Source organism: Pseudomonas sp. SW-3 (genome assembly GCF_016615645.1).
Lineage (GTDB): Bacteria > Pseudomonadota > Gammaproteobacteria > Pseudomonadales > Pseudomonadaceae > Aquipseudomonas > Aquipseudomonas mandelii.
The window spans coordinates 6,474,241-6,531,683 of record NZ_CP067098.1; the positions used below are offsets into that span (position 1 = coordinate 6,474,241).

Annotated in this window: 54 protein-coding genes (2 of these 54 only partly in view); 19 read left to right on the forward strand and 35 right to left on the reverse strand. The window is 60.0% G+C overall.

Annotation, left to right across the window (positions count from 1 at the left end; genetic code table 11):
• Positions 1-11, reverse strand: partial view of a zinc metallochaperone GTPase ZigA gene (gene zigA, locus JIO00_RS29390; RefSeq protein WP_200667322.1) — the 5' end (the start) only. 1,198 nt of this gene lie to the left of the window's left edge; the window shows 11 of its 1,209 coding nt (coding positions 1-11); it begins with the start codon at positions 9-11; its stop codon lies off the left edge, out of view.
• A 143-nt stretch (positions 12-154) separates the two neighbouring features.
• Between zigA and JIO00_RS29395 the strand changes: the two genes are divergently transcribed.
• The gene (locus JIO00_RS29395; protein WP_010465388.1) at positions 155-532 is read left to right on the forward strand and encodes a hypothetical protein; all 378 of its coding nucleotides are present in this window, start codon (positions 155-157) and stop codon (positions 530-532) included.
• Here the strand turns inward: JIO00_RS29395 and JIO00_RS29400 are convergent.
• Positions 529-1,725 carry an N-acetylmuramoyl-L-alanine amidase gene (locus JIO00_RS29400; protein ID WP_200667324.1) on the reverse strand — a complete coding sequence of 399 codons (1,197 nt, stop codon included), beginning with the start codon at positions 1,723-1,725 and terminating at the stop codon, positions 529-531. The genes JIO00_RS29395 and JIO00_RS29400 overlap by 4 nt on opposite strands.
• Before the next feature lie 86 nt (positions 1,726-1,811).
• Here JIO00_RS29400 and folE2 point away from each other — a divergent pair, with 86 nt between their 5' ends.
• The 7 genes from folE2 to JIO00_RS29435 are packed head-to-tail and all read left to right on the forward strand — an operon-like array spanning position 1,812 to position 7,959.
• Positions 1,812-2,708 (forward strand): GTP cyclohydrolase FolE2, encoded by an 897-nt coding sequence (gene folE2 / locus JIO00_RS29405; protein WP_200667326.1) that lies wholly within the window; start codon positions 1,812-1,814, stop codon positions 2,706-2,708.
• Positions 2,705-3,373, forward strand: coding sequence for a metal ABC transporter ATP-binding protein (locus JIO00_RS29410; protein ID WP_200667327.1), 669 nt, complete (start codon positions 2,705-2,707; stop codon positions 3,371-3,373). Before folE2 ends, JIO00_RS29410 begins: the two co-directional genes overlap by 4 nt.
• Entirely contained in the window at positions 3,373-4,239 is an 867-nt protein-coding gene (locus JIO00_RS29415; RefSeq protein WP_200667328.1) for a metal ABC transporter permease, read from the forward strand. Before JIO00_RS29410 ends, JIO00_RS29415 begins: the two co-directional genes overlap by 1 nt.
• An 11-nt stretch (positions 4,240-4,250) precedes the next feature.
• Positions 4,251-5,126, forward strand: coding sequence for a metal ABC transporter substrate-binding protein (locus tag JIO00_RS29420; RefSeq protein WP_154912721.1), 876 nt, complete (start codon positions 4,251-4,253; stop codon positions 5,124-5,126).
• Positions 5,123-5,683: a gamma carbonic anhydrase family protein gene (locus JIO00_RS29425; protein ID WP_077748526.1), complete on the forward strand. Its 561-nt coding sequence runs from the start codon at positions 5,123-5,125 to the stop codon at positions 5,681-5,683. The genes JIO00_RS29420 and JIO00_RS29425 overlap by 4 nt, the downstream gene beginning before the upstream one ends.
• Positions 5,684-5,685: 2 nt before the next feature.
• A complete protein-coding gene (locus JIO00_RS29430; protein ID WP_200667329.1) occupies positions 5,686-7,023 on the forward strand; it encodes a dihydroorotase in 1,338 nt (445 codons plus the stop codon).
• Between the two features lie 30 nt (positions 7,024-7,053).
• Positions 7,054-7,959 carry a His/Gly/Thr/Pro-type tRNA ligase C-terminal domain-containing protein gene (locus tag JIO00_RS29435; protein ID WP_077748524.1) on the forward strand — a complete coding sequence of 302 codons (906 nt, stop codon included), beginning with the start codon at positions 7,054-7,056 and terminating at the stop codon, positions 7,957-7,959.
• Between the two features lie 79 nt (positions 7,960-8,038).
• Here JIO00_RS29435 and JIO00_RS29440 read toward each other — a convergent pair whose 3' ends face one another.
• Complete coding sequence (locus tag JIO00_RS29440; protein WP_010465397.1) at positions 8,039-8,560, reverse strand: DUF3617 domain-containing protein; 522 nt, start codon at positions 8,558-8,560, stop codon at positions 8,039-8,041.
• 131 nt (positions 8,561-8,691) lie between these two features.
• Here JIO00_RS29440 and cls point away from each other — a divergent pair, with 131 nt between their 5' ends.
• Entirely contained in the window at positions 8,692-10,131 is a 1,440-nt protein-coding gene (gene cls, locus JIO00_RS29445) for a cardiolipin synthase (RefSeq protein WP_010465398.1), read from the forward strand.
• Here the strand turns inward: cls and cfaB are convergent.
• The 5 genes from cfaB to hflK (JIO00_RS29470) all read right to left on the reverse strand — a co-directional run bounded on the left by cfaB (position 10,128) and on the right by hflK (JIO00_RS29470) (position 17,483).
• Positions 10,128-11,312, reverse strand: a complete 1,185-nt coding sequence (gene cfaB / locus JIO00_RS29450; protein ID WP_077748522.1) for a C17 cyclopropane fatty acid synthase CfaB — start codon at positions 11,310-11,312, stop codon at positions 10,128-10,130. The genes cls and cfaB overlap by 4 nt on opposite strands.
• A 216-nt stretch (positions 11,313-11,528) precedes the next feature.
• Positions 11,529-13,439: a cation-translocating P-type ATPase gene (locus JIO00_RS29455; protein WP_200667330.1), complete on the reverse strand. Its 1,911-nt coding sequence runs from the start codon at positions 13,437-13,439 to the stop codon at positions 11,529-11,531.
• Positions 13,436-14,494: a protease modulator HflK gene (gene hflK / locus JIO00_RS29460; RefSeq protein ID WP_200667331.1), complete on the reverse strand. Its 1,059-nt coding sequence runs from the start codon at positions 14,492-14,494 to the stop codon at positions 13,436-13,438. Before hflK (JIO00_RS29460) ends, JIO00_RS29455 begins: the two co-directional genes overlap by 4 nt.
• Complete coding sequence (gene hflC / locus JIO00_RS29465; RefSeq protein WP_010465405.1) at positions 14,491-15,528, reverse strand: protease modulator HflC; 1,038 nt, start codon at positions 15,526-15,528, stop codon at positions 14,491-14,493. The genes hflK (JIO00_RS29460) and hflC overlap by 4 nt, the downstream gene beginning before the upstream one ends.
• Complete coding sequence (gene hflK, locus JIO00_RS29470) at positions 15,525-17,483, reverse strand: protease modulator HflK (protein WP_200667332.1); 1,959 nt, start codon at positions 17,481-17,483, stop codon at positions 15,525-15,527. The genes hflC and hflK (JIO00_RS29470) overlap by 4 nt, the downstream gene beginning before the upstream one ends.
• 217 nt (positions 17,484-17,700) lie before the next feature.
• Between hflK (JIO00_RS29470) and lpdA the strand changes: the two genes are divergently transcribed.
• A complete protein-coding gene (lpdA, locus tag JIO00_RS29475; protein WP_102594441.1) occupies positions 17,701-19,101 on the forward strand; it encodes a dihydrolipoyl dehydrogenase in 1,401 nt (466 codons plus the stop codon).
• A gap of 70 nt (positions 19,102-19,171) precedes the next feature.
• Here the strand turns inward: lpdA and JIO00_RS29480 are convergent, their stop codons facing one another.
• Positions 19,172-19,645 (reverse strand): Lrp/AsnC family transcriptional regulator, encoded by a 474-nt coding sequence (locus JIO00_RS29480; RefSeq protein WP_010465412.1) that lies wholly within the window; start codon positions 19,643-19,645, stop codon positions 19,172-19,174.
• A gap of 145 nt (positions 19,646-19,790) precedes the next feature.
• Here JIO00_RS29480 and JIO00_RS29485 point away from each other — a divergent pair, with 145 nt between their 5' ends.
• Positions 19,791-20,420, forward strand: coding sequence for a LysE family translocator (locus JIO00_RS29485; protein ID WP_144443394.1), 630 nt, complete (start codon positions 19,791-19,793; stop codon positions 20,418-20,420).
• Positions 20,421-20,423: 3 nt separating this feature from the next.
• Here the strand turns inward: JIO00_RS29485 and JIO00_RS29490 are convergent, their stop codons facing one another.
• The 6 genes from JIO00_RS29490 to JIO00_RS29515 all read right to left on the reverse strand — a co-directional run bounded on the left by JIO00_RS29490 (position 20,424) and on the right by JIO00_RS29515 (position 28,724).
• Positions 20,424-22,541, reverse strand: coding sequence for a hypothetical protein (locus JIO00_RS29490; RefSeq protein WP_200667333.1), 2,118 nt, complete (start codon positions 22,539-22,541; stop codon positions 20,424-20,426).
• Entirely contained in the window at positions 22,528-23,721 is a 1,194-nt protein-coding gene (locus JIO00_RS29495) for a DUF3142 domain-containing protein (protein WP_200667334.1), read from the reverse strand. The genes JIO00_RS29490 and JIO00_RS29495 overlap by 14 nt, the downstream gene beginning before the upstream one ends.
• 114 nt (positions 23,722-23,835) lie before the next feature.
• A complete protein-coding gene (locus JIO00_RS29500; RefSeq protein WP_200667336.1) occupies positions 23,836-24,663 on the reverse strand; it encodes a class I SAM-dependent methyltransferase in 828 nt (275 codons plus the stop codon).
• Complete coding sequence (locus JIO00_RS29505; RefSeq protein ID WP_102594444.1) at positions 24,657-25,814, reverse strand: acyltransferase family protein; 1,158 nt, start codon at positions 25,812-25,814, stop codon at positions 24,657-24,659. The genes JIO00_RS29500 and JIO00_RS29505 overlap by 7 nt, the downstream gene beginning before the upstream one ends.
• A gap of 52 nt (positions 25,815-25,866) precedes the next feature.
• Positions 25,867-27,165 carry a glycosyltransferase gene (locus JIO00_RS29510; RefSeq protein ID WP_154912714.1) on the reverse strand — a complete coding sequence of 433 codons (1,299 nt, stop codon included), beginning with the start codon at positions 27,163-27,165 and terminating at the stop codon, positions 25,867-25,869.
• Positions 27,159-28,724, reverse strand: coding sequence for a glycosyltransferase (locus JIO00_RS29515; RefSeq protein WP_234452918.1), 1,566 nt, complete (start codon positions 28,722-28,724; stop codon positions 27,159-27,161). Before JIO00_RS29515 ends, JIO00_RS29510 begins: the two co-directional genes overlap by 7 nt.
• A 428-nt stretch (positions 28,725-29,152) precedes the next feature.
• Here JIO00_RS29515 and JIO00_RS29520 point away from each other — a divergent pair, with 428 nt between their 5' ends.
• From JIO00_RS29520 to JIO00_RS29555, 8 genes are read left to right on the forward strand one after another with little or no spacing between them, the layout of a single operon-like run.
• Positions 29,153-30,067, forward strand: coding sequence for a GDP-mannose 4,6-dehydratase (locus JIO00_RS29520; RefSeq protein WP_102594447.1), 915 nt, complete (start codon positions 29,153-29,155; stop codon positions 30,065-30,067).
• The gene (gene gmd / locus JIO00_RS29525; RefSeq protein WP_010465433.1) at positions 30,064-31,035 is read left to right on the forward strand and encodes a GDP-mannose 4,6-dehydratase; all 972 of its coding nucleotides are present in this window, start codon (positions 30,064-30,066) and stop codon (positions 31,033-31,035) included. The genes JIO00_RS29520 and gmd overlap by 4 nt, the downstream gene beginning before the upstream one ends.
• Before the next feature lie 3 nt (positions 31,036-31,038).
• Entirely contained in the window at positions 31,039-32,481 is a 1,443-nt protein-coding gene (locus tag JIO00_RS29530; RefSeq protein WP_077748510.1) for a mannose-1-phosphate guanylyltransferase/mannose-6-phosphate isomerase, read from the forward strand.
• Entirely contained in the window at positions 32,482-33,279 is a 798-nt protein-coding gene (locus JIO00_RS29535; protein WP_083375406.1) for an ABC transporter permease, read from the forward strand. It abuts the gene before it with no gap.
• Positions 33,279-34,529, forward strand: coding sequence for an ABC transporter ATP-binding protein (locus JIO00_RS29540; RefSeq protein WP_010465439.1), 1,251 nt, complete (start codon positions 33,279-33,281; stop codon positions 34,527-34,529). The genes JIO00_RS29535 and JIO00_RS29540 overlap by 1 nt, the downstream gene beginning before the upstream one ends.
• On the forward strand, positions 34,526-35,893 hold the full coding sequence (locus JIO00_RS29545) for a glycosyltransferase family 4 protein (RefSeq protein ID WP_200667340.1): 1,368 nt from the start codon (positions 34,526-34,528) through the stop codon (positions 35,891-35,893). The genes JIO00_RS29540 and JIO00_RS29545 overlap by 4 nt, the downstream gene beginning before the upstream one ends.
• Positions 35,877-37,007, forward strand: coding sequence for a glycosyltransferase family 4 protein (locus tag JIO00_RS29550; RefSeq protein ID WP_200667342.1), 1,131 nt, complete (start codon positions 35,877-35,879; stop codon positions 37,005-37,007). The genes JIO00_RS29545 and JIO00_RS29550 overlap by 17 nt, the downstream gene beginning before the upstream one ends.
• A 1-nt stretch (position 37,008) precedes the next feature.
• Entirely contained in the window at positions 37,009-38,139 is a 1,131-nt protein-coding gene (locus JIO00_RS29555; protein ID WP_200667344.1) for a glycosyltransferase family 4 protein, read from the forward strand.
• Positions 38,140-38,240: 101 nt separating this feature from the next.
• Here JIO00_RS29555 and JIO00_RS29560 read toward each other — a convergent pair whose 3' ends face one another.
• From JIO00_RS29560 to mnmG, 20 genes are all read right to left on the reverse strand, one after another.
• Positions 38,241-38,618 (reverse strand): DUF6124 family protein, encoded by a 378-nt coding sequence (locus JIO00_RS29560; RefSeq protein ID WP_102595285.1) that lies wholly within the window; start codon positions 38,616-38,618, stop codon positions 38,241-38,243.
• Between the two features lie 444 nt (positions 38,619-39,062).
• Positions 39,063-41,093 carry a 2Fe-2S iron-sulfur cluster-binding protein gene (locus JIO00_RS29565; protein ID WP_169857233.1) on the reverse strand — a complete coding sequence of 677 codons (2,031 nt, stop codon included), beginning with the start codon at positions 41,091-41,093 and terminating at the stop codon, positions 39,063-39,065.
• 63 nt (positions 41,094-41,156) lie between these two features.
• Positions 41,157-41,783 (reverse strand): glutathione S-transferase family protein, encoded by a 627-nt coding sequence (locus JIO00_RS29570; protein ID WP_083375401.1) that lies wholly within the window; start codon positions 41,781-41,783, stop codon positions 41,157-41,159.
• Between the two features lie 115 nt (positions 41,784-41,898).
• A complete protein-coding gene (locus JIO00_RS29575) occupies positions 41,899-42,816 on the reverse strand; it encodes a LysR family transcriptional regulator (protein ID WP_010465452.1) in 918 nt (305 codons plus the stop codon).
• A 79-nt stretch (positions 42,817-42,895) separates the two neighbouring features.
• The gene (glmS, locus tag JIO00_RS29580; RefSeq protein WP_010465454.1) at positions 42,896-44,728 is read right to left on the reverse strand and encodes a glutamine--fructose-6-phosphate transaminase (isomerizing); all 1,833 of its coding nucleotides are present in this window, start codon (positions 44,726-44,728) and stop codon (positions 42,896-42,898) included.
• Position 44,729: 1 nt separating this feature from the next.
• Positions 44,730-45,506, reverse strand: a complete 777-nt coding sequence (locus JIO00_RS29585; protein ID WP_010465456.1) for a DeoR/GlpR family DNA-binding transcription regulator — start codon at positions 45,504-45,506, stop codon at positions 44,730-44,732.
• A gap of 255 nt (positions 45,507-45,761) precedes the next feature.
• Complete coding sequence (glmU, locus tag JIO00_RS29590) at positions 45,762-47,129, reverse strand: bifunctional UDP-N-acetylglucosamine diphosphorylase/glucosamine-1-phosphate N-acetyltransferase GlmU (RefSeq protein WP_200667345.1); 1,368 nt, start codon at positions 47,127-47,129, stop codon at positions 45,762-45,764.
• Between the two features lie 116 nt (positions 47,130-47,245).
• Positions 47,246-47,671 (reverse strand): F0F1 ATP synthase subunit epsilon, encoded by a 426-nt coding sequence (locus JIO00_RS29595; protein WP_010465460.1) that lies wholly within the window; start codon positions 47,669-47,671, stop codon positions 47,246-47,248.
• A gap of 45 nt (positions 47,672-47,716) precedes the next feature.
• Entirely contained in the window at positions 47,717-49,096 is a 1,380-nt protein-coding gene (gene atpD / locus JIO00_RS29600; RefSeq protein ID WP_008155715.1) for a F0F1 ATP synthase subunit beta, read from the reverse strand.
• A gap of 27 nt (positions 49,097-49,123) precedes the next feature.
• Positions 49,124-49,984: a F0F1 ATP synthase subunit gamma gene (gene atpG, locus JIO00_RS29605; RefSeq protein WP_010465463.1), complete on the reverse strand. Its 861-nt coding sequence runs from the start codon at positions 49,982-49,984 to the stop codon at positions 49,124-49,126.
• 50 nt (positions 49,985-50,034) lie between these two features.
• Positions 50,035-51,579, reverse strand: coding sequence for a F0F1 ATP synthase subunit alpha (gene atpA, locus JIO00_RS29610; protein ID WP_010465465.1), 1,545 nt, complete (start codon positions 51,577-51,579; stop codon positions 50,035-50,037).
• 21 nt (positions 51,580-51,600) lie between these two features.
• Positions 51,601-52,137: a F0F1 ATP synthase subunit delta gene (locus tag JIO00_RS29615; RefSeq protein WP_010465467.1), complete on the reverse strand. Its 537-nt coding sequence runs from the start codon at positions 52,135-52,137 to the stop codon at positions 51,601-51,603.
• 12 nt (positions 52,138-52,149) lie between these two features.
• Positions 52,150-52,620 carry a F0F1 ATP synthase subunit B gene (locus tag JIO00_RS29620; protein ID WP_007948090.1) on the reverse strand — a complete coding sequence of 157 codons (471 nt, stop codon included), beginning with the start codon at positions 52,618-52,620 and terminating at the stop codon, positions 52,150-52,152.
• A 56-nt stretch (positions 52,621-52,676) separates the two neighbouring features.
• Positions 52,677-52,934, reverse strand: coding sequence for a F0F1 ATP synthase subunit C (gene atpE, locus JIO00_RS29625; protein WP_002555987.1), 258 nt, complete (start codon positions 52,932-52,934; stop codon positions 52,677-52,679).
• Between the two features lie 133 nt (positions 52,935-53,067).
• Positions 53,068-53,937 carry a F0F1 ATP synthase subunit A gene (atpB, locus tag JIO00_RS29630; protein WP_010465471.1) on the reverse strand — a complete coding sequence of 290 codons (870 nt, stop codon included), beginning with the start codon at positions 53,935-53,937 and terminating at the stop codon, positions 53,068-53,070.
• Positions 53,938-53,953: 16 nt separating this feature from the next.
• Positions 53,954-54,361 carry a F0F1 ATP synthase subunit I gene (locus tag JIO00_RS29635; RefSeq protein WP_010465473.1) on the reverse strand — a complete coding sequence of 136 codons (408 nt, stop codon included), beginning with the start codon at positions 54,359-54,361 and terminating at the stop codon, positions 53,954-53,956.
• 148 nt (positions 54,362-54,509) lie between these two features.
• Positions 54,510-55,382, reverse strand: coding sequence for a ParB/RepB/Spo0J family partition protein (locus JIO00_RS29640; RefSeq protein WP_200667346.1), 873 nt, complete (start codon positions 55,380-55,382; stop codon positions 54,510-54,512).
• A 9-nt stretch (positions 55,383-55,391) separates the two neighbouring features.
• Entirely contained in the window at positions 55,392-56,189 is a 798-nt protein-coding gene (locus JIO00_RS29645; RefSeq protein ID WP_010465477.1) for a ParA family protein, read from the reverse strand.
• An 18-nt stretch (positions 56,190-56,207) separates the two neighbouring features.
• A complete protein-coding gene (gene rsmG / locus JIO00_RS29650) occupies positions 56,208-56,852 on the reverse strand; it encodes a 16S rRNA (guanine(527)-N(7))-methyltransferase RsmG (RefSeq protein ID WP_077748852.1) in 645 nt (214 codons plus the stop codon).
• Positions 56,849-57,443, reverse strand: the final stretch of a protein-coding gene (mnmG, locus tag JIO00_RS29655) for a tRNA uridine-5-carboxymethylaminomethyl(34) synthesis enzyme MnmG (protein ID WP_010465481.1). 1,304 nt of this gene lie beyond the right edge of the window; the window shows 595 of its 1,899 coding nt (coding positions 1,305-1,899); its start codon lies off the right edge, out of view; it ends in the stop codon at positions 56,849-56,851. Before mnmG ends, rsmG begins: the two co-directional genes overlap by 4 nt.

Here is a 57,443-nt window from a genome sequence, read left to right on the forward strand (position 1 = left end):
CGATTGGGCATCAGGATTTCCTCACAGAGATGCCCGATCGCAGTGTCGGGCTGATTTCAATGTTATAGTATAACAATGCAATCAAGCCAGTCTGCTCTTGCCCTTCACGATAAAGGGTACGATGTTGAAACCCGCCCACGCCGTGAGAATTCCCATGCGCATTGCCCTGAAATCAGCGCTGGTTACCTTTTCGCTGTTGCTCGCCATAGACGCCCGGGCTCAGATCCCGAACCTGGCCACATGCACCCGAAGCGCCAATTTGCTCGCCTGCGTGGATGCCGATGGCAATGCCTATAGCGTCAACACCGTTGGCAGCACGATCTACTTGCGCGGTTTCGAAAGGGTAGGCAAACGCTATTGGGCGCAGACCAACAGCCGTTACGGTCAGCTCACGTTTTTCACCGGCATCGCCTCCGACGGCGAAGCCTGGGTCGGTTACAACCGGCGAGTCGGCTGGACTACGATCAACCGTTTCTCCAGCTCGGGCGGCAGTAGCGCCAGGTTCACCTGTAGCAGGATCAGCGGCTGCTAGGCCTGCGCTTTTTTCTGTTGCTGTTGCCAGGCGATGTAGCTGTCGAGCGGCGGGTTCTTCTGAAAATAGCGCTGCAATCCTTCGAATAATCCATCAGCCACAGCCTGCTGATGGCGGGCGGTTACCAGTCGCTGACTATCGCGAGCGTTGGAAATGAAGCCGGTTTCCACCAGGATCGATGGCACGTCCGGCGACTTCAGCACCGCGAATCCCGCTTGTTCCACACGCTTCTGATGCAGCGAGGTGATGGCCGCCAGACTGCCGAGCACGGTGCTGCCCAGCTGCAAGCTCGCGGCGATAGTGGCATTCATCGACATGTCGAGAATCACCCCGGCGAGCATTGGGTCCTTGTCCTTGAGATTGAGCAGACTGGTGGCGCCCAACAAGTCCGCGCCGTTCTCCCGCTGCGCCATGAAACGCGCCGTGGCCGAGGTGGCGCCGCCCTCCGACAAGCAATACACCGACGCGCCTGAAGCGGTGAGACGCGGCGCCGCGTCCGCATGCACCGAGATGAAGATATCGGCGTTGTGCTTGCGGGCAATCTCGACACGTTTACGCAGCGGAACGAAGAAGTCGTCGTTGCGCACCAACTTCACGTCGAAGCCCTTCTCGCGTTTCAACCGCTTGGCCAATAGCTGGGCGATGGACAGGACGACGTCTTTCTCTCGCTCCCCTTTGGCGCCCACTGCACCGGGGTCTTTGCCGCCGTGACCGGGGTCGACCACCACGATGATGTCGCGCCTGGGGTGAGCCTTGTCGCCCCTCGCCTGGGTCGCCTCGGCGATGTTGAGCGGCGCTGATGGCTTCAGATCGAGGACCAGCCGGTCGCCTTGGCCATCCTGCGGCGGCAGCAGAAAGCTGTTGAGCTGAACCGGGCCGCTGAGGTCGAGGACGATCCGCGTATCGACCTGACCAAAACGCCCGGACCGGATCGAACGAATGACCGTATTGCCAAGCGCCAGTTGGCTGAAGTCACCGCTGAGGCTGGCACCACGCAGGTCAACAATCAGCCGCTCGGGAGTGCTTAGCGAGAAGGTTTTGTACTGCACCGGCCCGCTCAAATCGAACACCAGACGCAGCTTGTCATCCGATCGCCAGAGCCGCGCGTTGCGAATCTGCGTGGCCGAAACACCAAAGGGCAACGCGAAGGCCGCGCAGGCCAGCATCCAGTTGAGCAAGTGACGTCGGTGCATGTTGGAAGCCGCTCGTGAAAAAGGCATGGTCGATTTCAATGTAATAACATAACATATGGAACCCCACTCCTACGACGGACCTGCTCATGAATGCGCTGACTCTGCCGGATATCGCCGCGCAGGCTTCCCGCCAAGCCCTGCCACTCGACTGGGTGGGCATGTGCGGCATCGCTCTTCCTGTGTTGTTCGATGGCCAACGGCTTAGCGCAAAGGTGGACGCCGGCGTGAGCCTCGATGATGGAGAAGCGCGCGGTATTCACATGTCCCGGCTGTATTTAGCGCTGGAAGCACTTGAGCAGGAAAACCTGACGCCCGCCCTATTGCGGCGAGTTCTTCAACGTTTTCTCGACAGTCATGAAGGGCTGTCCCACGGCGCTTACTTAAAAATTGATGCGGATTTACTGCTCAAAAGGCCGGCGTTGATCAGTCCGCTGGCCGGCTGGAAAACCTATCCAGTGAGCATCGAAGCGCATTTGAAAAACGCGATGTTCCACGTGGAACTAAAAATCGATGTTCCATACTCCTCGACCTGTCCGTGTTCAGCCGCACTTGCCCGGCAGTTGATTCAGCAACAATTCGTCGACGATTTCGCCAACAAGTCGCTGCAACACGCTGATGTATTGGCGTGGCTTGGTTCTACCAAAGGCATCGTTGCGACACCGCACAGCCAACGCAGCAACGCACGTTTACAGCTGCGGCTGGACGACTATCTGGATGACCTGCCGCTGATTGCACTCATCAATGACGCCGAAGCGGCACTCGGCACTGCCGTACAAACCGCGGTGAAGCGTGCCGATGAACAAGCCTTCGCCCTGGCCAATGGGCAAAACCTGATGTTCTGCGAGGACGCCGCTCGCCGATTGAATCTGGCCTTGAAACGCTCTCCCGGTATCAACGCTTTCCACATACGCGTCGTCCACGCCGAAAGCCTTCATGCCCACGATGCCGTTGCCGAAAGCCGATGGAACTGGGTAACCGCATGATCCGTTGTCAGGCATTGCGCTGGGGGGCGCCCGGTCAACCGCTTACGCCCCCTGTGGATTTTGAATTGCCCGAAGGCAGTCTGACTGCCGTGATCGGCGCCAATGGCTCGGGTAAAAGCAGTCTGCTGAAAGTCATCGCGGGGCTGCAAAAACCCTTGGCCGGAAAAGTCAGCCTCGCTATTCCACGCAAGGGCTCGCTTTCCTTCCTCCCTCAACAGCAACACCTGGACAGGCAATTCCCCATCAGCCTTCAGGAGTTGGTAGCCGCTGGTTTCTGGGGCAGCAAGCAATCGCCAGAGATACGCCACCAACGTATCAAAGCCGTGCTGGAAGACTGGTGCCTGACGGGATTGGAACAGCGCCCGTTGATGGCCCTTTCCGGAGGAGAATTGCAGCGCGCCCTGCTCGCTCGCTTGAGTCTTGCCGAAGCGCCTTTGCTGTTACTCGATGAACCCCACGCCGCGCTCGATGAGCTGGGCCAATCGCTGCTCTGGAAACACCTTCATAACTGGCACGCCGAAGGTCGAACCCTGGTGGTCGTGTGTCATGACCTCGCCGCCGTTCGCCAACACATTCCTCAAAGCCTGCTGATCAAAAGCAGCGGCTGCATCCTCGGACCCAGTACCGAACTGATCCGCCAACCACAGCAAGTGAAGGTGGACTGATGCTCGCTGCCGCTCAGCTTTGGCAACCGTTCCACGAGTTTGTATTCATGCGCCGGGCACTCTTTGGCGGATTGGTCTTGGCTTGCAGCACCGCGCCGTTGGGTGTGTTTCTGATCCTTCGCCGGATGAGCCTGATCGGCGACGCGGTAGCTCACGGCATCCTGCCGGGTGCAGCGCTCGGTTTCTGGTTCGCCGGCTTGAGCCTCCCGGCACTGACCATCGGCGGACTTGGTGCAGGCCTGAGCATGGCCGGACTCGCCGCATGGATCACCCGCCGAACGGGGTTGCGCGAAGACGCGAGCCTCGCCGCGATCTATCCGATTTCCCTCGCCAGCGGCGTGCTGATCCTTGGCATTGCCGGCAAACGCCTGGACCTGCTTCACCTGCTGTTCGGCTCCGCGCTGGCGGTCGATGGGCCGACGCTGACCGGCATGCTGTGGGTCTCCGGGTTCAGCCTGATCGCCATGGCGCTGATCTACCGCCCCTTGCTGCTGGACACCCTCGACCCGCTTTTCCTGCAAACCGTCAGCCGTCTTGGCCCGCTGGCTCACGGCGTATTCCTGACCCTGGTGGTACTGAACCTGGTGATCGGCTTCCAGGCCATCGGTGCCTTGATGGTGGTCGGTTTAATGATGTTGCCGGCCGCCGCGTCGCGGTTCTGGAGTCGCCGTTTACCCATGTTGATTGCGATTGCCGCCCTGCTCGGCTGCCTCTCGGTATGGCTCGGCTTATTGCTGTCGTTCTATTACTCGCTGCCCAGCGGCCCGGCGATCGTGCTGGTAGCGGGCGGTTTGTATGCGCTGTCCGTGGTGTTCGGTCCGGTGCACGGTTTGCTGCGCCGCCCACCTTTGCTCACATCCCAATGAGGTTCTTTCCGATGCGCGCTTTACTCGTGCTGTTCAGTCTGATGCTGTCGATGTCGTTGTCTGCGGCGGAAAAACTTCAGGTGGTCACCAGTTTCAGCATCCTTGCCGACATGACCCATCAGGTCGGCGGCGACCATATCCAGATCACCAACATGGTCGGTCCTGACGCCGATGCCCACACCTACGAGCCGACTCCGGACGATGCCAAAGCCTTGCTCAAGGCCAGACTCATCATCAAAAACGGTTTGGGTTTCGAGCCATGGCTGGACCGCCTGGTGACCAGCACCGAGACCAAGGCCCCCGTCATCAGTGCGAGCCACGGCGTCATCCCGCGCTCCCTGGATGAAGACGGCGAGACCGTGCCCGACCCTCACGCCTGGCACAACCTGGCCAACACCGAGCTTTACATCAGCAACATCACCAAGGCGCTGATCGCCGCCGACCCGGCGAATACCGCCGACTACGAACGCAACAGCCAAGCCTACCTGAAACAGATCTACGCACTGCTCGCCCAAGCCAAGGCCAAGCTCGGTTCGCTACCGCCGGGCAATCGCAAGATCGTCACCTCTCACGATGCGTTCGGTTATCTGGGTCAGGCCTACGGCATCGACTTCATGGCGCCGCAAGGCTTGTCTACGGAACGCGAACCTTCAGCCGCGGAAGTCGCTGCACTGATCACCCAGATTCGTCAGGCCAAGGTCAAAGCGGTGTTCATGGAAAACATCAAGGATGCCCGTCTGCTCAAGCAGATTGCCGACGAAAGCGGCGCGCACATCGGTGGCACGTTGTACTCCGATGCGCTCGCCGCAAGCGGTCCGGCGAGTACCTTTGCCGGCCTGTTCGAATACAACCTCAACACCCTCTACGACGCATTGAGCAAGCCATGATCCGAAAGAACCCCTCAGGCGATTTGCCACTGATTGCGGAATCCGCCTATGTGGATAAAACTGCGATCATCTGCGGCAAGGTGGTGATTGGCGAGAACGTCTTCGTCGGCCCCTACGCCGTCATTCGGGCTGACGAAGTGGACGCGTCAGGCGAGATGGAGCCCATCACTATCGGCGCCAACTCGAACATTCAGGATGGTGTGGTGATCCACTCCAAGTCCGGCGCGGCGGTGACCATTGGCGAGTTCAGTTCAATCGCTCACCGCTCCATCGTTCATGGCCCTTGCACGGTTGGCGATCGAGTGTTCATCGGTTTCAACAGCGTACTGTTCAACTGCGCGGTCGGCGATGGCTGCGTGGTGCGGCACAACTCGGTGGTCGACGGTCGTGACTTGCCCGAAGACTTCTACGTGCCCTCCACCACCCGTATCGGCCCCAACACCGACCTGTCGCAGTTCCCACCGGTGAGCGTCAGTGCCTCGGAATTTTCCGAGGACGTGGCGCGCACCAACGTCGACCTGGTGCGCGGCTACAAAGCCCTGCAGAACGAGTTTTAACCATGAGCAGCGTGCTGATTCGCAATGCCAGATTGGTGAACGAAGGTCGGGAATTCGATGGCGACCTGCTGGTGAGCAACGGCAGGATCGTGAAGATCGCGGGCAGTATCCACGGAGAAAATGCCCACGTCGAAATCGATGCACAAGGACAGTGGCTAGTGCCTGGAATGATCGATGACCAGGTGCATTTCCGAGATCCCGGGGCACCGGACAAGGGTAGCTTTTACACCGAATCGCGGGCGGCCGTGGCGGGCGGTATCACCAGTTTCATGGACATGCCCAATACAAATCCGGCAACCCTGACCCTCGCGGCACTCGATGACAAGAAGCGTCGAGCAGCGATCAACTCCGTCGCCAACTACGGCTTTCACTTCGGCGTGAGCAACGACAACCTCGACACCGTGGCGGCGCTCAATCCCTGTGAAGTAGCCGGTGTGAAAGTGTTCATGGGCGCCTCTACCGGCAACATGCTGGTGGACGATCCGCAGACGCTCGAACGATTGTTCGCCGAGGTGCCGACCCTTCTGCTGGCCCATTGCGAACACACACCCAGCATCGAAGCCAATGCTGCAAAAGTGCTCGAGCGTTTAGGGGAGCACATTCCCGCCTCGGTGCACCCGCAGATTCGCGATGCCGAAGCGTGCTTTCGTTCGTCCTCAATGGCCGTGGACCTGGCCAGGCGACACGGCACCCGCCTGCACGTTTTGCATTTGACCACCGCGCGTGAACTGGCATTGTTCGAAGACAAACCGCTGACACACAAGCGCATTAGCGCCGAAGTCTGCCTGCATCATTTGCTGTTCGATGATCGCGACTACCCGAGTCTCGGCAACCTGATCAAATGCAATCCGGCGATCAAGACTCAGGCCGATCGTGATGCCCTGCGCCAAGCCCTGATGAGCAATCGGCTGGACGTCATCGGCAGCGATCACGCGCCGCACACCTGGGCGGAAAAACAACGGCCCTACCACCAGGCCCCGTCCGGATTGCCATTGGTGCAACACGCCCTGCCCGCGTTAATGGAACTGGTGATCGACGAAGTACTGCCGATAACTGCCCTCGTGGCCAAGACCAGTCATCGCGTGGCTGATCTGTTTGCCATTCCCGACCGTGGCTATCTGCGCGAAGGCTACTGGGCCGACCTCGTTCTGATCAAAGCCGAGCCAGAGGGCGTGGCCGTTTCCAGGCAGCCGGTCTTGTCGCAATGCGGCTGGACACCCTTCGCTCGCCAGCGTTTTCGCCACAGCGTCAGCACCACGATCGTATCGGGGCAAATCGCCTGGCACGACAAACGTCTTAATGACAACTGCCAGGGTTTACCCCTACGGTTTATGCGCTAACGCGCGTTAATTGCACTCGAGAGCACCGACATGATTCACATCACCCTGAGCGATGGTTCATTGCGTGAATACGACCAGCCGTTGTCGGTGTATGAATTCGCCGCGAGCATCGGTGCCGGGCTGGCCAGAGCGGCCGTGGCTGGTCGGGTGGACGGTGTTCTGGTGGACTGTGAGTTCATGATCGAGGCCGATGCCCGGGTCGGCATCGTCACGCCTCAGGAACCCGATGGGTTGGAGATCTTGCGACGCTCCTGCGCATTGATGCTGGCGGTGGCCATCAAGCAACTCTATCCAAAAGCGCAATTACAGATCGGATCGGCGATGGGTGATGGCTTCTTCTACGAGTTTGCGTTTGAGCGTCTGTTACACCTGGTCGACCTTGCCGGTATCGAAGCGCGCATGAGGACCCTGGCTGCAACCAACCATTCGATCCGGCGCAGAAAGCCGCCAACCGGATCGACGCCCCCGGAAAAGTCATTGCCCTATCTCCTTGGGGACTTCGAGTGTCTGTCAGTGGGGCCGCATGTTCCCGCAACCCGGGTGTTGCAGGCATTCGCGCTCGATCACATCAGCGGCACCGCGCCACAACGGATTTATGGAACGTGCTGGCCCAGCCAACAGGAACTGGATGACTGGCGGGCGCCGCTGCACGTGATCATTGTCAGCATGGACGAGCGTCAGGCGGATTACGCACAGTCGGTGACCGAGGCGTTGCGCCGGGGTGGCGTGCGCGCTCGTGCTGATCTGCGCAACGAGAAAGTCCGCCACAAGATCCGCGAGCACAGTCAGCAAGTGCCGTATCTGGTGGTGATCGGTGAGAAAGAAAAAGCCGGCGGGTTTGTCAGTGTGCGCAGCCGCACCGGAGAGGATTTCGGCAGGATGGCGGTTGATGCGGTGTGTGAGTGGTTGAGGTCAATTGGCATTGCGAGAGTCTGAGCCGGCCCCTTCGCGGGCAAGCCTCGCTCCCACAGGATCTGCATCGACCCTGTAGGAGCGAGGCTTGCCCGCGAAGCTTTTAAGCCCTCGGCTTGACCGTCCCGCAATCCTGACCCAACCACACGGCGCGAGTATCGAGGCTACCCTTCTGCTGAAGGCCGGTCGCATTAAACGTGCCGTTGACCTTGGTGGTGAACTCACGATCACTGAGGAAAGTGGCGACCCCCGCGCCCTGCGCTTTCGGACAGCTGAAACGGAATTTCCACTGATTACCGCTGCGGTCAGTGATTTCCTGTTTGCAGCCCGATTGCGGGTCCGTCAGCGGGATATTGTCTGACTTCACTTGCTCCGGCGTCAGGCACGCCCGAATCCCCTTTCCGCCCATGGTGATGCCCTGCTTCTCCAGCTGCGCACGCTGTTGCGGAGTCATCTGGCCCTGCAACTGGCCGAGGATCAGCTGCAAGTCCGGCAGGTTCTGGTCATCGACCTTCATGTTGCTCGTGGTCAACTCCCACAAACCTGGCTGCAGCATCTGCGCCTGAGCGGCCAGGGGAACTGCTAAACCTAAAGCCACGGCCAAACCCAGCAGACGAACGTTCATCGAGTAACTCCTGATCAGTAGTGGCCGTTAGACGTCAGCCACAGGCTTCAGTTCATGGGCCAATTAAATAGCGACATTCTGCACGGAACATGGTCTGTTAAGCATTGAATCTTCAGGAGCAAGGCTGCCCCATGGATTACTTTGGACCGCACATTTTCGGCTACATGATTGCACTGCTCCATACGTTGGGCCTGATCGCAGCCATCCACGCCGTACTCACCGTCCGGACCGCCCAGGGCGCTATCGCCTGGGCCCTGTCGTTGATCTTCATGCCTTACCTCACGCTTATTCCGTATCTGGTCTTTGGCCGCAGCACCTTCGATGGCTACATCAAGGCGCGGCGCCAGGCCAACGAGGAAATGCGCAAGGCGATCTCAGAGCTCAACTGGCGCCCCTGGGTAGAAGAGGCGCTGACCGCACGCGCCTCCAACGCCTACGCGTCCCTGCGGGCGATGCCGAAACTGGGGCGCATGCCGTGCCTGGCGAACAACGAAGTGCGCTTGCTGATCAACGGCCAAGCCACCTTCGACGCAATTTTCGAAGCCATCGACAACGCGAAGGAAGCGGTGCTGATTCAATTCTTCATCATCCACGACGACCGCCTCGGCCAGCGCCTGCAAACCCTGCTGCTCAAGAAAGCCGCAGAAGGCGTGGCCATACACTTGCTGTACGACCGCATCGGCAGCCATTCCCTGCCCCACAGTTACGTGCAGCCGTTGCGCGATGCCGGCGTCGAGGTCAAAGCCTTCGCCACCCGCAGCGGCTGGCTTAACCGCTTCCAGGTCAACTTCCGCAATCACCGCAAGATCGTCGTGGTCGACGGGATTCTGGGCTTCGTCGGCGGGCATAACGTTGGCGACGAATACATGGGCGAGAAACCGCCGCTGGCGCCCTGGCGCGATACCCACGTGCGCGTATGCGGGCCGGTGGTGGCCTGCATGCAGGAATCGTTTGCCGAAGACTGGTTCTGGGCGGCGCGATCATTGCCACCACTGATCCTGCCGGACGTGTATCCGGACGACGGTGTGCTCTGCCAATTACTCGCCAGCGGCCCGGCCGATTCCTACGAAACCTGTTCATTGTTCTTCGTCGAAGCCATCCATGCGGCAACAGAAAGGGTGTGGATCACCAGCCCCTACTTCATCCCCGACGAAGCCGTGTTCGCTGCGTTGAGACTGGCCGCTCTTCGAGGCGTGGATGTGCGGCTGCTTCTGCCCTCACGACCGGACCACCGAATCGTTTACGCGGCCTCAAGCCTTTATGCTTTCGAAGCCGTGCGCGCAGGCGTGCGCGTGTTTCGGTACGCGCCGGGTTTCCTGCATCAGAAGGTGGTGTTGATCGACAGTGAAATCAGCGCCATTGGCAGCGCCAACCTGGATAACCGCTCATTCCGGCTCAATTTCGAAGTGATGTTACTGACCGTCGACAGCGCGTTTGCCGCCGAGGTGGAACAGATGCTCAATGATGACTTCGCCCAGGCCCACGAGATCGCCAAAGAAGAAAGCCGGGAGACCCGCCGCCTGCAACAGGTCGGCATGCGGATCGCCCGGCTTATTTCACCGATTCTCTAAAGGTAGATGTCGTCTCGCGTCCAAGGCAGTTCATGGCTGCCATCGGCGTGGGCTTTCACCGCGAGGATCTGGTGCAGGTTGATCCAGCCTCTGGCGAACGCGTAAGCGCATCCCGCCAGGTACAACCGCCAGATCCGCAGCGCCTGTTCCGGAACCAGTTTTGAAGCCGCTTCCAGATTGTCCTCCAGGCGTTCGCTCCAATGGTCCAGGGTGCGCGCGTAGTGAAGGCGCAGGCTCTCGACATCGACGATCTCCAGCCCCGCTTCGCTGATCTCGGCGGAGATCATCGACAGGTGCGGCAACTCGCCGTTGGGGAACACATATTTCTCGATGAAATCCCCGGCACCGCGCCCTACAGGTCGGCCATCCGTGTGCTTGGCGGTGATCCCGTGGTTCATTACCAGGCCGCCCTCTTTCACTGCGCCGAACAAGGTCTTGCAGTACTCGGCCAGGTTGGCGTGGCCGACGTGTTCGAACATGCCGACGCTGACCACCTTATCGAAGCGCCCGTCCTGAGGCAGATCGCGGTAGTCGAGCAGTTGCAGTTCAACCAGATCGTCCAGGCCTTCGGCGGTCACTCTTTCACGGGCCAGGGCCAGTTGCTCTTTACTCAGGGTAATCCCGAACACTTTCGCGCCAAACTCGCGGGCCGCGAAACGGGCCAGCCCTCCCCAACCGCAACCGACATCCAGCAGGTATTCACCCGGTTGCAGCCGCAGCTTGCGGCACAGGTGGCGGAACTTGGCTTGCTGGGCTTGCTCCAGCGTTTCGCTGCCGGTCTCGAAATAGGCGCAGGAATACGCCATGTCGCTGTCGAGCCACAGCTGATAAAACGCATTGGAAAGGTCGTAGTGGTAGGAAATCGCCTTCGCGTCGGTTTCCTTGTCGTGGACCGTGCGCACAGGCTGACTGTCGTCGTCCTCGCTCAACAACGCCTGACTCCATTCATCACAAACGCGGATCACGTCGCTGATGGAGCCTTCGAGTTCCAGCTTGCCTTCGACAAACGCCGCTCCGAGCGCGTCCAGGCTGGGGTGAGTGAACTGGGTAACCATTTGTGGGTCCTTGACCACAATAGTGACGCTGGGCGTCGGCCCCAGGTTGAATTCATGGCCGTCCCAGAGTCGCAGGCGTAGCGGTAACTGCAGATTCTGTAAGGCCGGTGGAAGTTGCGCGAGCATGGAAAGTCCCCCTTGTTTCAGACGTCTGATGTGAGGGTAGACCATCCTAGAAAAATAGCTGGCTATCGATTTAATAGCGTTTTTCTATAACTCGCGGCGCTTAAACCAGCCGTCGTGCGTCCACAAAAGCAGATGGTCCTTACCCTAGATGACTACAAATTTGATGCACAGTTCTAAAAACTCGGTTTTGCCCTCATAGCCCTGGGTTAGAGGCGTTCAAGCCTCGTCTTTGATTTTCAGCAAAGGCTCCTGAAAGCGCAGCAGACGCCCCGCATTACCGAGCACCAACAACGTACTGAGGTTATGCAGCAACGCTGCAATCATCGCCCCCGCAGCACCGAGCCAGCCGAATGCCGCAAACGCGACAATCGCCAGGGTCCAGCCCAGACCGATGATCACGTTGACCTGCAAGGTCTGCCGACATTGGCGACTCAACCGGACACAGGTGCCGAGACGGCGCAGGTCGCTGCCGATCAACACAATGTCCGCCGACGCCAGCGCGATGTCCGCGCCCCCCGCGCCCATGGCCACCCCCACGACGCCGGCCTTGAGTGCCAGCGAATCGTTGATGCCATCCCCCACCACCATCGGCCGGAAGCCGTTGCCGATTTCCGTCAGCACCCGGTTGAGTTTGTCCTCAGGCAGTGCCTGCGATTCAACATCGGTGATGCCGACATCCCGTGCCAGCGTGTGCGCGACGCTGTGCCGATCGCCCGTAAGTAACAACTGGCGACCCAAACCCAGTTCACGCAATTCACTCAAGGCAAAACGCGCCTCAGGTTTGACGCTGTCTGCCAGCAACAGCCAGGCCAGGAATTCACCGTTGAGTGCCAGCCCGGCAATCGGGCCATCGTGTTCGGGAACCGCCGAAGTGGCGATGCCCAGTTGCGCGAATAGCTCTGGACGGCCGAGCGCTGCTTCGCCCTGCTCCGTCATCGCGACCACGCCCAGGCCCTGGCGCTCGTGGATGTCCGACAGCAGCAGAAAATGTTCCTGAGTGACCAACCCGGCGAGCGCACGGCTCACCGGATGACTGCTGGCCGAGCCGAGGCTCGCAGCGAGTTTAAGCACGTGACTGCGGTCCTCCAGCGGGCTGTCGATGGACTGCAAGCGCAAGGTGCCAAACGTCAGGGTTCCGGTCTTGTCGACCACCAGCGACGTGAGGTCCGCCAACTCTTCCAGGAACGCCGAGCTGCGAATCAGAATCCCATGCCGCGCCGCCACCGCCACGCCGGCAATCGCCGTGGCCGGCGCCGATAACACCAACGCGCAAGGACACGCCGCCACCAGCACCGCGAGCATCGCCTGGGCATCATTGGTGACAAACCAGGTCACCGCGGCCAACAGCAATACCAGCACCATGTAACTGCCAGCGTAACGCTCAAGCAAACGGGTGATCGGCGGCTTCGAACGCTCGGCGCTTTGCATCAGGGCGATGACTTTACCGAGGGTCGATTCGTTGCCGGTGCGTGTCACTTCGAGGCGCAGCAAACCGTCGAGATTGATCGCGCCGCCAAAGACCTGCATGCCGACACCCGCCTCGATCGGCACCGACTCACCGGTGATTGATGCCGTGTCGAGGCTTGCCTGACCGGACAACACCCGACCATCGGCCGGCACTCGGTCGCCCGCACGTACCTCGACAATGTCGCCGGTTTTAAGGGTGCCGTTGTCGACTTCGACGATGGCTCCGTCAGCCTGAACCTTGCGAGCGTGACTGCGGGTCAGTTTGCCGAGCGCACGAATCGCTTCCTGGGAACCGATCACGCTGCGCTCTTCCAGCACGTGGCCGAAGATCATGATGATCGGCAGCAACGCAGCAGTCAGCAGATCACCCGTCGCCCAGGCACCGAGCATGGCGAGGGCAATCAGCTGATCGGTGATCCCGTGCAAGCTTGGATATCGCAGGCTGTACCACGCCGAACGCATCACTGGCACGGCCACCAGCAACGATGCAAAACCCAACAGCAATTGACTGACGCCCGTCTGCTCCGGTGACAGCCAGCGCCAGATCAACCCGAGGCTGAGCAAGCCAAGGGCAAGCATGGCCAAGGTCAATTGGCGTGCAGCGCTGCGTTGTTCAGCCGAGGACAACAGGCTGGGTGCGGCGGCGGTTGAGGTGGTCATTGCGCTGCTCCCTGAATGATCAGGCGGGAATCATCTTTCGGATTGACCGTCGTTACTGAGCCGGCCTGGCCGAGAATCTTCGGCATCCGCTCGCGGTAGATACGCAGCAACATTTGCGGGTCAGTGCCCTGTTGTTGCGCTTGGGCCAGGCTCAACACCGTGGCCGTATCAGCCGAAGCTTTGGCCAGCCGTTCGCTCGCCTGGGCGTGGGCGACTTGCAGTGTCCGGTCGCCTTGTTCATTGGCGGTCTGGGTCAGTTTCTCGGCCTCGGTGCTCGCATTGGCGACGGTTTTGTCCGCTTGCTGGCTGGCGGTCAGCACCGCATTGAAAGCGTTCACCGCTGGGCCGGGCAGACTCGATTGCACGTCGACTCGCGCCACTTCGATACCCAGGCCCTGTCCCGTCGCGGTCAGTTCGGCCAGACGCTGATTGATGCCCTGCACCAAATCACCGCGCAGACGTTCGCGACGTTCTGCCGCCTGATTGTCGCTACCGATCAGTTCCGGTCGCGCCACCAAAATGGTGTCCAGGTCTCGCGCGGCCGTCAGGGCAACGGCGCTGCGGGTGACCAGCCGATCGAGTGCCGGCAACACATGTTCACCTTGAAGCACGAAGGCATAAGGTTCGGTGACCTTGTAGAAAACCCGCACATCCAGCTGCACCACGCCCGCGTCACCGGTCAGCAGATAGCCCGATCCAGCGAGCGTATCGCTCAGCGGTGTCGCGAAAGACGCCACCCGATCGGCCTGCAACGCGGCATCGCTACGAAGCAGATTCTCCACCCGACGTTCGATCACCCGATCAGCTGCCGGCAACAAAATCACTTGCTCAAACGGGCGCGGCCAGGCCAATAGCAAACCGGCATTCTGGATGCGATCCAGCGCGCCGAAGTGCAGGACCACCGCCCGATTCTGAGGATCAATCTGCCGCACATTGGAGAATGCCCACGCTAACGCAGCCAGAACGGTCACGCCGTAAAGCGCCAAAAAAGCCAATCGCCCAGCCTGAATCCAGGGGCTGCTTAACTCATGTGTTCCACGTGGAACTAAATTCATGGCTGTGACCCGGACTTGTTATCGAGGGTCGGTGGACCGTCAACCAGCACCCGGAAAGGTGCAGCATCAGTGCGCAATATCAGCTTGGTGTCCGGGGTGACGATCGTGCCCAATGTATCGAGGGAGCGCAGCAAGTTGTAAAGCTGTGGCGAACCGGCGTAGGCACGGCCGTAAATCTGCGCGGCTTCGACGCGGGATTGGGCTTCGATATCGGCAGCTTTCACCGTCGCATCAGCTTGCACGATGCGCGCATCTCGTTCAGCCGCGGACCGGATTTGCGCGGCTTCACGCTTGCCGATGGCGGTGCGCTCGGTGGCAATTGTTTCACGCTCGGCGCGCATGCGATCGACAGTGGCGGTGAGCGTCACCGACGGCAGGGTCAAACGCTCGATGCCCACTTGCAGCACGCGAACGCCATACGTGGTCAGCAACTGCTGATCGATCTGTTTACGCAACTGCGCTTCGAAGTCGGCAATGTGCACCTGATTGGCGTCGGTGTTGACCAGGTTGGCCAGGTCGAAACTGCTCGCGGTGGTTTCCAGTGCCGACCCCACAAACGTGCGAATCTGCCGCGCCGCTTCGTCCGGCTGATTCTGCACGGCGCGCATAAAGCGCTGCACATTGTCCGGGTCGCCCTGAACCTGCCACGCCACGTAGGCCTGAACAATGATGCGCAATCCGTCGCGCGTGCCCACATCCTGCAAACCGCTGGAGGTGGTGCGCAGCCGTAAGTCGACCGGAATGGCCGCTTCAAACGGTGCCGGCCAGCGCCAGCCGAGACCCGGCTCCAGCAACACCCGCGACGGATTACCGAAGCGAGTAATCACCGTGGCCTCCCCCGAGCGAACCTGCACCAGACTCGCTGCCGCGATGGCGAATGCCACGAGCAACGCCGCCCACCCCATGCGCCGCCACGGGAATGGACCGGCTTCCTGTGAATCACCGTGATGATGGTGGTGACCGTGGTGATGTCCGCCATGTCCGTGATCGTGGCCGGCGTGGTCGTCATGATCGTGAGAGTGCGACTGGCTCAATGGGTAGCTCCTGGCTGAGCGCTGTTGCGCGGCGACGCAGGATCGGCCGGCAGCGTGAAGGTACGTAGGTCGATGGTCGGTGCATTGCTGGTGCCGCCCAGACGATGATCGAGCACCAGCAATTTGGCGTTGGCCAGACCCTGGGTCAGTTGGCTGAAATACTGCTCCAGCAAGAACGCTTGGCCGGCACTGGCATAGGCTTTTTGTTCGGCGGTGAATTTCAGATCAGCCGCCTGCGCGGCGGAGTTGATTTCATGTGCGCTGGCGCTCGCCTGATCGCGAGCGATGCTGGCCTGCAACTGCGCTTGATTGGTCGCTTGCGCTGCTGCCCCGCGCTCACGCGAGATCAATGCCTGGGCACCAATCTGCGCCGCCTGAACGCCGTGATAAGCGTTGGCTGCACCGGCCGGCGGATGGATCGCCTCCACCACGGTGGCGAGAATTTCCACACCGCTGTCGAGCTTCTGCAGATCAGATTGCACGGCGCGGCCGATCTCCTCGGCCAGCCCTACCCTGTCCTCGCCAAGCAAACCGTCGAGGGTCCGCGAGGCAAAGTCGTGAACCAGAATCCGGCTGGCAGTGCTGCGAATCAGCGTTGGTACATCGGCGCTGTTGTACGTCGCAGCCAACGCCGCTTGATCGGTCAGACCGATGCGGTACACAAAACGCACGTCCATGTTAACGATCTGAAAGCTCTGCTTGTCGGCACGGCTGCTGGCGATCACCTGGGATTTATCGTTCACATGGCTGGCGTCCCACAAGCGATTGGCAATCGCCGGCGCCGGGCCTTCTGCAGGCTCCAGGACGACCGGCACCGATGTTTCGCCAACGCTTGTTGCCAACTCGTGAACCACGCCGTTTTCAACGCTCAACACCCGACCCAGCGGCCACGGTAAACCGGCGTGCAAACCCGGACCGAACACTTCCACCGGTTTGCCGAAACGTTCGTAGATGCCCCGCCCTTGCAGGGGTATTTCGTGAACGCCGGTGAGCGACCACCCGACAATCGCCACCACCGCCATCACCGGTAAAAACGCCCGACGCATATAGGTGAAGGCCCAGATCTGCCGCAAGTCGATACCGAAGCGGTTATGCAGTTCGTGCTGCAACGCCAGCAACGGTTGTGGCGGCCAGCGCAGCATGTCGGCGACAACACTTCGTGCCAGCAACGTCGGTTCAAAGTGTTCACGGCGAGGACTGAACAACGACAACATGGCGCGTAGCAGCAACTCGGCCGCGACCAGTCCCGGCAGCAACCCGATCAACACGGCAAGGCGTACTGGCCAGACCGAAGTTTCGCTGCCAAACAACAAACACAACGCGCTGAGCACCAGGCAAATGATCGCCACCCGGCTCAGTTGCGCCAACTGCCCCGCTTCTGGCCATTGGGCGATGTTTTCCTGGGCGAGCTGACGCTCAAGCACCAGCAAACCGAAGGCCAGCAACAACGACAGCACGGCACCGACGCTTGCCGATAATCCCAACGCTGCGGGCGCCAACGCGAGGCTCCAGAACTGGCTGATGCTGTAGATCGCCAACAGTGCCCAACCGGCGAGCCATAGGGTCGGTGCGCCGATCTGCCCGAGCAAGCGCACCCAGCGCTGACCGAGCCGCTCCAGCAGTCGCTCATACCAGCCATCGGGGGCAACGGTTTCATCCGAAACAACTTCTGGCAGCGGCGGATTCATCGCTTGCCCGCGCCACTGAGTCACCCACCATGCCGATTGCAGGCCGGCAATCAGCACCAGCAAACCGGCGCTCTGATTCACCAGCAACGGGGCCCACAGCGACAACGGCGCAAACAGCCCGACAAAAAACGCCAACACCAACCCGACCGCCGCCAAGGCACTCAGGCCGATGGCGAACTGACGCAATCGCCGCCCTTGAAAAACCGCCTGCTGAAAGCGCGGCAGCCCGGCTACCTGCGTTCCATCGACTTCGAGATCGACTTGCATACCACCCCAGTGCTTATCATTGGCCACATCGCAGTTCGTTACGATATAACGAAAGTGGTGAAATTTTTGTACTAAATCGCTCTATCTAAAGATGCCCAACCTGTCGCTACGCTGAAGCCTTGACCGAAATAGCCGTAAACGCACATATTACGCTCATAATTTTATTCAAAGACTACGTTTACCCAGCCCATTTCCCTTTCAGTCCAGGAGTACATCCATGAGCACTTATGACGTCGTGATACTGGGCGGTGGCCCCGGCGGTTACAACGCAGCGATCCGCGCAGGCCAACTGGGCCTGAAAGTAGCGTGCGTGGAAGGTCGGGCGACCCTCGGCGGCACCTGCCTGAATGTCGGCTGCATGCCCTCCAAGGCACTCCTGCATGCCTCGGAACTCTACGACGCCGCCATGGGAACGGAATTTGCCAACCTGGGGATCGAGGTCAAACCCACTCTCAACCTCGCCCAGATGATGAAGCAGAAAGATGAAAGCGTGGCCGGGTTGACCAAGGGCATCGAATTTCTGTTTCGCAAAAACAAAGTCGATTGGATCAAAGGTTGGGGCCACATCGACGGGCCGGGCAAAGTGACGGTGACCGACAACCAAGGTGGCAAGACCGAACTGAGTGCCAAGGACATCGTCATCGCCACCGGCTCCGAGCCCACTCCCCTGCCCGGCGTCCAGATCGATAACGAACGCATCCTCGATTCCACTGGCGCGCTGTCGCTGGCCGAAGTGCCGAAGCACTTGGTAGTGATCGGCGCCGGCGTGATCGGCCTGGAACTGGGTTCAGTGTGGCGCCGCCTGGGCGCCCAGGTGACCGTGATCGAATTTCTCGACCGGATCTGCCCCGGTGTGGATGCTGAGGCGGGCAAAACCCTGCAGCGCTCGCTGAGCAAACAGGGCATCAGCTTCAAGTTGAGCTCGAAAGTGACCAGCGCCACCCCGTCCGCAAACGGCGTTCAGCTCAGCGTGGAGCCGGCGGCGGGCGGCACTGCCGAGACGATTGAGGCCGATTACGTGCTGGTGTCCATCGGCCGTCGGCCTTACACCGAGGGTTTGGGTCTGGAAAACGTCGGCCTCACCACCGACAAGCGCGGCATGCTCGCGAACAAGGGCCATCGCACCGACGCTGCGGGCGTGTGGGTGATCGGCGATGTCACGTCCGGGCCGATGCTCGCCCACAAGGCCGAAGATGAAGGCATGGTGTGCATCGAGCAAATCGTCGGCAAGGCGGGCGAGGTCAACTATGACTTGATCCCCAATGTCATTTACACCAAGCCTGAACTGGCCAGCGTCGGCAAGACTGAAGAGCAGCTCAAGGCAGAAGGTCGCGCGTACAAAGTCGGCAAATTCCCCTTCACCGCCAACAGCCGGGCGAAGATCAACCACGAAACCGAAGGCTTCGCCAAAGTGCTGGCCGATGAGCGCACCGACGAGATTCTCGGCGTTCACCTGGTCGGACCCAGCGTCAGCGAAATGATTGGTGAGTATTGCGTGGCGATGGAGTTCAGCGCTTCGGCGGAGGACATCGCGCTGACGTGCCATCCGCATCCGACGCGGTCCGAGGCGTTGCGTCAGGCGGCGATGAATGTGGAGGGGATGGCGACGCAGATGTGAGCCCGCCTGCCAGATGATCGTTCCCACGTCGAGGCGTCGAACCGTCCGCGTGGGATCGATCCTGCTCGGTCTAAAGCGGCAAATGCCCCAACGGCAACGCCCCCGGCGTCTTCACCGTGTGAATCGCAAAGTTGCTGCGGATATCACTTACACCCGGCAATTTCAGCAGGCGCTCGGTGAGAAAGCGGTCATACCCACGTAGATCCGGCACCACCACTTGCAGCAGAAAATCCGATTCCCCTGACACCAGGAATGCCGAAATCACCTCCGGCAGTGCGGTGACGGCCAGGCGAAAGGCTTCGGCCTGCTCATCGTTGTGGCGCTCAACCTTGACCCCGACAAACACCGTCAGCCCAAGTCCCACTTCGTCACGATCAAGGTTGGCCTGATAGCCGCGAATCACGCCGGCCTCCTCCAGCATCCGCACCCGACGCAAACAGGGGGAAGCGGACAAACCGATCTCGTCGGCCAATTGCACATTGCTCAGGCGACCGTCCCGTTGCAGGGCGGCGAGAATCTTGCGGTCGTAGGCGTCCAGCTTCATGGCTTGGCAGATCCTGGTGGTTTGATCGTCACAAAGTGGCAGGTTATGCCAATTACCCAGCGTTTAGAAGCTGACTTCGCAAGCACCTGCCCCACCCTTCAACCCTAGACTGGCGCTACCGAATCAACAACGAATGGGGTGCAACGTGGAAGGACTCTGGCTGTTTTTCATGGCGCTGGCAGTGGTGTATCTGTTGCCCGGCCCGGACATGATTCTGCTGCTGCAGACCGGCGCCCGTCAGGGCAAAGGCGCGGCGTTGGCAACGGCGGTGGGTCTGGGCATTGCTCGTGGATGTCATGTGGCGCTGGCCGCGCTGGGGCTGGCGGCGCTGTTCAAGGCTGCGCCGTGGACCTTCGACGTGGTGCGCCTGGCGGGAGCCGCCTACCTGTTGTGGATCGGCATTCAGTGCCTGCGAACCACGATGTTGCCGAACCTGGATGGCGCAGACGCAACCGGCGAAAAACCATGCTGGCGGGCCTCCATCCAGCGCGGCTTGCTGACCAACCTGCTCAACCCCAAGGCGTTGCTGTTCTGCTCAGTGTTATTGCCCCAATTCATCAACCCTCACGCCGGGCCGGTGCTCGCGCAATTTGCGGTATTGGGCATGCTGCTGGTCGGCGTCGGTTTGCTGTTCGACAGCGCCTATGCCTTGACCGGCGCCGCGCTGGGCCGCTGGCTGCAACGCAGCCCCTCGGCCCAGCGCCTGCAACAATGGGTGTTCGGCAGCCTGTTGATCGGCTTCGCGGTGCGGCTGACCTTTGTTCAACAGGCATGAGCCTTACTGCGCTTTACGGCGGCGCCGGTTGATCAATACCAGCGCCGCGGCCGTCACCGCGATAACACCACCGATCTGCAATGGCCACTTGTACGGCCGCAGCGCCGAACGGGCGGCGTCAGTCGCCTGGGTTACATATCGTTTGCTGGCATTCTCGAAGTCGGGATACGGGCACTGGTGGCCGAAATCCACCGCCCAAGCCACATAGGGCCCTTCTTTGACATAGCGCTGGTACAGCGCACTTTGGTCTTGAAGGCTGCTGTTCCACCCCGCCGCCGAGCACAACACAGCAGCAAAAGCCTGGCTGGTGTGAGGCAGGTTATCGGCGGCGCGGTTGGCCAAGGCCGTGGCGACGAATCGATAGTGGTAGCGCTCGTCGGGCTTCGCGGCACTGGCTTGCTGGCGCTGGACTTCACTTTCGGCCACCAAGGGGCCGACCTTCAGTTCAGTCGTCTCCAGGCTGTAATTGCCGCCAAACGTGGCGTAGTCCGGGGCCATTTCATAACCCAGAATGTCCATGCCCCACTCGCGTGCCGTCCAGGCTGCGTTGAACAGAGCAGACGCACGCTTGGTCGGCCACCACGCTGAATCAGCGAGCTGACGCTGTTGCGCATACAACCGGGCCTTTTTCTGTAGATCGGGGTTGTCGAAATACACCAGCGCCTCGTCGTAGCGCTCTTCACGCAGTAATCGACGCCCGAGCAGATTGCGCAGTTGCGCCGCCACCGGCAACGGCACGTAGTTGTCGCGATCCTGCTGGCTGAGCGCTGGCGGCGCCGGCACTTGGGTGTCGACGTAATGCTTGAGCTCATCGACGGTCAGCACGCGCTCGGCAACGGTCGCGGCATCGAACCAATAGATACTTTGGCTGCGATAAAGCTGATCGAACGCTTGCAGGTAATCCCCGCGTTGCAGCGCCAGGATCGCGCTTTCACCCTCGACCCGGCACTTGGGTTGTAGGCTTTCGAAATCATAGTCAGGCGTGCGTCGCTCGCCCCACGATTCGTTCTGCGGGAAGGCCTGGGCCGCCTTGGCATACGCCGCAGCCGCTGCACTTTTGTCACCCTCACGCAACGCCAGTTTCGCCCGCAGCCACCACGCCAGACCGCCGTCCCCGGCATGCTCCAGGAACGTTTTGGCGCTGGTGTAATCGCCCTGTTGATAATTCATCGCCGCCAGTCGGTCCGCGTTGTCCAGACTGCCCCGGGTGCTGCTTTGCAGGAGTTTGATCAGCTTCAGTTCATTCGGCGGTTGATCACCGAATGACCAGCCCAGGCGACTGATCAGCGACGCCGTCACCAGTTGTTGCACCGGTTTGCCCTTGAGCAACTCGGTCAACTGATCTTCAGGCATCGCCAGCAGATCCGCCATCAACAGCTTCAGCGAGGTGTAACCCACCGCCGAACCGTGGCGATTTTGCGTGGCGTACAGATTGATGGCGCTGTTCCAGTCGCCAGCGGTGCGCGCCACGCGGGCCTCCTCGCCGAGGCTGGCGACACCGAGTTCCAGCGGGTCGCTGAAGCCGTCGATGCTCAGCTGACGGACCTGCTCGAAGGCTTTGCGCGACTGTGCCAACAGGTCAGGCGCTGCGTCTGCTTCGGCGCTCTGGGCAAACAGCGTCCGGCCCAATGAATAAGCGGCCCAGGTGCTGCGCAAGGCGCGTTGATCCGCCGGCAGCGCCAGCACTTTCTGGAAGTACTCGGCGGCCAGCGCATGATCACCGGCGTTGAACCCCACCGCACCCGCCAGATAGAAACGAAGCTCGGCCGGCAGGCTCGCGCCCTGGGTCTCGACTTGACGGGCATCGGTCAGCGCGCGCAACTGTTTGACCAGGGCTTGCTGCTCCGCCGTCAACCCGGCCTGCTCGGCCTTGTCTCGCTGCTCGGCGTAGTCGGTTGCCTCCAGGCCGTAAGGGGATGACTCGACGTTCTTGAGCCCTGCGATCACATGCCCCAGGCGATTGATCTCGAACTGGAAGTTGCCTTCCGGCAGCTCCGCCAGCGACTGGGCGCGGTTGTCCAGCAAGCGCATCGGGAAGTCCGGCCCGCAGGCCAACGCTGAACCCAGCGGCAGGCTGAGGCTCAGGCAAAGCACATGGCGGGGCCAGTTACGGGTGAACATTCGAACCTCCTTGATCAATGTGTGCGCAGCGAGCCCAACCGATGGCGCGCTGCTCGCCGGCCGGTATCCGGCCGTCGCGCAGGCGGGTGAAGGTAAGCAGATCCGGGCTTTGTTGCAATGCGTAACCGGCCAGCGCATCGGCACCGTCGCAGCCGCGAACCGCCAGCGTGACGCGTTCGGGCCAGGCGTTGTCGAGGTTGCCTTGATTGCTAACGCTGATGTCATAGAGGTCGTCTTGCGCGATGAGTTTCAAACTTAACCGACTATCGAGCGAATCTCCGCGAGCAACGGCCCTCAGCGTGTTCAGGCTCCAGGCCCGACGATCACCCACCAGCGGCAGACGAAACCAGATCAGACCGGCCAGATGCGTCGGTGGATCGGCGCGCAACTCGGCGGCGAGTGCGCTCAGTTGCAAGGGATCCGCCAGCAATTCCCGGCGTTGGCCGGCTCGCCCGACAGGCACTTCGCTTTCCACGACCGGCGCACCGCTGGCGCCCGGCAACAGGGCCACGCCATAGGCGGGCAGCGCCAGGTAAAAGGGTTTTGAGGTGATGAGGCTCCAGGCGTTTACCCATTTCCTGGCTTGATCCGGATCAAACAGACCACGACGCGGATCACTCACCGCATGCACCTGCAACACGCTGCTGTCGACGGTCGCCAAGAGTGCCGGCAATTCAGGGCTGTCGAGCCAGGCCGGCAATGCGGTGATGCTTAACGGCAAAGCGGTGGGTAAAGCCGTGCGCAGGTGAGTAAGAAATTCGCGGTAAGCCGGTAGCCGGGCGCTACCGGCGTCGTGGTCGATTTCCACGCCAGAGAGCGTCAGCCCCTGCCCTTGCCACTCGCTGAGCACTTGCTGGATGTGCGTCGTGACGTCGTCCTGATCCAGCGACTTGAGCTGGCCGTCGAGGCGAATCACCGCAATCAGCGGTCGGCCATCGCGCTTGAGCAGCGCCGGATCGACTCGCGCCCGGCTCCAGCCCGCCTGAGGAAACGCCTGCAAGGCCAGCACCCGCAAGGTCGAAAAGTCCGCGCGACTGTCTTGCAGGGCGGCGTCATGGGCTGACGTCCATTGCCGTTGCCAGACGTAGAGTTGCTGATCGAGCGGCGGCGCGTCTGTTTGTTCGCAACCGTTGAGCAGTGCCAGAGCAACAAGCAGGACAGAAAGACGAACTAACAACATGAAATCCCTGATCCTGGAAACACAGGGCTACAGGGTACACAAAACCTGTGGGAGCGAGCCTTTGTGGTGAGGGGATTTATCCTCTCACCACAAGGCAGCGGCTACAGAGAGTGGCTACACCAAGGGCTTGCGGGCAATGATCACCTGACTTTTCGCCACGACCGCGTCCAGCGCCTGTTTGATCTGCGCGCCACGGGGCGACGCCAGAATGGCCTGCCACGTGTCGGCCCAGTGGTTGAGCAGCGGGTGGTCAGGATTGCTGAAATCGACCTTGGCTTCCCAGAACAACAGCATCCACATCGACCAGTAAAACCCGTACTGGCTGTGGCTGAGCACTTCCAGGCCGGCGTCGCTGACCATCGCCTTGAACTGCTCTTCGCTGATGATGCGAATGTGGTTGGGCTTCTGGAAATACTCGGGCGCGGCGATGTCTTTTTGCAGGTCTTCGGAGCTTGGGTGCGGGACGCTGAGCAAATACAACGCGCCCGGTTTGCCGACACGCACCAGTTCAGCAAGGAACTGCGCCGGATCGTCCACGTGTTCGATGACTTCGGTGGACACCACGCGAGTGGCCGTCGCATCGCCAATCGGCAGCGGGTTGCAGTCGGTGACGTGGCATTCGACGTCACGCGCCGGTGTGTCGCTCAGGCGCTGTCGGGTGGCTTCGACCTTGGCCGCGTCGATGTCGGCGATGATGATCTTCGCCCCGCGCATGCCGCAGAAATGCACGTTACCGCCGTCACCGCAGCCGACGTCCAGCAGCGTGTCTTCGGCGGTCACCGGGAACCCGGTGAACAGCTCGCCGGTTTGCTGATTGAACCAGCCGCTGAGCATTGCGTCGTGCAGGCCGAGCATGTACGGATCGACCTTCTCGACCGTGTCCGCCACAGGCGCCACGGGAACGGGCGTACCCGCCGTGAGTTTCTTCAAAAGGCTCAGCATGAGGTAGCTCCAGAGGTTTGGGCGGCTGTTCGGGACGTGCCCAGGCGTTTGACCAGCGAGGCACCGCGGTTACGCATGGGCATTTCGATGAAGCGGTAGTTGAGTTCGCTCAACAAAGCGATCAAACCGCCAGCAATCATCAGTGTCAGGATCGGATGGCCGCCGGGATTGGGCAGACCGGCGCCCTGCAAGCGGAACGTGAATTCGCGCACCAGCAAATAAGCCGGTATGTGGATCAGATAGATCCCGTAGGAGCGACTGCCGACCCACGTCATCAGGTTCTTCAACACGCCCCGTGGCAGCAGGTAGTCGCGATTGTAGGAAGCGATCCAGACCAGCACCGCGCACAACAACGCGATCGTGCCGATGCGGTAATGAGTGAACGTGAAGCGATCCGTCGCCATGAAACTGAGCACCAGCGACAGCGCGACCAATGCTGTCACCCCGGCCCACGGACGGCGCAGGAACGTCGGCTCCCAGCGCAGATACGAGGGTTGCGCACTCCACATCGCCAACAGGATGCCGAGTGCCAGCGCATCGGTGCGAACCACCATCAAGATCGGTGTGCGCAACGTGAACAACTGCACCGCGACCAGCGCCAGCAAGGCCCAGACCAGGTGCTTGCGACAGATCAGAATCAGCAGCGGAAACAACAGGTAAAACTGCTCCTCCAGCGATAGGCTCCAGTACACGAAACTGGTGCCGTACTCATAGTTATAGAAGCTGTCGGCGAAGCGGAAGTTCGCGTACTGCCCGACCCCGGCCAGGGTCGCCTGAAGGTTGGCGTGCAGCGTGCCGAACGCTCCGGAGCGATTGAGAAAAATGCAGCCCAGCAACATCAGCGCCAGCCACAACCACGCTGACGGCAGCAATCGAAAGGCCCGGCGCAGCCAGAAGTTACGCGTCTGCTGCCAGTACTCCTGACGGGTGCTGCAACCCTGCAACGCCGGGATCAGGCTGCGCGCAATGACAAACCCGGAGATGGCGAAAAACAGATCCACGCCCCACCACGGCTGACCCCACGCGGTGATGGCTTGCAACAGCGGCACCGGGGCCGCAAACAGGCTGTCTTGCAGGTGATGAAACAACACACCGAGCACCGCAATGCCGCGCAACAACTCGATGTCCATGATCCGTCTGTCGTTATTCATGCCGTCCTCCTGGACGTTGCCCTGTTTTCCACCCCATTCAACACTGCGCGGATCATGCTTCGCGGGTATCCGGAGCGACGCGGGTTTCAAGGAGCTGCGCGAAGAAGGCTTTCAGTCGTTGCTCGGCGGTGGCCTGGCTGCAGAATTTTTCGAGGCTGGCCACCGAATGCGCGGACATCTGCGCGTAACGCTCGGCGTCGTTTTTGGCGACGTCATAGCTGGCCCGATAAGCGCGGCACAACGATTCCCAGTTCGTCACGTAACGCAGGGTTCGGAACGCCCTGCGCGGGTCGTGGGGCCAGGCCGTCAGCTCGTCGGTGGAGTCGATCAGAAACGCATTATCGGCATCCAGGTAATCGATCATCGCCGTGGTGCGTGGCGCGACCGCCGGTTTACCGCAGGACATGAACTCCATCAGCGGCAGGCACTGGCCTTCGCCGTAAGAGGTGTTGACCACAAAGCGGGTTGCCTGCACCAGGTGCTCGTAGTCCGAATCCGCGAGGTAGCCGTAGATCAGCACGATGCGGCAGCGATAGGACTGGTTTTTGTACAAATGGTGAAGGATGTCGGTCAGCGCTTCTTCGGCATCGTGGTGGGTCAGTTTGAGCACCAGCGTCGCGTCATCCACCTCGCGGAACGTCACGCAGAAGGCACTGAGCATGTCTTCCCAATTCTTGCGCCCATCACCCGGGTTGAACACCGAGGTGTAGATCACGCCGTCGAGCACCAGTTCGTGTTCACGGGGCGGTGCTTCGAAATCGATACCTTCGCCTTCGCGTAACGACGCCGGCCCAAAGGCTCGCAAGTCCAGGGTGCGGCTGTCGGCCACCAGGCCTTTGATCTTCAGGCGCACCTGACTCGCCAGTGGCTGACGTTGCAACTGGGCGCCGCGTGCCGAGAATCGATCCCACACCGGCGCCGGCACCGCGACGATCGAATAGTCGGCGCCCATCGCCTCGCGCACGGCGTTTACCGTGTAGCTGGAATGGGTAATCGCCGCGCCTGAAGCACGCAATACCGTGCGCCAATCATTGCGCGGCTCACCCGCAAAGGGTTCGTTGGGAATGGTGCTGAATTCCCACGCAAACACCGGCAAGGTCGGACAGGCGAAGTGCACCGGCGTGCAATGCGGCGGCGAGAACGACAGGAACACGCAGTCTTCACCTCGGGACAGCGCGTCGCGGTACAAGGCATCGACTTCGGTCTGCGGGTCTCTGACTTCCACCACGCGCCCCAGACGTTCCAGCACCGGCCGGTATTCCTTGAGCACGAAGTAATAGCTGTACTCCGAACGGCCAAGGTTCTGGGCGATGGTGTGCTGGTTGGTTTCCGAATGAATGATGATCAGCATGAGGCGTTATCCGTCACGGCCGCTACCGGCAAAGCCTGCGGCGTCAGCCCGAAAAAATCCGCCAGGCGCTTCTGCACCGGGGCGAAGGCGCAGTAGTCGTGCATGCGCTCGACCGCATCGCCCGACATGCGCCGGTACTCCAGCGGTTGCTCCTTGGCCGTCCGGTAGCTGTTTTCGTAGGCGGTTTTCAGCGAGCCCCAGTCCGGGCGATAACGCAGGGTCCGGTAAATGATCCGGGTGTCTTGTGGCCAGATGGTCAGCTCTTCGCTGGACTTGACCACAAACGCCACACGCTCATCGATGTAATCCTCCATGGCGGTGTGGTCCGGGGCGATCACCGGCTTACCGCTGGCCATGAACTCCATCAGCGGCAGGCACAACCCCTCGCAGCGCGACGCGTTGACGTAATAACTGGCGGCTTCGTACAACCGGGCGTATTGCGGATCATCCAGGTAACCGTGCATCACCACCACCCGACAGGCGAACGGCGAGAGTTGCGCGAGCAAGGTCATCAGCTCGTCGTAGTAGGACGACAGGTCGCTCTGGGTAATCTTCAGCACCAGCGTGGCATCATCCGTTTCGCGAAAGGCCCAGCAGAATGCGGTGATCAATTGATGCCAGTTCTTGCGACCGTCACGGGGGTTGAACACCGTGACGTACACCACGCCATCCACCTGGGTTTCAACCCGGGAAGTGGTGTCCGGCCAATCCCGCGGTGCAGGCTCCGGCACGGCCATCGTCTGCGGGCCAGCGATAGCCGGCAGATACTCGGCGAGCCGTGCATGAGCGGTATCGGAAAGAAGATCGCGGATGCCTTCCCAATACCACTGGCTCAGAAAGTGCGTGCGATGCACCGGGACGGGCAGCGTTTTGCCCATGTCCCGACGCCACATGTGCAGGTAATGGCGAGCGATGACGAAGCGACGTTTTAGCGTCAACGGCGGCGGCTTCAATGCCTCCAGCGCCGCCAGTTCCTCGGCGCTCGGCGGTACGGGAATCAGCGCGTCGGCAGACAGCCCAAGCGTGCGCGTATCGAAGATGCAGCCTTTGATCTCCAGCGTCGAACCGGTATTCACCGGCGCGCTGGCGTGGTGGCTGCGAATGGCCGCGAAGTTCTCCCACAAGGGCGTGGGCAACACCAGCACGGGGAAATCTTCGCCCATGGCCCGCCGAATCGCCCGGGCCGTGTGGCTGGAAAGCGTGATGACCCGGCCCTGGCGTGCCAGCATCTGCGTCCAGTCCTGACGTGGGTCGTTATCCCATTGCTCATCGGGAATGGAGTCGAACTCCCAGGCCACCACGCAGATCGTCGGGCATTCAAGATCGTTCGGGGTTTTCTGCGGCGGGGTGAACGACAGGAACAGGCTGTCTTCGCCGGTGGCCAGCAATTGTCGATAGAGAGGATCGACCTCGGCGGTGGAGGACACCACATGCACCCGCCCGAGGCTTTCGAGCACCGGGCGATAAGCCTTGAGCACGAAGTAATAACTGTATTCGGGACGACCGAGGCTCTGACTGATGGAGCTGTCGTTGACGTCCGAGTAAAGAATGAAGTTCATGGCATCCCACGATGAAACCGCCATCCCGGCAGCCCCACTCTATGACGGCAAAGCCACGGATCGACCCGGCGTTTGCCAGTCGTCGTCCAGCGCCTTCTTGCCCGTCTACGTTCTTGTTTTAATGGTCAGCTTCGCGGGGTGTGAATACCACCCGGCCGAACCCTGGGTAATCGTGACGAGGGGCATTCTAAACACATCCGCTGAGGATTCGTGAACCGCCCGGCGAGAATAAATCGGGCTTCGCTGACGAGAACTGACCAGTCACGGTGGGACCTGTTGAAATTGCCGCGCAATTGGCACAGATTGGCTACCAAACAACTACAACAAACGTTTCGCCTGTCTTTCGACCAAGGAATCCACCCGGTCTGTCAGACATCTCCATAAAGCCTGTGGGGAATGGACGAAATGCACGACCAAGGGGCCGCTGTTTGAAAAAGCGTCTGTTCGTTACGGGTCTCAGTGGATTCGTAGGACAACACATCCAAACCCGCCTGAAGGCTGATGCCTCGGAATGGGAGCTTCTGCCTGTCGCCGCCCGCTACGATCTCGGCGAGCCAGGCTCCCTCGACGGCCTCTGGCCGGACATGCCCGACGCGGTCATTCACCTGGCCGGCCAGACCTTCGTCCCCGAAGCCTTCCGCGATCCGGCACGCACGCTGACGATCAACCTGCTCGGCACCTTGAACCTGCTTCAGGCACTCAAGGCCCGTGGCTTCAACGGGACCTTCCTGTACGTCAGCTCCGGCGACGTCTACGGGCAAGTGACCGAGTCAGACCTGCCCATTACCGAACACCAGCCACCCTGCCCGCGCAATCCCTATGCCGTCAGCAAACTGTCGGCCGAGTTCCTCAGCCTGCAATGGGGCCTGAGCGAAGGCTGGCCGGTCGTGGTCGCACGCCCGTTCAACCACATCGGCACCGGCCAGAAAGACAGCTTCGTCATCGCCAGCGCCGCCCGCCAGATCAACCGTATCAAACAAGGCCTGCAAGCCCCGCAACTGGAAGTCGGGGACATTGACGTCACACGCGACTTCCTGGACGTGGGCGATGTGGTGTCCGCCTATCTGGCGCTGCTGGAAAAGGGTACGCCGGGACAGGTCTACAACATTTGCTCGGGGCGCGAGCAGAGCATCCGCAGCCTGATCGAACAACTGGGGGACCTCGCCCAGGTCGACCTGCAATTGATTCAGGATCCTGCGCGTTTTCGCCGCGCGGATCAGCGTCGCGTTTGTGGCAGCTCTGCCAAGCTCGCCCAGACCACAGGATGGACGCCTGAAATCACAACACAACAATCCCTGCGGGCGATCCTGTCCGACTGGGAGAAGCGAGTAAAAGAAGAATGACAAAAAGTGCATTGATCACGGGGATCACCGGTCAGGACGGCGCGTATCTGGCCAAATTGCTGCTCGACAAGGGCTACAAGGTCCACGGTCTGGTGGCGCGTCGCAGCAGCGATGCACGCTGGCGTTTGCGTGAAATGGGAGTCGAGGGGGACATCGTTTACCTGGACGGTGACATGGCCGATGCCTGCTCGGTGCAGCGCGCGGTGATCAAATCCGCTCCGGACGAAATCTACAACCTGGCGGCGCAAAGCTTTGTCGCGGCCTCCTGGGATCAACCGGTCACCACCGGCATCGTTGACGGGCTGGGCGTGACTCACCTGCTCGAAGCGATCCGCCAGTTCAGTCCGCACACGCGTTTTTACCAGGCGTCTACCAGCGAAATGTTTGGCCTGATCCAGGCCGAGCAGCAGGACGAGAACACGCCGTTCTACCCGCGCAGCCCTTACGGCGTGGCCAAGCTGTATGGTCACTGGATCACCGTGAACTATCGCGAAAGTTTCAACCTGCACGCCAGCAGCGGGATCCTGTTCAACCATGAATCGCCCCTGCGCGGCATCGAGTTCGTGACCCGCAAAGTGACCGACGCCGCCGCCCGCATCAAACAGGGCAAACAGCAGGAATTGCTGCTGGGCAACATCGACGCCAAACGCGACTGGGGGTTTGCCGGTGATTACGTCGAAGCCATGTGGCTGATGCTGCAACAGGACAAGCCTGACGATTTTGTGGTCGCTACCGGCGTGACCACCACCGTGCGCGAGATGTGCCGCATCGCCTTCGATCACGTGGGCCTGAACTACCGCGACTTCGTGAAGATTGACCCGGCGTTCTTCCGCCCGGCCGAGGTCGAAGTGCTGCTCGGCAACCCGGCCAAAGCTCAGCGCGTATTGGGCTGGAAGCCAAAAACAGACCTGGATACCTTGATCCGCATGATGATGGATGCGGACATGAAACGCGTCGCCAAGGAGTAGGCCATGCTGATTCCTGTGATTCTCTCCGGCGGTGCCGGTACTCGCTTGTGGCCGGTGTCCCGCGAGGGCCATCCCAAGCCGTTCATGACCCTGCCCGACGGTCAGTCGCTGCTGGGCAAAACCTATCGGCGAGCGGCCGGTCTGCTTGATGGCTGGGGCGATATCGTCACGGTGACTAACCGCGACTACTACTTCCAGAGCAAGGATCACTATCAGGAGGCGCAGCTGAGTCGCCATCGCGGGCACTTTCTGCTGGAGCCGACAGGCCGCAACACCGCCCCGGCCATCGCCGCCGCCGCCCTGTCACTGCAAGCCCTGCACGGCGATGACGCGATCATGGTGGTGATGCCCGCCGACCATTTGATCCTCAACGAAAACGCCTTGAAGTCTGCGGTCGAACACGCCGTGGCATTGGCCAAGGATGGTTTCCTGGTGACGTTCGGCGTGGTGCCGACGGCCCCGGAGACCGGTTTCGGCTACATCGAGACCGGCGCGGCACTGGACGAAAAAGGCGCCGCCAAAGTGCAGCGTTTCGTCGAAAAACCGGATCTGCAAACCGCCACCCATTACCTGGAAAGCGGCAAGTTCCTGTGGAACTCGGGGATGTTCTGTTTCTCCGTGACGACCGTGCTGGCCGAATTGCAGATCCATGCCCCCGAGCTGCTGGAGCAGACGCAAACCTGCATGGCGCAAAGCGCCCCCGTGGAAACGGCCGGGTGCCTGCAGCAGGAATTATCCCCGGCGTTGTTTGCCGAAATCACCGACATTTCCATCGACTACGCCTTGATGGAACGCTCCGACAAAGTGGTGGTGGTGCCCGCCGGTTTTGACTGGAGCGACATCGGCTCCTGGGGCGCGGTGGCCGCGCTGGTGCCGGCGGATGCGCAAAACAACCGCGCCAGCGGTGACGCGGTGTTCGTCGACAGCCACAACAACTTCGTCCAGAGCGAAGACCGGCTGGTAGCCGCGGTGGGTGTGGATAACTTGATCATCATCGACACCGCCGACGCGGTGCTGGTGGCCCACGCCGATCGCGCACAGGATGTGCGCCGGGTGGCCAAGCAGCTCAAGGACAAAAAGCACGAGGCCTATCGCCTGCACCGCACGGTCAGCCGGCCCTGGGGCACCTACACCGTGCTCGAGGAAGGCCCGCGCTTCAAGATCAAGCGCATCGTGGTCAAGCCTGGCGCCAAGCTGTCGCTGCAAATGCACCACCACCGCAACGAACACTGGGTGGTCGTCGAAGGCATGGCCAAGGTCACCAACAACGGCGCCGGCACCCATCTGGTGGCCAAGAACGAATCAACCTTCATTGCCGCCGGTCACAAGCATCGCCTGGAAAACCCGGGCGTGATCGACCTGGTGATCATCGAAGTGCAAAGCGGCGAATACCTGGGAGAGGACGATATCGTTCGCTTCGAAGACCAATACGGCAGGACGGTTTGAATGCTGCTTTCCCTATACCGCACGCTGCGTAGTTATCGAGGGTTTATCTTCGGTAGCGTCCAGCGTGAGTTTCAGGCGCGTTATCGCAATTCGCTGTTTGGTGCTCTGTGGCCGGTGCTTAACCCCCTGTCGATGATCATCGTCTACACCGTGATTTTTTCCCACATCATGCGCGCGCGCCTGCCGGGCGTGGATGACAGCATGGCCTACAGCGTTTACCTCTGTGCCGGCCTGCTCGCCTGGGGACTCTTTGCGGAAATCACCTTGCGCAGCCAGAACATGTTTCTGGAAAACGCCAACCTGCTGAAGAAAATCAGCTTCCCACGGATCTGCCTGCCGGTAATTGTGCTGTTTAACGCGGGCATCAACTTCGCAATCATCATGGCCCTGTTCCTGGGCTTTCTGCTGATCACCGGACGTTGGCCGGGAATGGCGTTGTTCGCCTTGATACCGCTGATGGCGTTGCAAATGATGTTCTGTGCCGGGCTGGGAATGATACTCGGCGTGTTGAATGTCTTCTTCCGGGATGTCGGGCAACTCTTCGGCATCTGCCTGCAATTCTGGTTCTGGCTGACGCCCATTGTCTACCCGATGAGCATCCTGCCGGACTGGGTGCAGCGCCTGCTGCAACTCAACCCCCTGACCAACCTGATCGTCAGCTATCAAAACATGTTTCTTTATGGGCAATGGCCGGTCTGGAGTTCGCTGCTGCCGATTTTTGTCACGGGCTTAGTGTTCTGTCTGATCGGGCTGCGTCTGTTTCGCCAGCGCGTCGGTGAAATGGTGGATGAACTCTGATGGGGCATATTCGCGTCACCGGCCTGGGCAAGGCCTACAAGCAATACCCGACCCGCTGGAGCCGACTGGCCGAGTGGCTGATTCCGTTTTCGCCCCTGCGCCACCACCAGCACTGGGTGCTGCAAGACGTCGAATTCGAGATTGCCCCCGGTGAGGCAGTGGGCATCGTCGGGGTCAACGGCGCAGGCAAAAGCACCTTGCTGAAGATGATCACCGGCACCACCCAACCGACGTGCGGCAAGATCGAGCTCGAAGGCCGGGTGGCGGCCCTGCTGGAACTGGGCATGGGCTTTCACCCGGACTTTACCGGCCGACAGAATGCAATCATGGCCGGGCAATTACTGGGCATGCAGGTCGATGACATCGAAGCGCTGATGCCACAGATCGAAAGTTTCGCGGAAATCGGCGAAGCCATTGACCATCCGGTGCGAACCTATTCCAGCGGCATGCAGATGCGCCTGGCGTTCAGCGTGGCCACCGCGCAGCGTCCGGACATCCTGATCGTCGACGAAGCCCTCTCCGTGGGCGACGCCTACTTCCAGCACAAGAGCTTCGAACGCATCCGCAGCTTCCGCAAGGCTGGCACCACCCTGCTGATCGTTTCCCATGATCGCTCGGCCATCCAGTCGATTTGCGATTCGGCGATCCTGCTCAAAGACGGCCGCATGGCCATGTACGGCAAACCCGAAGCGGTCCTGGATTACTACAACGCCCTGATGGCCGAGCGTGAAGGCCAGGTGGTCCGTCAGGAAATGCTCGCCGGCGGCGAAGTCCAGACCGTGTCCGGCACCGGTGAAGCGGCCATCCTCAGTGTGCGGATGCTGGACGAGAACGAACGCTCCATCGACGCCGCCGAGGTCGGTCAGAGCGTGGTGCTGGAAGTCCAGGTCGAAGTCCGCCAGGACATCGAGCGATTGGTGCTCGGTTTCATCCTCAAGGACCGCCTGGGTCAAATGATGTATGGCATCAACACCCATCGCCAGGACAAGGCCCTGACCGATCTGCACGCCGGGGAGCGTTACACGTACCGTTTTTCCTTCGTCATGGGCCTGGGCAAGGGCAACTATTCCGTGTCCCTGAGCTTGTCGCGGCTGGACTCGCATCTGGATCGCAACTACGAATGGCGCGATTACGGGCTGGTGTTCCATGTGATCAACAACCGGCATGAAGACTTCGTCGGCTGCTCGTGGCTGGCGGCGCAAACCACCATTACCCGCTCCGACTCGATTGTTTCGGAGCGCACGCCATGACGCGCCTTCTGGTGGAATGCACCCACGTGTTCCTGCACCCCAAAGTCAATTCGGGCATCCAGCGGGTGGTGCGTAACGTCATCAATCAATTGCCGGCTAGCGTCGACGGTGTTGAGTGCATTCCAGTGGTGATGCTCAAGGGCAAACTCTATCGGGTGCTCAAACTCGGTGCGTTGAACATCCCGTTTTTTGATGGGCTGATGACATTCGGTGGGCGACTGGAGCGGCTGGCTCATCGTTTCTGGCAACTGCATCAACGCTTGCACAATCGCAGTCACTCGCGAGTGGTCAAGCGCCTGCTGCACGTGGCCTACCGCCTCACGGCGATCACCTGCTTCAGCATTCCTTTGCGCCTGATCGACGCCATCAACCAATATCAACTGCCCAAACGGTGCTCGCCATTGCAGCATCAGCCGGGTGATCAACTGGTGTTGCTGGATTCTTCCTGGCACAGCGATTTCTTCCCGTTTGCCGAACAGCTCAAGCGTGAAGGCGTGGGCATCGTTTCGGTGATCTACGACCTCATCCCGCTGACTCACCCACAGTTCTACGACACGCGGCTGGTGCAGACTTTCAACGAGTGGTTCAACTGGATCACCCAGACCGCCGACGGCTACGTGGCGATCTCCGCCATGGTGCGCGATCAGGTGCGTGAAGAATTGCAGCGTCGGCTGGGTCCGGCCAAAGCCGATACGTTGTGGTTCGATTATTTTCACCTCGGCTCCGAACTGGACCTGAGCGAAGCCTGCGCCGCCGTCGAGCCGAGACTGACGCGCGTGTTCAAAACACCGGAGCCGGTGTTTTTAATGGTCAGCACCATCGAGCCGCGTAAAAACCACGATTACCTGCTCGACGCGTTCGAACGTGCCTGGGCCTCAGGTTCGCAAGCCCGGCTGTGCATCGCCGGGCGCATCGGCTGGAAGTGCGACGCCCTGCTCGCCCGCGTGCGCAACCACCCACAGTTGAACCAACGCCTGTTCATGTTCAACGACCTGAGCGACACCAGCCTCGAACACGCCTATTCCCACGCTAGCGCGCTGGTGTTTCCGTCGTGGGTTGAAGGCTTCGGCTTGCCACTGGTGGAAGCCATGCAGCGCGGTTTGCCGGCCATGGGCAGCGACATTCCTATCTTTCGCGAAATCGGTGGCGAGTTCATGGCGTACTTTGACCTCGCCGAACCGCAAAGCCTGGCGGACCTGGTCACCGGTTTCGAACGCTCCGGGAAATTCCCGGCCGCTCGCAGCGTGGCGGACTGGCAGTGGATCGGCTGGCGTGAAGCCAGTGCGCAACTGGCTGAACGCACCCTGCGCAATCTGGTAGACGCGCCGGTCGTGCAAGAGAGGCAACATGCGAATTGCCCTTAACGCCCGGATCCTTCAAGCCCCGCGCACCGGCATCGGCCATTACGTCGCCGAACTGGCGAACGCGCTTGCTGATGAGCCCGATGTCGAACTCGCACTGTTCCACGGTTGGGGCTGGAGTTCGGACTTGCCAGAAGCCGCCATGCCCGGCTATTCGCGACTGACGCCGTTGCTGCGACAAATTCCGGGGGCTTATCAAGCCCGGCGCTGGCTGGAGCAGAAACGCTTCGATCAAGGACGCTCGAAAACCATCGACCTCTATCACGAACCGAGCCTGTGGCCGCTGTCGTTCGACGGCCCGACGGTCATCACCCTGCATGACCTGACGCACCTGCACTACCCCGACACGCAACCCCCCTCGCGCCTGCGGGAAATCGAGCGGCGCCTGGCCGACGGCGTGCAGCGAGCGAGTCTGATTCTTACCGACTCGCAGTACATTGCCGACGAAGCCCAGGCGTATTTCGCACTGCCGGCCGAGCGTATTGTCGTCGCACCGCTGGGCGTGGCCGCACGTTTCCACCCACGGGAGCCTGAAGCCATTAACGCGGTGCTCAAGAGTCACGGCGTCGAGGCGCGGGAATACTTCCTGTGTGTTGGCACCCTCGAGCCGCGCAAGAACCTGACGCTGGCCCTGCGCGCCCATGCCCTATTACCGGCAGCCGTGCGCCAGGGTTTTCCCCTGCTGATCGCCGGCATGGCCGGTTGGCAAGGCGAACAATTCAGTGATGAATTGCGCGCCGCCCTGGCCACCGGGGATGTGTGCCTGCTCGGGTATCTGCCCGATGAAGCACTGGCACAGCTGCTGGCCGGCGCCCGGGCGTTGATCTTTCCCTCGTTGTACGAAGGGTTCGGCCTGCCCGTCCTGGAAGCCATGGCCAGCGGCACCCCGGTGATTCTGACCCAGCATTCGGCCATGCCGGAAGTCGCGGGCGACGCCGGCAACTACATAGCACCGGACGATCCAGACACCTTGCGCGATGCCATGATCCGACTCATCGACGACCCGCTGCATTGGCAGGTCTGTCGCGAAGCCGGTTTGCAACAAGCGAAGCTTTTTTCCTGGGAGCGTTGCGCGAAGGCCACGGCCCGCGCTTACCGCCAGGCTATGGGAGACTGATATGCGCGTACTGCACTTTTACAAGACCTACCTGCCGGACTCGATGGGTGGCATCGAACAAGTCATTTTTCAACTCTGCGAAAGCGGTGCGCGCCACTCGGTCGACAGTACGGTACTGACGTTGAGCAACAACCCGGCACCTGGCGCGATACAGATCCGTCATCATCAGGTTCATCAGGCCCGGATGGATTTCCAGATGGCCTCCACCGGTTTTTCCTATAGCGTCTTCAGGCAATTTCGTGAGCTGGCGGCTGAGGCGGACGTGGTCAATTACCACTTCCCCTGGCCCTTCATGGACCTGGTGCATTTTTTCAGCGCCACTAAAAAACCCTGCGTGGTGAGTTACCACTCGGACATCATTCGCCAGCGCCATTTGCTCAAGCTCTACCGTCCATTGATGCGTCGTTTTCTGGACAGCGCCGACCGAATCGTCGCAGCCTCCCCCAACTACTTTCACACCAGCGATGTGCTTCAGGACTACCGCGAGAAAACCCGCGTCATCACCTACGGGCTGGACAAGTCAGGTTATCCACAGCCTGACGCTGCACGTACTGAACGCTGGCGCAAACAAGTCGGCGACCGGTTCTTCCTGTTCGTCGGCGTGATGCGCTACTACAAGGGCCTGCATATTCTGCTCGACGCGATGCAAGGGCTGAATTATCCGGTGGTGATCGTCGGGGCCGGACCGCTGGAGGCCGAACTGCATGCCCAAGCGAAGGCATTGGGGTTACAGAATCTGCACTTTCTGGGGCGGTTGGGTGACGAGGACAAAGTTGCTTTGCTGGAGCTGAGTTACGCAGTGGTGTTTCCGTCGCACCTACGCTCGGAAGCGTTCGGCATCTCGCTGCTCGAAGGCGCGATGTACGGCAAGCCGATGATCTCCAGCGAAATCGGTACCGGCACCAGCTACATCAACATCCACAACGAAACCGGGCTGGTGGTGCCGCCGAGTAATCCACAGGCGTTCCGAGAAGCAATGCGCACGTTGTGGGAAGACCCGGTGCGTGCGGCAGCAATGGGCGTGAAGGCTGAGGCGCGTTATCGGCAGTTATTCACCGCCGATGAAATGGGCCGCAAGTGGACGGCGTTGTACGAAGAACTGCTGGAAGAGAAATCCCTGTCCTACGCCTGAAATCTGTAGGAGCGAGGCTTGCCCGCGAAGGCGGTGTGTCAGTCGACATCAATGTTGAATGACACACCGCCTTCGCGGGCAAGCCTCGCTCCTACAGGGGTTTAGCGGTGTGGCGCGGTGTTTGTTACGGCCACGTTGTCCAGCATCCGGTTCACCGCCAGCTCCGCGAGCATGACGATCTGCTGAATCGCCATCGCTGTGTGCCGGTGCGGTCCTTCCAGGTACCCCGCAAAATCACTCGCCATCACATTGGCCTGGGCCAAGGATTCACAGGTGTGGGCCAGCAGGTCTTCGTCTTTGATGTCCGGCGCGATCATGAACATCGTGCTGGGTTTGCGGGTCGCGGGGGATTTGAGGGCGGAGGGGTTGAGGTAGTGATCCAGCGCGCGCTCGGCGGCTTCGTTGAGCTTTTTGGAATCGATGGATTCGTAAGGGGAAACGTCGTCGGTTTCCGGGGGATTTGGTGTTTCTTTAATCATGGTGACACTCCGAATGAAGGGTTTTGCTGCCACTGATCGCTGCGACGCGATGTGAGGGAGGCAGCTGTACGCGGGGTCGCAGACCGAGCCATTCGGAAACTCGGCATACCCGAGGGTATCCCGCGCACAGCCGCCATCAAGCGGGCCGGCGATTATGCACCAAATGAACTGAACGGACTGCGACGCCCGATCGCTGATGTGCAGCGACCTCCAAAGCCTATCCCCCCGACTTCCGACACGACAACCGCTAGAACGTGTCGGAATCGTCCTCCCGAACACTCAAGTCTGTAGGACGTTCGCAGTATTTTTCAGGCCAACCCCGGCCCAATGTGGGAGCGAGCCTGCTCGCGAAGGCTGTTTAACATTCAACATTGAAGTTGGCTGATACACCGCTTTCGCGTGCAGGCCCGCTCCCACACGGGTTTTCTGTGTTAGCCCGAAGGGTCACAAGTCCAGCACCAACGGCTGCGACCCCTGCGCCGGCACCGCGCAACAAATCAGCACCTCTCCCGCATCGGGCACTTCCGCCGGAGGCTGTGGATAATTCACCGCGCCACTGATCAGACGCGTCTTGCAGGTCCCGCAGGAACCCCCACGGCAACTGAATTCCGGGCGCAATCCGCGGCTTTCCGCCAACTCCAGCAAACTGCCGCCATCCGGCTGCCAGCGCGCTTCTTTGGCCGAGCGCTCGAACACAACGGGCACTGAAACCGTGGCGGCCGGTGGTTGTTCGATGACCACCGCATCCGGGTCTGGCGTGCGACGCAGTGTCGACGGGCCAAAGGTTTCGGCATGAATCCTCGAATCGCGAATGTCCAGTTCCCGCAGCGTGTCGTACAGCCCCTGGGTAAAACTGCCCGGGCCGCAGAGGACAAAGTCCACTTGGTCGTAGTCCTCCGCCTCAAGCATCGTCTTGAGCAAGTCGCCGTCAATCCGCCCGGTCAGGTCGAAATCTTCACCCTCGCGAGCCTCCGCCTCAGGCTGACTGAGCAACCGCCGCACGCGCACCGCGTCACCGAGGCCATCCAGCAAACGGTCCAGTTCCGGGCGAAACGGCTGATCGGCCAGGGTCCGCGAACTCTGGAAAAACCAGGTCGGACGAATACGCCGCGTGCGCAGGCCTTGATACACCACCTCGCGCACCATCGACAGCAGCGGCGTGATGCCGACGCCAGCCGCCAACAGCACCAGCGGCCGACGCTCATGGGACGCCACGGTGAAATGCCCTTGGGGCGCGCGGGCTTCCAGCACATCACCGACCCGGATCTGCTCATGCAGGTGCGACGACACGAGGCCTTCACGCTTCACGCTGATGCGGAAAAAATCATCGGACGGCGCGCTCGACAGGCTGTACGTGCGGATGTGCACATCGCCGGCAATATTGAAGCGCAGCGGCAAATGCTGCCCGGCCTGGAACACCGGCAACCCGGCGTCATCAGCGGGCTCCAGATAGATCGAACGGATGTTGTGGCTTTCCTGTTCGATGCGCGCCACCCGCAACGGCCGCCAGTGATCGCCCAGGGCCTTGGCTTGCAGGCGTGCATTTGCCTGCGCCCAGGTGCCTGTCAGCAAACTGGTGGGCGACACGCCGTCAAAGCGCCAGCGCAAGGCCAGCGCCGCAGGCCGGCGCACAACGCGCTCTACCTCAAAGGTCCAGAGCCGCTCGGCCCCCTGAAAAGCCTCGACCTGCGGGCCTTCGAGGATGACGTCCGCGCGGCCGCTGAGGTGCAGCAGATCGCCCGTATTGAAATCGATGAACAGCAAACCGGCCCGAGGATTGATCAGCAGGTTGCCCAAGGTGTTGAAGAACAGGTTGCCAGCGAAGTCCGGGATGGTCAGGCGATTACCTTCCACCTGTACGAAACCGGCCTGACCACCGCGATGAGAAACATCCACCGAGCGTTGGCCGTCGACGTCCACATAACTGGCGACAAAGAAGGTATCGGCCCCAGCGATCATGGCTTGGGCCGCGTCATCCAGCGCGTTGAGATGCTGCGCGACACGGGTCGACGGGTCCGCCAGGGGCACCGAGCGAAACTGGCGCAATTGAATGTATTGCGGGCAATTGCCGAACGATTGGTCCACCGTCACCCCGAAGCCGCTCGAAGTCACAGCACCGACCCGGCCATTCATACGGTTGCGACGCCGGGTGTGCAACTCGATACCGAGCAGGCCGATCGCCGCGCCGTCTTGCAATTGCGCTGGGTCGTCGCTGCCGGGCAGACTGTCGAACTGTAACAGCGCAGGCGCTGGAGAATGAGCAAAACCCGGCGGCCCTTCAAGAACACTGGCCCAAGGGTTGCCGTCAGCATCCACCGCGCCGTACAGCATGAACGGCAGTTGCTGATAGAACTGGCGGTGCTGATCGGGCATCTCGCCGCGAATCACCCTACGACCTAATGTGTCCATTCGCTCGGCTACACCTACGTGAGCCTGCAACTGTTTCTCGCCAGCGTGCCAAGGTGAACGGTCCATAACGGCTTCTCCCCTGCGCTTATCGCGCAACAAGAACGGCCCGACTGAATCGGGCCGTGAGCATCAGGCTGTTTTTTGCAGGCCGGCGACGGTGCGCGGCATGCCGACAAACCCTGGCAAGGCTTCGACGCGCGCCAGCCAGGCGCGGATGTTGGCGTAGTCGTCCAGCGACACATTGCCTTCCGGCGCATGGGCGATGTAGCTGTAGGCCGCGACGTCGGCGATGGTCGGCTCATTGCCGACAAGGTATGGGGTGGCGGCCAGTTCCTGATCGATCACTTTGAGCACGGTGTGGGCGTAAGCGATCACCTCTTCAGGGTTGTAAGGCGCACCAAACACGGTGATCAGCCTTGCTCTTGCCGGGCCAAAGGCAATCGGCCCGGCGGCGACCGATAACCAGCGCTGCACCTTGGCCGCACCGACGGGATCGGTGGGCAGCCAACGACCGTTGCCATATTTCTGCGCCAGATAGACCAGGATCGCGTTGGAGTCGGCCAGCACCACGCCTTGATCATCAATCACCGGTACCTGACCAAAGCGATTGAGCGCCAGGTAATCCGGCTGCTTGTGTGCGCCCTTGGCCAGATCGACAAAGATAAGTTCGGTTGGCAGTTGCAGCAGGGACAGCATCAGCTCCACACGGTGAGCATGGCCAGAGCGTGGGAAGTTGTAGAGTTTGATGGCTTGCATGGTCGACTCCGCTGGGTGGAGGCGCCAATTGGAAAGTGTCGGCGCCGATGGGTTGTCATCTTCCACCTGCTACCGAAACAACAGAATAACCAGCAAACGCAATCCATTATTTCAACTAGAGCAATAATGCCTCGTTCTTCAAAGCGGGATGCTCGCGCAGGGCATTCACCGTGAAGTCGACAAAACTGCGTACTCGCGCTGGCGCCTTGCGCCCGCCCTGATAAATCACATGAATCGGCAACGGCGCCAGTTCGAATTCAGCCAGGACGATTTGCAACTCACCCGCCGCGACTTTTCTCGCGACTTGATAAGACAACACACGGGTGAATCCCAGGCCCAGGCAGGCGGCCGTGATGGCAGCCTGATTGGCGGTGACCACCAGCCGAGCCTCCGTGCGCACCGTCAGCGGATCGCCATTTTCAAGGAATGGCCAGTTACGTAACTGGCCCGTGGCCGATGTCGCAATGATCGGCGCCTGCACCAGATCCTGCGGATGAGAAGGCCGGCCATGGGCTGCGATCAGCGCTGGCGAACCGCAAATCACCCGCCGCACTTCGCCGACACGAATCGCATGCTGATTACTGTCAGGCAAATCGCCGATGCGCACCGCCACATCGATTCCCTCTTCGACGACACTGACCACACGATCAAGCAACAGCGCATTGATACTGACCTCAGGAAACTGCGCCAGATAATCAACCATCACTGGCGTGACAAATAACTCTCCGAACAATACCGGCGCGGTAATCGTCAATTGCCCACGGGGTTGTGCGTGACTGCCTGCCGCCGAATCCTCCGCTTCCTGCACCTCGGTGAGAATCCTCCGACAATCCTCCAGATAACGCTGCCCCGCCTCGCTCAAATGCACGCTGCGGGTGGTACGGGTGAGCAACTGCGTGCCAATGCGCGTCTCCAGCGCCGCCACCGCCCGTGTGACACTGGCCGCCGACATCCCCAACCGACGCGCCGCTGCAGAAAAGCCCTGGTCCTGGGCGACGGCGGCGAAGACCTGCATTTCCTGGAATCTGTCCATGGGGCAATGTCCTTCATTCGGATAAAAAAAATCGCAACCATAGGCTGCGATTTTTAGTGTTCAGTCAGCTGTGGATAACTTATTCCACCGTCACAGACTTCGCCAGGTTCCGCGGCTGGTCAACGTCAGTGCCTTTCAACACGGCCACGTAGTACGACAGCAACTGCAGCGGGATGGTGTAGAGGATTGGCGACAGGATGTCGTGGATGTGTGGCATGTGGACAACGTGGGTGCCTTCGCCGTTGGTCATGCCAGCCTTCTCGTCTGCGAAGACGATCAACTGGCCGCCACGGGCGCGGACTTCCTGGAGGTTGGATTTCAACTTCTCCAGCAGTTCGTTGTTCGGTGCCACGGTGACCACGGGCATGTCGTTATCCACAAGCGCCAACGGACCGTGCTTCAGTTCGCCGGCCGGGTAGGCTTCAGCGTGGATGTAGGAGATTTCCTTGAGTTTCAGGGCCCCTTCCATTGCGACCGGGAATTGCGCGCCACGACCGAGGAACAGGGTGTGGTTCTTCTCGGCGAACAGCTCGGCGATTTTCTCTACGGTGCTGTCCATGGCCAAGGCTTCGCCCAGCCGTGTTGGCAGACGACGCAGTTCTTCGACCAGAGTGGCTTCGACGCCTTTGGCCAAGGTGCCGCGAACCTGACCCAGGGACAGGGTCAGCAACAGCAGGCCGACCAATTGGGTGGTGAAGGCTTTGGTGGAGGCCACGCCGATTTCGCGACCGGCCTGGGTCAGCAGGGTCAGGTCGGATTCACGCACCAGCGAGCTGATGCCGACGTTGCAGATCGCCAGGCTGGCGAGGAAGCCCAGTTCCTTGGCGTTGCGCAGGGCAGCCAGGGTATCGGCGGTTTCGCCGGACTGAGAGATAGTGACAAACAGGGTATCCGGCTGCACCACGACTTTGCGGTAGCGGAATTCACTGGCGACTTCGACCTGGCACGGGATACCGGCCAGCTCTTCGAGCCAGTACCGGGCAACCATACCGGCGTGGTAGCTGGTGCCGCAGGCGACGATCTGTACGTTGCGCACTTTGGCGAACAGCTCGGCAGCCTGTGGACCGAACGCCTGCACCAAGACACCGTTCGGGCTCAGACGACCTTCGAGGGTGCGTTGAACCACGGCCGGTTGCTCGTGGATTTCCTTGAGCATGAAGTGGCGGAATTCGCCCTTGTCGGCTGCTTCAGCGCCGTCGCGGTACTGCACGCTTTCGCGCTCGACGGTTTGGCCGTTCACGTCCCAGATGTGCACGCTGTCGCGGCGAATTTCGGCGATATCGCCTTCTTCCAGGTACATGAAACGGTCGGTGACCTGACGCAGGGCCAACTGGTCGGAAGCGAGGAAGTTTTCACCCAGGCCCAGACCGATCACCAGCGGGCTGCCACTGCGCGCTGCCACCAGGCGATCTGGTTGATCGGCGCTGATAACGGCCAGACCATAAGCACCGTGCAGTTCTTTAACGGTGGCTTTGAGGGCCACGGTCAGATCGCGCAGGTCCTTGAGTTTGTGGTTCAGCAGGTGTGCGATGACTTCGGTGTCGGTGTCCGAGGTGAACACGTAACCCAAGGCTTTCAGCTGTTCGCGCAGGGCTTCGTGGTTCTCGATGATGCCGTTGTGCACCACGGCCAGGTCGCCGGAGAAATGCGGGTGCGCGTTGCGCTCGCACGGCGCACCGTGAGTGGCCCAGCGGGTGTGGGCGATGCCGAGGCGACCGATCAGAGGTTCGGCTTCCAACGCGTTTTCCAGTTCGCTGACCTTGCCCGGACGACGCATGCGCTCGAGCTTTTCATCGTTGGTGAAGACCGCCACACCGGCGCTGTCATAGCCACGGTACTCCAGGCGCTTGAGGCCCTCGAGCAGGATGGCGGTGATGTTACGTTCTGCGACTGCGCCGACAATTCCACACATGCTATTTCTCCTGACTGACAGCCGCGCAAATCAAATTGATGCCGCGGGCCTGAATCTGATCGCGTGCCGCTAGTGGCAGGCGTTCATCGGTAATGAGGGTATGGACGCTGCTCCAGGGCAGCTCCAGATTAGGAATCTTGCGGCCGATCTTGTCGGCCTCCACCATCACGATCACTTCACGGGCGACGTCAGCCATGACCCGGCTCAGACCCAGCAATTCATTGAAGGTGGTGGTACCGCGAACCAGGTCTATGCCATCGGCACCGATGAACAACTGATCGAAGTCGTAAGAGCGTAGTACTTGCTCGGCGACCTGGCCTTGAAAGGACTCGGAATGCGGGTCCCAAGTGCCACCGGTCATCAACAGCACCGGCTCGTGTTCGAGTTCGCTCAACGCATTGGCAACGTGCAAGGAGTTGGTCATCACCACCAAGCCCGGCTGTTGGCCGAGTTCCGGGATCATCGCGGCGGTGGTGCTGCCGCTGTCGATGATGATCCGAGCATGCTCACGAATCCGCGTAACAGCAGCGCGGGCGATGGCTTGCTTGTATTTGGAAACCGGTTGACCGATGTCGGCTACCAGCTCCTGAGGCATGGTGATCGCTCCGCCGTAACGGCGTAGCAGCAGACCATTACTTTCAAGTGCGGCCAAATCCTTGCGAACCGTAACTTCTGAAGTTTCGAAGCGCTTGGCCAGCTCGTCCACACTGACTTCGCCCTGTTCATTGAGCAAGGCGAGAATGTTGTGGCGGCGTTGGGGTGTATTGCGTTTCGACATGAGCGAGTAAGTTTCGATTCGAAAGATAACGGAAGCAATCAAAACCTATTGGCGAAACTTCGTCAAGTCTGCGCTAGAAAAATTATCTGTGGATAAAAGCTTCGCGGGCAAGTCGGATCGCCGCCCGCTCGCTCCTAAGGGCCAGAGTCGTTCACAAAATTTGTTAACGACATGGATCCTTCAGGAGCGAGTGGGCGGCGATCCGACTTGCCCGCGAAGGCAATCTCAAAACCGCCGCAACGCACTGTGGATAACTCAGCTCTTTTTGATCTTCACCGGCCGTTTCCAGCCATCGATGTTCTTCTGACGTGCCCGCCCCACAGCCAACTGCGCGTTATCCACATTCTGCGTGATGGTTGAACCGGCCGCCGTCGTCGCACCGGAAGAGATATCCACAGGCGCCACCAACGAGTTGTTGGAACCGATGAACACGTCTTCACCCAAGACGGTTTTCCACTTGTTGGCGCCATCGTAGTTGCACGTGATGGTGCCCGCGCCAATGTTGGTGCGCGCACCGATCTCGGCATCGCCCAGGTAGGTCAAATGACCGGCCTTGGCGCCTTCACCCAGGTGGGCGTTTTTCAGTTCGACAAAGTTACCCACATGCGCGCGAGCTTCAAGCACCGTACCCGGACGCAGACGTGCGAATGGACCGGCATCGCTGCCTTCGCCCAGGATCGCACCTTCGATATGGCTGTTGGCTTTGATCACCACGCCTTTGCGCAGGGTGCTGTCCTTGATCACACAGTTCGGGCCGATCACCACGTCATCTTCAATGACGACCTTGCCTTCAAGGATCACGTTGATATCGATCAGCACGTCTCGGCCGACGGTGACTTCACCGCGTACATCGAAACGGGCCGGGTCACGCAGGGTCACGCCTTGAGCCATCAAGCGGCGACCGGCGCGCAACTGATAATGACGCTCGAGTTCGGCGAGCTGCTTGCGGTCGTTGGCGCCCTGCACTTCCATGGCGTCATGGGGATGCTCAGTGGCCACCACCAGACCATCGCTGACTGCCATTGCGATCACGTCCGTCAGGTAATACTCGCCTTGGGCATTGTTGTTGGAGAGACGGCTCATCCATCCACCCAGCTGTGCGAAAGGCAGGGCCAGAATGCCGGTGTTGCCTTCGGTGATTGCGCGCTCGGACTCGTTGGCGTCTTTCTGCTCAACGATGGCCGTGACCTTGCCGGCGCCATCGCGGACGATGCGGCCATAACCGGTCGGGTCATCCAGCTCGACGGTGAGCAAGCCCAGTTGCTGCGGGGCCACTTTCTTGAGCAAACGTTGCAAGGTTTCAACTTCGATCAGCGGAACGTCACCGTACAGGATCAGTACGGTGTCGGACTCGATGAACGGCACGGCCTGAGCCACCGCATGGCCGGTACCCAGCTGTTGGTCCTGCAGGACGAAATTCAGATCATCCGCCGCCAGACGCTCGCGCACCGCTTCGGCGCCATGGCCAATCACCACGTGGATGCGCTGTGGATCAAGTTGCCGGGCGCTGTGGATAACATGGCCAAGCATCGAGTTGCCGGCGATCGGGTGCAGAACTTTCGGCAACGCCGAACGCATGCGAGTGCCTTGGCCGGCAGCGAGAATAACGATTTCAAGAGACATGACTGGCTACCAATCCTGGGTGGTCAGCGGCTGCGACCAGGTTATGAAAAACGGAAAAGAAAAAAGGGTAGCCGAGGCTACCCTTTTTAATCAATCGCGCAACAAGCAATGGCCTATTAGTGGCCAAACTTCTTGCGGATCTGCTGGACGGTGCGCAGCTGAGCTGCGGCCTCGGCCAGACGTGCGGCAGCAGAACCGTAATCGAATTCCGCGCCCCGCTCATGCAAGGCCTTCTCGGCAGCCTTAACGGCTTCCTGAGCGGAGGCTTCGTCCAGGTCGGCAGCACGTTGCACGGTGTCGGCAAGAACCTTGACCATGTTCGGCTGAACCTCGAGGAAACCACCGGAGATGTAATACACCTCCTCTTCCCCGCCCTGCTTGATCAGGCGGATCGGACCCGGCTTGAGATTAGTGATCAGCGGCGCGTGACCCAAGGCGATACCAAGATCACCCAGTGCACCGTGCGCAACCACCATCTCGACCAGGCCGGAAAAGATTTCCCCTTCCGCGCTGACGATATCGCAATGGACTGTCATAGCCATCTGATTGCCTCAACCTAAATTAGCGCCCGTTGCCGGGCGCCGGGATTACAGTTTCTTGGCTTTCTCGATCGCTTCTTCGATGCCGCCGACCATGTAGAACGCTTGTTCTGGCAGGTGGTCGTAGTCACCGTTGAGGATGCCTTTGAAGCCAGCAATGGTGTCTTTCAGGGAAACGTATTTACCCGAAGCACCGGTGAAGACTTCAGCCACGAAGAACGGCTGCGACAAGAAACGCTGGATCTTACGAGCACGGTTTACCAACTGCTTGTCGGCTTCCGACAGCTCGTCCATACCCAGGATCGCAATGATGTCCTTCAGTTCTTTGTAACGTTGCAGAACATACTGTACGCCGCGAGCGGTGTCGTAGTGGTCCTGGCCGATTACGTTCGGGTCCAGCTGGCGCGAAGTCGAGTCGAGTGGATCGACCGCTGGGTAGATACCCAGGGAAGCGATGTCACGGGACAGAACGACGGTGGCGTCCAAGTGGGCGAAGGTGGTCGCTGGCGACGGGTCAGTCAAGTCATCCGCAGGTACGTATACCGCTTGGATCGAGGTGATCGAACCGTTCTTGGTCGAAGTGATACGCTCTTGCAGAGTACCCATCTCTTCGGCCAGGGTCGGCTGGTAACCTACTGCGGAAGGCATACGGCCCAGCAGTGCGGATACTTCAGTACCGGCCAGGGTGTAACGATAGATGTTGTCGACGAACAGCAGAACGTCGTTACCTTCGTCACGGAACTTCTCGGCCATGGTCAGGCCGGTCAGTGCTACGCGCAGACGGTTACCCGGCGGCTCGTTCATCTGACCGTAAACCAGTGCCACTTTGTCCAGAACGTTGGAATCCTTCATCTCGTGGTAGAAGTCGTTACCCTCACGAGTACGCTCACCCACACCGGCGAACACGGAATAACCGCTGTGCTCGATGGCGATGTTACGGATCAGTTCCATCATGTTTACGGTTTTGCCTACACCGGCACCACCGAACAGACCGACTTTACCACCCTTGGCGAACGGGCAAACCAGGTCGATAACCTTGATGCCGGTTTCCAGCAGGTCGTTGCCGCCCGCTTGTTCAGCGAAGGTTGGCGCAGGACGGTGAATGCCCCAGCGCTCTTCGGTGTCGATCGGGCCAGCTTCGTCGATCGGGTTACCGAGGACGTCCATGATCCGGCCCAGGGTCGCTTTACCGACTGGTACGGAGATGGCTGCGCCAGAGTCGGTGACTTCCAGACCGCGCTTCAAGCCTTCGGTGGAACCCATCGCAATGGTACGAACCACGCCGTCGCCCAGCTGTTGCTGAACTTCGAGGGTGGTTTCAGCCGCGCTCACTACTTTCAGCGCGTTGTAGATGCTCGGTACGCTGTCGCGTGGAAATTCCACGTCGATAACGGCGCCGATGATTTGAACGATACGTCCGCTACTCATAGCTGGATCCTCTGAATATTTGAACCGTTAAACCGCGGCAGCGCCGCCGACGATTTCCGAGATCTCTTGGGTGATCGCAGCCTGACGCGCCTTGTTGTAGACCAGCTGCAAATCGCTGATCAAATCACCGGCGTTGTCGGTAGCGTTCTTCATCGCGATCATCCGCGCAGCTTGTTCAGCCGCGTTGTTCTCGACCACCGCCTGGTAGACCTGCGACTCCACGTAACGGACCATCAAGCCGTCAAGCAGCTCTTTGGCGTCCGGTTCGTACAGATAATCCCAGTGGTGCTTGAGTTCCTGATCCGGGGTTGCCACCAGCGGAATCAACTGCTCCACGGTAGGCGATTGCGTCATGGTGTTAACGAATTTGTTGGACACCACGGACAGGCGGTCAATACGGCCGTCCAGGTAGGCATCCAGCATCACCTTGACGCTGCCGATCAGGTCATTGATCGACGGCTCTTCACCCAGGTGGCTGATAGCTGCTACGACGTTACCGCCGAAGTTGCGGAAGAAAGCCGCACCCTTGCTACCAACAACACACAGATCAATCTCGACGCCGTTTTCGCGGTTTACCGCCATGTCCTTGACCAAAGCCTTGAACAGGTTGGTGTTCAAGCCACCACACAGACCACGGTCACTGCTCACCACGACATAACCGACGCGCTTTACTTCACGGTCGAGCATGAATGGGTGGCGATATTCCGGGTTGGCGTTGGCCAGATGGCCAATAACCTGGCGGATGCGCTCCGCATAAGGACGGCTAGCAGCCATGCGCATTTGTGCCTTGCGCATTTTACTGACCGCCACTTTTTCCATGGCGCTGGTAATCTTTTGCGTGCTTTTGATGCTCGCAATCTTACTGCGAATCTCTTTTGCGCCTGCCATGTAACACCTATCAGGTTAGCAAGCGGGAGCCTTGCGGCTCCCGCTGCGGCTTACCAGGTTTGGGTGGCCTTGAACTTCTCGATACCGGCTTTCATGCCAGCGTCGATTTCGTCATTGAAGTCACCCTTCACGTTGATCTTCGCCATCAAATCGGCGTGATCGCGGTTGAAGAAAGCAATCAGCGCTTGTTCAAAGCTGCCGACCTTGGCGATTTCGACGTCAGTCAGGAACCCACGCTCAGCGGCATACAGCGACAGCGCCATGTCAGCGATCGACATTGGTGCGTATTGCTTCTGCTTCATCAGCTCGGTAACGCGCTGACCATGCTCAAGTTGCTTACGGGTCGCTTCGTCCAGGTCAGAAGCGAACTGGGCGAATGCCGCCAGTTCACGGTACTGAGCCAGAGCGGTACGGATACCACCGGAGAGCTTCTTGATGATCTTGGTCTGAGCGGCACCACCCACACGGGATACCGAAACACCGGCGTTCACAGCAGGACGGATCCCGGAGTTGAACATGGCCGATTCCAGGAAGATCTGACCGTCGGTGATGGAAATCACGTTGGTCGGAACGAACGCGGAAACGTCGCCAGCCTGGGTTTCGATGATCGGCAGTGCGGTCAGGGAACCGGTTTTGCCGGTCACTGCGCCGTTGGTGAACTTCTCTACGTACTCTTCCGAAACGCGGGATGCGCGCTCCAGCAGACGGGAGTGGAGATAGAACACGTCGCCTGGGTAAGCTTCACGGCCTGGTGGACGGCGCAGCAGCAGGGAGATCTGGCGATAAGCCACTGCTTGCTTGGACAGATCGTCATAAACGATCAGCGCGTCTTCACCGCGGTCGCGGAAGAATTCACCCATGGTGCAACCGGAGTACGGTGCCAGGAATTGCAGTGCTGCAGATTCCGAAGCGCTCGCTGCCACGACGATGGTGTTAGCCAGTGCGCCGTTTTCTTCCAGCTTGCGAACCACGTTGGCGATGGTCGATTGCTTCTGACCGATCGCGACGTAGACGCAGAAAATGCCGCTGTCTTTCTGGTTGATGATCGCGTCGATCGCCAGAGCGGTTTTACCGATCTGACGGTCACCGATGATCAGCTCACGCTGGCCACGGCCGACAGGAATCATGGCATCGACAGCCTTGTAGCCAGTCTGTACAGGCTGGTCTACCGACTTACGCCAGATCACGCCTGGAGCAACTTTCTCGACCGCATCGGTCTCGGTGTTGTTCAGCGGACCTTTGCCGTCAACTGGGTTACCCAGTGCGTCGACTACGCGACCCAGCAGTTCCTTACCAACCGGAACTTCGAGGATACGGCCGGTGCACTTGGCGCTCATGCCTTCAGCCAGAGACTGGTAGGAGCCCAATACAACGGCACCTACGGAGTCTTGCTCCAGGTTGAGAGCCATACCGAAGACGCCGCCCGGAAACTCGATCATCTCGCCGTACATGACGTCGGCCAGACCGTGAATCCGCACGATACCGTCAGATACGCTGACGACAGTGCCTTCGTTACGGGCTTGGGAGGTCACATCGAGCTTGTCGATGCGGCCCTTGATAATTTCACTTATTTCGGAAGGATTGAGTTGCTGCATTGCTCTGCTGCCCCTTCAAACTCAAGATTTCAATGCTTCGGCAAGGCTCGCGAGTTTGCCGCGAACCGAGCCATCGATAACCAGGTCGCCGGCGCGGATGACAATGCCCCCAATAAGGGATTTGTCTTCCTCGACTTGCAGGCGCACTTCCCGGTTGAGTCGTGCACTGAGAACCTTGGCGAGTTTGTCTTGCTGTTCTTGGTTCAATGCAAAAGCACTGGTCACTTCAACGTCTACCGACTTCTCTTGTTCAGCCTTGTACAGGTCGAACAGAGCGGATATCTCCGGCAAAAGCGGGAGACGGTCGTTTTCGGCAACGACGTGAATGAAGTTCTGTGCCTTGGCATCAAACTTGTCGCCGCACACGTCAATAAACGTGGCGGCCTTGTTTGCGCTCGTCAGTCGCGGGGCCTTGAGCACGCGCTGCATAGTGCCGTCTTGCGACACTGCTGCAGCCAGGCCGAGCATGGCTGACCAAGAGGCCAGTTGCTGGTGGGCCTGGGCGTGCTCGAAGGCTGCCTTAGCGTAAGGTCGGGCCAACGTGGTCAATTCTGCCATGATCGCCCTCGCTTAAATTTCAGCAGCCAGTTTGTTTACCAGCTCCGCGTGCGCGTTTTGATCGATTGTGGAACCCAGGATCTTCTCGGCGCCAGAGACTGCCAGGCTACCCAATTGGGCACGCAGCGCGTCTTTGACACTGTTCAGTTCCTGCTCGATCTCGGCCTGAGCCTGAACCTTCACACGGTCAGCGTCGATACGGGCTTTTTCAACAGCCTCTTCAACGATCTGGTTACCGCGTTTCTTGGCTTGCTCAATGATTTCGGCTGCCTGAGCTTTTGCTTCGCGCAGTTGCTGACCCGCTTTATCTTGGGCCAGCTCCAGGTCGCGAGCTGCTCGGGCGGCAGCGTCCAGTCCATCCGCGATCTTCTTCTGACGTTCGTGCAAAGCCGCGATGACCGGAGGCCACACGAACTTCATGCAAAACAGTACAAAAATGAAGAACGCAACGGACTGGCCAATCAGGGTTGCATTAATGTTCACGCCAACACCTCGCTCGTTCGTTGCACATCACACCAATTACTCGAAGGTTCGAGTAATTAGCCAGCGAGTTGACCAACGAATGGGTTCGCGAAAGTGAAGAACAGAGCGATACCAACACCGATCATGGTTACGGCGTCGAGCAGACCGGCAACGATGAACATTTTAACTTGCAGCATTGGAACCATTTCTGGCTGACGCGCTGCGCCTTCCAGGAACTTGCCGCCCAACAGGCCGAAACCAATTGCGGTACCCAGTGCGCCCAGGCCGATCAACAGTGCAACAGCGATAGCGGTTAGACCAACTACAGTTTCCATCTTTCCTCCCGACTTTTACGTCGTATGGTTTAGGTTTTTTAGATTTTAAAGCGGTAAAACAAATCGTTTCATAGCCCTGTTCGGGCCCCCACCCGTTTGACCGGATGGGACATCAGACTAGTCGAGACTGGTCTTAATGGTTCTCTTCGTGTGCCATCGACAGGTAGACGATGGTCAGCATCATGAAGATAAACGCCTGCAGGGTGATGATCAGGATGTGGAACACAGCCCACGCCCACTGCAGAACTACGCCCAGGCCGCTAAGCCAGAGCAGACCGCTGCCGAACATCACAGCAATCAGAATGAAGACCAGTTCGCCGGCGTACATGTTGCCGAACAGACGCAGTGCCAACGAGATTGGCTTGGCGATCAGTGTCACGAACTCCAGCAGGAAGTTCACCGGAATCAGCAGGGCTTGAACGAAGATGTTCTTGCTGCCGAACGGGTGCAGGGTCAGTTCGCCGATAAAGCCGCCGATGCCCTTGACCTTGATGCTGTAGAAAATGATCAACGCGAACACCGACAGGGCCATGCCCAGGGTAGCGTTCGGGTCAGTGGTGGATACGGCACGGAATGGAATGTGCGCATCACCAGTGATCAGGATGGCCAGCTGAGGAATCCAGTCGACCGGAATCAGGTCGACGGCGTTCATCAGGAAGACCCAGACGAAGATGGTCAGTGCCAACGGTGCAATCACCGGGCTACGGCCATGGAAGCTGTCTTTCACGCTGCCATCGACGAATTCGACCAATACTTCAACGAAGTTCTGCAAAGCACCAGGCTGACCGGAAGTCGCCTTCTTCGCCGCCATGCGGAAAAGAAGAACGAAGATCAGACCCAACGCGACCGACCAGCCGAGAGTATCGACGTGGAAAGCCCAGAAGCCCATTTCTTTGGCTTCTGCTGCGGTGTGGGCAAAACCCCACCCGCCAGTTGGGTGCTGACCGAAGGTCAGGTTCTGCAAGTGGTGCTGGATATAGCCCGAAGCGGTTGTTTCTGCCATGGTTGCCTCAAACGCCCTAAGGTCTCGAAAGTCTTGTTCTCATCAGCAGGGGCGCGAACCAGCTGACCAGTTGGGTCAACACGAAGACGCCGAATACAGCTAGCGGCGCCAATGGCTTCACACCTGCGAACGTCAATGCAAAAAGCACTGCCGTCAAAATCAGTTTGCCCGCCTCACCGGCATAAAAAGACCGGACGATGGCTTGGGCTGCTCGGGCGCCGGAAAACCGAAATGCCCTGTGAGCGAAATAAACATTGGGCAGCAAAGCTATCAGGCCTCCGCAGAGTCCTGAGTACCCGGCAACGACTCCGTGCCATTGCCAGAGCGCCAAAGCGGCGATCAGCAAAACGACAAACTGAGCCATTAACACCGGAAAAACTGCCAGGCGATGGAACGGCAAGCGGTTTGGCGTGCGGCTTTCCATCACAATTACTCCCCAATGGTCGGCTGCCAGAATTCAATAACTTGGCATAATTTGTGCCGACAAAATGCGCGCAGAGTATAGGGGCGGTTCTGCCCCTATTCAACCGTCAGGTAGTGATTTCCGACTGCACGCTACATGAGGAAATGTTTCAACGAATGTGCGCGAGCACACCTTGAAGCTCATCGAGGGAGTTGTAACCAATAACCAACTGCCCTTTCCCCTTCTTTCCGTGGCGGATCTGCACCGCAGAGCCTAGGCGTTCAGCCAGGCGCTGCTCGAGTCGGGCGATATCAGGGTCCTGTTTAACCGGTTCAGCAGGCTCCTGTTTGCCACTCAACCACTGGCGAACCAGTGCCTCGGTTTGGCGCACCGTCAGCCCTCGTGCGACAACATGTCGCGCCCCTTCAACCTGTTGATTCTCCGGTAAACCGAGCAAAGCACGCGCATGACCCATTTCCAGGTCGCCGTGCGACAGCATGGTTTTGATAACTTCCGGCAACGCGATCAAGCGTAGCAGGTTGGCCACGGTCACGCGGGATTTGCCCACGGCTTCGGCGACTTGTTGCTGAGTCAGCTGGAATTCCTGCTGCAAACGCTGCAAGGCCACGGCTTCTTCGATGGGATTGAGGTCTTCGCGCTGGATGTTCTCGATCAGCGCCATGGCGATCGCGGTTTCATCCGGCACATCGCGAACCATCGCCGGGATGGTTTCCTGGCCAGCCTGCTGGCTGGCGCGCCAGCGGCGTTCACCGGCGATGATTTCAAAGCGACCGCTGCCAATCGGACGCACCACGATCGGCTGCATCACGCCCTGGGCCTTGATTGACTGCGCCAGTTCTTCCAGCGCCTGAGGATCCATGTCCCGTCGCGGCTGGTACTTGCCGCGCTGGATCAGGTCCAGGGGCAGGTGCTGCAGCTCACGCTGATCGGCCTGGACCGCTTGTTCTTCCAGCGAGTTGACAGTCGGACCACTCAGCAGTGCATCCAGTCCACGTCCGAGACCTCGTTTCTTGACGGCCATGGGGATTCCTTAAGTTGCCTGAGCGGCGGCGGTGCGTGAGTTTTTGCGTTGACGACGAACAAGCTCGCCGGCCAACGCCAGATAGGCGATAGCGCCACGCGATGCTTTGTCGTAGGCCAGCGCCGGCATGCCATAGCTAGGTGCTTCGGCCAGACGGATATTGCGCGGGATGACGGTGTCGTACAGCTGCTCGCCGAAGTGCTCCTTGAGCTGCGCCGATACATCGTTCATCAGGCTCAGGCGCGGGTCATACATGGTCCGCAACAGGCCTTCGACTTTCAGATTCGGGTTGAGCAATTCAGCGATGCGCTTGATGTTATCCACAAGGTCGCTCAAACCTTCGAGCGCGAAGTACTCGCACTGCATGGGGATAATTACCCCGTCAGCCGCAACCAACGCGTTCAGCGTCAGCATCGACAACGACGGCGGGCAGTCGATCAAAATGTAATCGTAGTTTTCACGGATCGGCGCCAACGCACTGCGCAGGCGACTTTCCTTCATCTGCATTTCCAGCAGAACCACTTCGGCTGCAGTCAGGTCACGGTTGGCCGGCAACAGCTGGTATCCGCCGTGCTCGGAGTAGTGCATGGCCTCAGCCAGGTCACACTCGCCGATCAGCAGGTCGTAGACCGAGTTTTCCAGCCCGTGTTTATCCACACCGCTACCCATGGTGGCGTTGCCCTGTGGATCGAGATCGATCAACAGCACCCGGCGCTTGGTAGCGACCAGGGAAGCTGCGAGGTTGATGCAGGTGGTGGTTTTACCCACACCACCTTTCTGGTTCGCTATCGCGAATACCTTAGCCATTCTTGCTTGTGTTCCCAATCATGCCGTGCGGCGCAGTATCAGCAGATGGCGTTGGCCTTGGCAACCAGGTACGGCCAGGGCGTGTTCGCTATCGAGGTGGAAGTCTGCCGGCAATGCTACCAGCTCATCAGCCGGATGAACGCCCTTCATTGCCAGCCAGCGTGTATCGGCATCGCCCAAGTGGCGAGTCCAGTTGCTGAAGTTTTCCATGCTGCTGAACGCCCGGGAGATGATCCCGTTGAATGGCTGGGCAGGCTGGAAAGCTTCGACACGACTGTGGATAACTTGCAGGTTGTCCAGTTTGAGTTCGAGTTTGACCTGGGTCAGGAAGCGGGTTTTCTTGCCGTTGCTGTCCAAACAGGTCACTTGCGAGTCTGGAAACAGGATGGCCAACGGAATACCCGGCATGCCGCCGCCGCTGCCAACGTCCAGCCAGCGACCATTCTCGACAAACGACATCACGCTCAAACTATCGAGCAGATGACGGGAGACCATTTCGTCCGGATCGCGCACGGCAGTCAGGTTGTAAGCCTTGTTCCATTTGATCAACAGGGCCAGGTAGCCCAGCAGCTGCGCATGCTGGGCTTCTGTCAGCGTGACACCGAGCTGGCGAGCGCCTGTGGATAACTCTTCGGCATGTTGCGAGGTGACCAACGAACTCAAGCGCTTTGCTCCAACTGACGGCCCGCGCCGCGTTTTTTCAAATGAATCATCAACAGCGAAATCGCTGCCGGCGTGACACCCGGGATACGTGACGCCTGGCCCAAAGTCTCTGGACGGGTCGCGCCGAGCTTGCTCTGGATCTCTTTGGAGAGACCGGAAATGTTTGTGTAATCGATATCCACAGGCAGTTTTGTATCTTCACTGGCCCGCAGGCGAGCGATTTCATCCTGCTGGCGATCGATGTAGCCGGCGTACTTGGTCTTGATTTCGACCTGCTCGGCGACTTGTGGATCTTCCGCGCCCCCACCGGTCACGGCGATCAGACCAGCGTAGTCGATTTCCGGACGGCTCAGCAGGTTGAGCAAATTGTATTCGTGAGTCAGCGGCGTACCGAACTTCTCGGAAATCGCATCGCCCTGCTCAGTGCCCGGGCGGACCCAGGTACTTTTCAGGCGCTGTTCTTCAAGGTCGATGCTTTCGCGTTTCTTGCAGAAGGCCGCCCAACGCGCGTCATCCACCAGACCCAGCTCGCGACCTTTTTCGGTCAGACGCAGGTCGGCGTTGTCTTCACGCAGGATCAGGCGGTACTCG

Coding starts and splice junctions, on each gene's coding strand:
- JIO00_RS29615 (WP_010465467.1), bottom strand. CDS start 52,137: ATGGCAGAATTGACCACGTTGGCCCGACCTTACGCTAAGGCAGCCTTC.
- JIO00_RS29455 (WP_200667330.1), bottom strand. CDS start 13,439: ATGACCACCTCAACCGCCGCCGCACCCAGCCTGTTGTCCTCGGCTGAA.
- atpA (WP_010465465.1), bottom strand. CDS start 51,579: ATGCAGCAACTCAATCCTTCCGAAATAAGTGAAATTATCAAGGGCCGC.
- hflK (WP_200667332.1), bottom strand. CDS start 17,483: ATGCAAGTCGATCTCGAAGTCGATGGAACGCAGGTAGCCGGGCTGCCG.
- JIO00_RS29500 (WP_200667336.1), bottom strand. CDS start 24,663: ATGCTGAGCCTTTTGAAGAAACTCACGGCGGGTACGCCCGTTCCCGTG.
- JIO00_RS29415 (WP_200667328.1), top strand. CDS start 3,373: ATGCTCGCTGCCGCTCAGCTTTGGCAACCGTTCCACGAGTTTGTATTC.
- JIO00_RS29490 (WP_200667333.1), bottom strand. CDS start 22,541: ATGTTCACCCGTAACTGGCCCCGCCATGTGCTTTGCCTGAGCCTCAGC.
- atpD (WP_008155715.1), bottom strand. CDS start 49,096: ATGAGTAGCGGACGTATCGTTCAAATCATCGGCGCCGTTATCGACGTG.
- JIO00_RS29550 (WP_200667342.1), top strand. CDS start 35,877: ATGCGAATTGCCCTTAACGCCCGGATCCTTCAAGCCCCGCGCACCGGC.
- JIO00_RS29640 (WP_200667346.1), bottom strand. CDS start 55,382: ATGGCCGTCAAGAAACGAGGTCTCGGACGTGGACTGGATGCACTGCTG.
- JIO00_RS29515 (WP_234452918.1), bottom strand. CDS start 28,724: ATGAACTTCATTCTTTACTCGGACGTCAACGACAGCTCCATCAGTCAG.
- lpdA (WP_102594441.1), top strand. CDS start 17,701: ATGAGCACTTATGACGTCGTGATACTGGGCGGTGGCCCCGGCGGTTAC.
- JIO00_RS29570 (WP_083375401.1), bottom strand. CDS start 41,783: ATGCAAGCCATCAAACTCTACAACTTCCCACGCTCTGGCCATGCTCAC.
- JIO00_RS29555 (WP_200667344.1), top strand. CDS start 37,009: ATGCGCGTACTGCACTTTTACAAGACCTACCTGCCGGACTCGATGGGT.
- cfaB (WP_077748522.1), bottom strand. CDS start 11,312: ATGCTCGCGCAACTTCCACCGGCCTTACAGAATCTGCAGTTACCGCTA.
- JIO00_RS29430 (WP_200667329.1), top strand. CDS start 5,686: ATGAGCAGCGTGCTGATTCGCAATGCCAGATTGGTGAACGAAGGTCGG.
- JIO00_RS29575 (WP_010465452.1), bottom strand. CDS start 42,816: ATGGACAGATTCCAGGAAATGCAGGTCTTCGCCGCCGTCGCCCAGGAC.
- JIO00_RS29410 (WP_200667327.1), top strand. CDS start 2,705: ATGATCCGTTGTCAGGCATTGCGCTGGGGGGCGCCCGGTCAACCGCTT.
- hflK (WP_200667331.1), bottom strand. CDS start 14,494: ATGAATTTAGTTCCACGTGGAACACATGAGTTAAGCAGCCCCTGGATT.
- glmS (WP_010465454.1), bottom strand. CDS start 44,728: ATGTGTGGAATTGTCGGCGCAGTCGCAGAACGTAACATCACCGCCATC.
- JIO00_RS29425 (WP_077748526.1), top strand. CDS start 5,123: ATGATCCGAAAGAACCCCTCAGGCGATTTGCCACTGATTGCGGAATCC.
- JIO00_RS29505 (WP_102594444.1), bottom strand. CDS start 25,814: ATGAATAACGACAGACGGATCATGGACATCGAGTTGTTGCGCGGCATT.
- JIO00_RS29435 (WP_077748524.1), top strand. CDS start 7,054: ATGATTCACATCACCCTGAGCGATGGTTCATTGCGTGAATACGACCAG.
- JIO00_RS29560 (WP_102595285.1), bottom strand. CDS start 38,618: ATGATTAAAGAAACACCAAATCCCCCGGAAACCGACGACGTTTCCCCT.
- glmU (WP_200667345.1), bottom strand. CDS start 47,129: ATGTCTCTTGAAATCGTTATTCTCGCTGCCGGCCAAGGCACTCGCATG.
- atpG (WP_010465463.1), bottom strand. CDS start 49,984: ATGGCAGGCGCAAAAGAGATTCGCAGTAAGATTGCGAGCATCAAAAGC.
- JIO00_RS29530 (WP_077748510.1), top strand. CDS start 31,039: ATGCTGATTCCTGTGATTCTCTCCGGCGGTGCCGGTACTCGCTTGTGG.
- JIO00_RS29595 (WP_010465460.1), bottom strand. CDS start 47,671: ATGGCTATGACAGTCCATTGCGATATCGTCAGCGCGGAAGGGGAAATC.
- JIO00_RS29495 (WP_200667334.1), bottom strand. CDS start 23,721: ATGTTGTTAGTTCGTCTTTCTGTCCTGCTTGTTGCTCTGGCACTGCTC.
- JIO00_RS29440 (WP_010465397.1), bottom strand. CDS start 8,560: ATGAACGTTCGTCTGCTGGGTTTGGCCGTGGCTTTAGGTTTAGCAGTT.
- JIO00_RS29540 (WP_010465439.1), top strand. CDS start 33,279: ATGGGGCATATTCGCGTCACCGGCCTGGGCAAGGCCTACAAGCAATAC.
- JIO00_RS29565 (WP_169857233.1), bottom strand. CDS start 41,093: ATGGACCGTTCACCTTGGCACGCTGGCGAGAAACAGTTGCAGGCTCAC.
- atpB (WP_010465471.1), bottom strand. CDS start 53,937: ATGGCAGAAACAACCGCTTCGGGCTATATCCAGCACCACTTGCAGAAC.
- atpE (WP_002555987.1), bottom strand. CDS start 52,934: ATGGAAACTGTAGTTGGTCTAACCGCTATCGCTGTTGCACTGTTGATC.
- JIO00_RS29400 (WP_200667324.1), bottom strand. CDS start 1,725: ATGCACCGACGTCACTTGCTCAACTGGATGCTGGCCTGCGCGGCCTTC.
- JIO00_RS29480 (WP_010465412.1), bottom strand. CDS start 19,645: ATGAAGCTGGACGCCTACGACCGCAAGATTCTCGCCGCCCTGCAACGG.
- JIO00_RS29535 (WP_083375406.1), top strand. CDS start 32,482: ATGCTGCTTTCCCTATACCGCACGCTGCGTAGTTATCGAGGGTTTATC.
- JIO00_RS29585 (WP_010465456.1), bottom strand. CDS start 45,506: ATGTCGAAACGCAATACACCCCAACGCCGCCACAACATTCTCGCCTTG.
- JIO00_RS29545 (WP_200667340.1), top strand. CDS start 34,526: ATGACGCGCCTTCTGGTGGAATGCACCCACGTGTTCCTGCACCCCAAA.
- JIO00_RS29395 (WP_010465388.1), top strand. CDS start 155: ATGCGCATTGCCCTGAAATCAGCGCTGGTTACCTTTTCGCTGTTGCTC.
- cls (WP_010465398.1), top strand. CDS start 8,692: ATGGATTACTTTGGACCGCACATTTTCGGCTACATGATTGCACTGCTC.
- JIO00_RS29635 (WP_010465473.1), bottom strand. CDS start 54,361: ATGGAAAGCCGCACGCCAAACCGCTTGCCGTTCCATCGCCTGGCAGTT.
- JIO00_RS29420 (WP_154912721.1), top strand. CDS start 4,251: ATGCGCGCTTTACTCGTGCTGTTCAGTCTGATGCTGTCGATGTCGTTG.
- gmd (WP_010465433.1), top strand. CDS start 30,064: ATGACAAAAAGTGCATTGATCACGGGGATCACCGGTCAGGACGGCGCG.
- JIO00_RS29510 (WP_154912714.1), bottom strand. CDS start 27,165: ATGCTGATCATCATTCATTCGGAAACCAACCAGCACACCATCGCCCAG.
- folE2 (WP_200667326.1), top strand. CDS start 1,812: ATGAATGCGCTGACTCTGCCGGATATCGCCGCGCAGGCTTCCCGCCAA.
- JIO00_RS29645 (WP_010465477.1), bottom strand. CDS start 56,189: ATGGCTAAGGTATTCGCGATAGCGAACCAGAAAGGTGGTGTGGGTAAA.